This window comes from Lentibacillus salinarum, assembly GCF_042679865.1.
GTDB classification, from domain to species: Bacteria; Bacillota; Bacilli; order Bacillales; family Amphibacillaceae; genus Lentibacillus; species Lentibacillus salinarum.
This window is the reverse complement of record NZ_JBHTNH010000058.1, coordinates 1-57,671: the sequence shown is the minus strand read 5'-3', so window position 1 is coordinate 57,671 and position 57,671 is coordinate 1. Positions and strand designations below refer to the sequence as shown.

The following is a 57,671-nucleotide window of genomic DNA, read 5'->3' as shown; positions in this document are numbered from 1 at the left end:
GTTGAGCGGATGGACAGAACCGCCGCGCCATCTTCCGCGTACATATCATGCAATTTGACCTTCCATTCCGGAAAATGGCCAATCACCTCATCCGGTGCGTTTTCATACTTCAATAACGTTAATTCATCATCTGACCAGTTGATATGTACGTCTTTTGCGCCCATTTCGTACGCTTTACGGGCAACGATCCGGGTGAAATCCGCTCCTTCAATCGGCGCATTAATCATAAGTGCCTGGTTGTCTTGCAAATTGACACCTGTACGCAATGCCAAATCGGCGTACTTTTCCATCGTTTTTTTATCTGCCATACGGTTACCTCCAAATAGTTGAGTGTGCATTGTCATTATTTCATAAATGAAAAAAATCACCAAATAATAGAGCATGAACACGGCATTTAAGTTCGATTTACCTATGATCCTGAATATGATAAGATAGTCTTAGGTTACTTTTCGTAATCACATGATGATGAATCAGAGAGAGGTGATGGTGATGACTGATTTATGTCCGCGTTTTGAAGGTGCTATGGGAATTATCAGCAAGCGGTGGGTTGGTTTGATACTGTTTGAACTGCTGGACGGGACGAAACGTTTTTCCGAAATGGAATCGGATTTGCCTATCAGTGGCCGATTGCTCTCTGATCGACTGAAGATGCTGGAAAAAGAAGGTATTGTTGAACGCCATATATATTCCGAATTTCCGGTGCGTATTGAATACTCCTTATCGGAAAAAGGCACAGCCCTAGAACCGGTGATTCAGGAAATTCAAAATTGGGCAAATGACTGGGTGACGCCGGAAAATGCCCAGAAAGACTGAAACGTAAGAGCCTCGCTGTAAGGCTCTTTTTTCTACGCCATTTTCCCCAGCCATCATGGGAGCGTTACAGATCGGATGTGCCCAAGTCCTTGTCGTTCCACGGATATTCGGTACCAAAGGCAGCCGCAACCTCTTTGGAATGTTCTCGCCGTTTTTTTCGCTGCTCGGCACGTTCCGGCGCAGAATCGCTCAACTGCTTCTCCTGACTTGAGACCGGGTAGACTTGCGGGACCGGTGTCGGCTTACCAGCGTCATCAACCGCCACAAATGTCAGAAAGGCCGTCGTACACACTTTGCGGTTGCCGGTTAACAAGTTCTCCGTGACTGCTTTAACAAACACTTCCATCGATGTATGGTGTGTCCAGGTGACAAACGCCTCGACACATACGGAATCACCCTCTTTGACCGGGGCCAAAAAGTCAACTGAATCCGTTGATGCTGTCACGACCGGTTTCCGTGCGTGCCTGACAGCCGCAATTGCTGCGACGTCATCAATATGAGCCATCAATTTGCCTCCAAAAAGCGTGCCGTGATTGTTCGTATCCGGCGGCAGCACATGCGAGGTTTTGACCGCCAGGGAATATCTGCAAGGTTTCTTGTCCATATCGTTACCTCCGTTCTACCATCTTGTTATCATTTTCCCCATTTTCAGTTCCTTTACTCCTGTCAAGAGCTTTACAGGACCGGTGAGAGCAATCGAGAAATCGACTCCTTGAACCGGATGCCGAGTGAGCGTTTCCGGTATAATTTGTCAGTCATTTGGGTCGAATGTTCAATATCCTGATTAAAGGCATCCAGCAACCTTTCCGATAACCCCTGATCATACAGGAAGGCGTTCACCTCGAAATTCAGACGGAAACTGCGCACATCAATGTTGGCCGTCCCCACTGAGGCAATTTTGCCGTCAACGATAATGGTTTTCGCATGCAGGAAACCATTTTGGTAAACATAAACTTCCGCCCCTGCATTCAGCAAGTCGCCGATGTAGGACAAGGTGGCCCAATAAACAAAAGGATGATCGGGTTTGTTCGGAATCATAATTTTGACGTTAATGCCTGATAATGCGGCAATCCGCAACGTATCCTGAAGACTGTCGTCCGGGATGAAATACGGTGTCTGGATGTAGACATACTCTTTGGCTGACATGATCATTTTAATATAGCCGTTTTTGATTTGCTCCCAATCGGAGTCAGGTCCGCTGGATACGATCTGGACGCCGACATCGCCGCATCGATCGGCGGCATAATACCGTTCATCGTACAGGATATCGTCCCGTGAAGCCTGATTCCAGTCGAGAATGAACCGGGTCTGCATGTTCGCGACCGCATCCCCGGCGATTCGCAAATGGGTATCCCGCCAGTAGCCGAACTTTTGATTGTGGCCGAGATATTCATCGCCTATGTTAAAACCGCCGATATAGCCGATTTTGCCGTCAATGATGGCCAATTTGCGGTGGTTGCGGTAGTTGATTTTGAAATTGATTTTCGGGATCTTTGCGGGAAAAAATGACTCAATTTTGACCCCCGCTTTGCGCAAGCGATGCAGAAACTTCCGGCTAATTTTCCGTGAGCCCATGTCATCGTACAGCACTCGCACCTCCAGACCCTGCCTTGCCTTCCTGATAAGTACTTCCGCCGTGCGTTTGCCAAGCTGGTCATGGCGGAGGATATAATACAGCAGATGAATGTGATCTGTTGCATTTTCCATATCCTGAATGAGCGCGTCAAACTTTTCCCTGCCATCCGTGAAGATATGGACACTGTTATCCTGCGTCAAGATCGCATCATCATTGCGCATATGCAAATAGTATAGGTCCTTGTAAGCTGCCAGCTCATTATTTTTATAGTTGAAGGTATCATCTTCCAGTGCGCGTAATTGTTCCTGGACGGCAAATTTAACCCCCAATTTCGACTTCGTATCCCAAGTAAAAATGCGCTCACCGCTGATCCGTCTGCCAAAAATCAGATACAGGACGAACCCGAGAATTGGTATGAACAATAGCACCATCAGCCAGGCCCACGTTGCGGAGGCATCTTTCCGTTCCAGAAAAATAATGGTGAAGGCGAGCGCAATATTCAAAACAAGAATAACACCTAATAAATCCGATATAATGTTCACCGTCAAAACCTCTCTTTATTGTAAGCGGCACTAGCCTTAATATAGCATAAATTTCCTTTTTACGTTAGTTTATGCCGGAAAGCTGGTGTTTAGCCATGCTGAACGGACGGATAGTTTATGTTTCATAGGGTTGAGCATACATCAAAAGCGACGCAATGTATAATATTCCCTTTCTATTATAAAAACGGGTCTCATCATAAAGTTGTCAAGGTTGTGGATTTACAAAAATCGCGATGGGTTTTCTGTGTTACCTAAGAAACAATCCCGCTACATTAATATACTATATTAGGGGAATACTGTTTTTAGCATACATTTAACTAACTGGAAGGAGAATAGGAACATGGAAATTAAAGCAGCGGTTACACATGGTAAAGGGGAAGAATTCAAACTGGAAGAAGTCCGGTTGGATGACCCTAAAGATAATGAGGTTTTAGTCAAAATAGTTGCTTCTGGCGTATGTCACACAGATGCTGTTGCAAGAGATCAGGATGTACCTGTTCCACTACCCGCCGTTCTGGGACATGAAGGTTCCGGCGTTGTCGAAAAAATTGGTTCCAATGTACAAACTGTGGAGCCCGGAGACCATGCTGTTTTATCATTTTCTTCGTGCGGGCACTGTGAAAATTGCCTAACAGGCTATCCGAGCTACTGTTTGTATTTTAATGATCTGAATTTTGGCGGAATCATGAATGATAAAACAAAACGAATCCATCAGGGAGATCAGGAACTGTCCACCTTTTTCGGACAATCCTCGTTCGGTACGTATGCTGTTGCCAACGCAAGGAATGTCGTAAAGGTTGATAAGGATGTGAATTTATCTTTGCTCGGTCCATTGGGGTGCGGGATTCAGACAGGAGCCGGAACTGTATTAAATAAACTTCAGCCTAAATTCGGGGAAACTATTGCTGTTTATGGTTGTGGTGCAGTTGGTCTCAGCGCGGTCATGGCAGCAAACATTGTCGGTTGTGCAAAAATCATTGCCGTTGATGTGCATGACAGTCGTCTGGAATTGGCTAAAGAGCTGGGCGCAACAGATGTTTTAAATAGTAAAGAGATGGATATCGTCGATGAAATTAAAAAAATCACAAACGGTGGAACTAACTACACCGTTGAATCAACCAGTGTTCCAACTCTTGCGCGCTATTCTGTCCAGGCATTAAAACCCTTGGGAGTATCAGCTGTCGTAGGTGTTACGCAAGAGACGGAGTTCAATGTGTTTGAGGATATTATGGCAGAAGGAAAATCAATTGTTGGAGCCATTGAGGGAAATGCTATTCCGCAGTTGTTCGTACCGAAGTTAATAGCTTATTATAAGGCAGGCAAGTTTCCGTTTGACAAGCTGGTGAAGGTTTATGATTTCGATGAAATTAATCAAGCGTTCAAGGACTCTAAAAAAGGCACAACAGTCAAACCGATTGTGAGAATAGCATAACAAACACGTAGTCTTTCCTCTATATGCTTTCTTTATATAAAAACATAACTGTATAGAGGATGTCATTGTTCCGTAAACAAGGCGCTTCAATAGAATAACACAAGCAGAAAGTGATCAAACTTTTTCACAAAAATTCTCCGGAATGAAATTTCTGTGAGCCTGTTTTGATCAATCTTCCTTCAAAAACAGGCTCTAACATTTTTGCTGAAACAGGCTTTTATAAGCCCATTTTTAGTCAAACTTTATTTTAATGTCGTGATTTAAGAGGCAGGTTCACAGCCGGTTAAGCGCCTGCTCTATATCGGCCCAAATCTCGTCCCATGCCTCGAGGCCTACCGACAGGCGGATGAGCTGGTCGGTAATCCCCATGTTCAGCCGGGATGCTTCGGGAACAACGGAATGGGTCATGGTCGCCGGATGCTGAATCAACGTCTCGGCATCACCGAGGCTGACAGCGATTTTAATAAAATTCAGGTTGTTCAAGAGCTGCTGGGCATCCTGTTTCGTCCCCTTAATTTCAAAGGAAATGAGCCCGCCGCCGCGCTTCATTTGTTTTTGCCGAATGTGGTAATCGGGATGGCTGGCATCATTCGGGTAAAGGACACGCGATACGTTCGGATGCTGTCGCAGTTTTTCGTACACCTTTTCAGCATTATCGCAATGGCGGTCAAGCCGGATTGGTAAGGTTTTGAGCCCTCTGATCAAGAGCCAGGCGTCAAACGGTGACATGATGCCACCCATATCTTTTTGTGTCGTCATTTGCACCTCATCCAAAAAATCCTTTTTACCGGCGGCAAGCCCGGCAATCACATCGCCATGTCCACCGATATATTTAGTGGCACTATGAATGACAACATCGCAGCCGAGTTCCAGCGGCCGCTGCAAATACGGCGAGGCAAACGTATTGTCGACAACGACCGGAATATCATGCTCGTGTGCGACCTCCGCCACCATCTCCAAGTCAATCAGTTTCATCGTCGGATTGATCGGCGTTTCGACGTAAATGCAAGCCGTTTCCGGTCTGATTAATGTGCGCAGCTCCTCCTTTGTTGCCATCATGGAAAAATCATGCGTTATCTGGTATTTATCCTGCATCATGCTCAATAAGCCAAATGTGCAGCCATACAGACCCGTGGAACAGACGATATGGTCATTGGCTTTCGTTAGGGCCACTAGAATGGCCGAAACCGCTGCCATGCCCGAGGCAAAGGCCAGTCCGCGCTCGGCATTTTCCAAAGCTGCCATCTTTTCTTCCAGAACCCTGACAGTGGGATTGCCGAGCCTTGAATACATGTAACCGTCTTCCTCACCGGCAAACCGCCGCTCCCCCTGCTCCGCTGTTTCAAACGTGAATGTTGATGTCTGGAAAAGCGGTGTGGTAAGACTTCCCAGCATGTCATCCGGATTATAGCCATCATGGATAACCGATGTGTCAACCTGCTTATGCTTCTCCGTCATGAATAAACCCCCTTGGAATAAATGTCTATAAAGCTATCTTATGGGATTTCCCTTCATTTTGAAAGCATTTTTAATAAACTATAAGTCTGACAGATTGCTATTTTGCAACATAAATTTTAAAATTAGGATATTTACATAATGCCGTATGACTTGAGGCTGGATGTCGCTTATGTTTGGGGTGGTACCGCACGCGTTAAGGTGGCTTCTTCACAAACTGTAGCCATGCTCGCACGATTTGCTAGCCACTCCTCGCCGTATGTCCAGCGACTCACATGTCCAATCGCAACCATGACAAAAGGGGGTATCCAGCATGAACCAGGAAAGTAAAACAGGCATTTTGTATGCAGTAGGTGCCTATTTATTGTGGGGCTTTTTGCCAATCTATTGGAAGCTGCTTGATGATATTGCGCCTGGTGAAATCCTCGCACACCGTATTCTTTGGTCGTTCATCTTTATGGTTGTCATCGTGCTGTCGGTGCGCAAGTGGCGCCCGTTCATGCAGGAATGCCGGCTTATTTTCAAGGATAAAAAGAAGTTGAGCGGTATAACGCTGGCATCGATCGTGATCAGCTTAAACTGGCTGACCTTTATTTGGGCCGTGAATAACGACCATGTTATCCAGTCCAGTCTTGGCTATTACATCAATCCGCTTGTCAGTATTCTATTAGGAATGATCGTGTTAAACGAAACATTGACAAAGCGGCAACTGCTTTCATTTATTCTGGCAGGCATCGGGGTGATCAATCTCACCATCAGTTATGGTGTTTTTCCATGGGTATCACTGTTGCTGGCTTTCTCGTTCGGCCTTTATGGCTTATTGAAAAAAACGGTCGATATCAGTCCCATGTTCGGCCTGACCATCGAAACAATGATTGTCACACCAGCCGCGCTGATTTACCTGCTAATTGTGCCGGACAGTTCCATTGCAGCAGATGTTATGCTATCCGGTATGGGACTATTATTAATCGGCGCCGGGATTGCCACCGCTGTTCCGCTTCTCTTGTTTGCCAGCGGTGCCAAAAAGATTCCATTATCGATGGTCGGCTTTTTGCAGTATATTGCGCCGACCATCATGCTACTTCTCGGTGTGTTTGCCTATGGTGAAACCTTTTCCGCCGCGCACCTGATATCATTTGGTTTTATCTGGATTGCTTTAGTGATTTATATGGCATCTGCCCACCCGGTACCGGCCCGCCGCAAGCAAAAAAATTAAGAAAACAACTTGACGGACGGTGTGCATTCATTATATAATGTTCATTAAATTAATAAAATTAGCATCTCTTATTAAGAGCGGTGGAGGGATTAGGCCCTGTGAAGCCCGGCAACCATCAAGGCTGATTAACGTGTCTTGAAAGGTGCTACATCCTACAGGTCACGCTAGATCTGGAAAATAAGAGGAGGACCGGTGACAGCAATAGCCCTCTTCTCTTACTGAAGGGGGTTTTTCGTTTCGCCTCTTCGTCAGACGATTAAGACAGCACTTTTTTATAGCGCGTCACATGATTATCATAAACCTTAAGGAGGCAATCATTATGGCAAACTTTAACCTGCAAAGCCAGGAAACACAACTGCTACACGGTGGACAGGAACCCGACCCGGCGACAGGATCGCGTGCGGTTCCCATCTATCAAACAACGTCTTATGTTTTCGAGGATACGGAACATGCGCAAAACTTGTTTGGACTGACAGAGGAAGGCAATATCTACAGCCGTATTATGAACCCGACGCTTGACGCATTTGAGAAGCGGATGGCCCTACTAGAGGATGGTGTAGCGGCTGTTGCCACATCATCCGGTATGGCTGCGATTTCGCTCACGATTTTAAATCTGGCCGGCAGCGGTGACGAAATTATTGCTGACAGCAACTTGTATGGCGGCACGTACAATCTATTTGCCAACACATTGCCGCGGTATGGGATCGATGTCAAGCTTGTCGATGGGACAGACCTTGAAGCAATCGAAAACGCCATTACCGATAAAACGAAAGCGATATTTGGTGAAGTTATTACCAATCCAAGCCTGAACGTACTGGATTTGGAAGCCCTTGCTGGGATTGCACACCATCATGACATCCCACTCATCATCGACAATACATTTGCCACGCCATATGGGACGAAGCCGCTCGCTTGGGGTGCGGATATTGTTGTTCATTCGGCAACCAAATGGATCGGCGGCCATGGTACAGCGATTGCAGGTGTCGTCGTTGACGGTGGACGCTTCAATTGGGGCAATGGCAAATTCCCGGAATTCACCGAACCGGATAACAGCTATAACGGCCTGCGCTATGTCGACGTTGGCCCGGCAGCCTTCGCGACGAAACTGCGTGTCCAGCTGCTGCGCGACATTGGTGCCTGCCTGAGCCCGCAAAATGCGTTTCTCCTGCTGCAGGGTCTGGAGACATTGCATCTGAGAGTCGAGCGCCACAACCAAAATGCCGCTGTCGTTGCTGATTATTTGACCAATCATCCGGCCGTGGAGTGGGTGAATTATCCGGGGTTGCCGGCGCATCCATCGCACCAGCTGGCGAACAAATACTTACAAAAAGGCTATGGCTCAATCATCACATTTGGCATCAAAGGCGGACGGGAAGCCGGCCGGCAATTGATCGACAATATTACCCTCTGGTCACATGTTGCCAATGTGGGCGATGCGAAGTCGCTGATCATCCATCCGGCATCCACAACCCACCAGCAATTGGGAGCGGAGGATTTGGAAAAAAGCGGTGTGACGGAAGAATTGGTCCGCCTCTCAGTCGGTCTCGAAGCAACGAACGATACGCTGGCTGATCTGGATCAGGCGATTGCCACAGCAACCGGTGCAGCGCCGATCATCCAGCTGAGCGAAGAAGACGCGATCCAATGGCTGCTGGCATCGCCGTTTGACCGGAGCAACGGTGGAATCCGGCAAAAAGCACTCGCAGTCCTAGGACATAATGCAGGGGATACGGCATTTGATAAGCACATCAGACAACTGGCGCAGCTCGGTTTCCAAATTGCCCCAATCGGCGGAGAGGACAAAACGGCATTTGACCAGTTAAGCGATGTGCCGTTCCAGATAGATGCTGTTCTGACCAATCAGCCGACACTTCCACCGGAAACGGTTGAGCAAGCGATCAACCAGGAGGCAGCCATTCTTTGGGTCGAACAGCCGACCAGTAACGATCAGACACTGGAAAAAGCCCAGACAGCCGGTCTCACGGTCATTTCCGGCAAAAAGGCCTATGAAGAAGCCGTCCGCATCCGGCAAAACGGCACCCGGAAAGAGGCGATCCACAGCTAAACTGCCGGTCCGGATAGAAAAATATCGTTGCCGGTCGTGGCCCTTTTATAAAATTCGTCTTCACCCGAGGACGAATTTTTTATGTTTGCACGGTTTTTTTATGGGGGATGAGTCAAGCATGAACATGATATAATAAAACTATACGACAATAACTGATTACATATTGACGATAAACATGTTACATCAGATGAAAATTGACTACAGGTGTGAAGACCATGAAGAAAAACGACGTACTCACTATATTAGGTGTCCTGTTCATCGGCATCGCTCCTTTTCTCATTTTTTCTCAGCCGGAAAGCCCGGCTAAAGAAACGGTCAATCAGGCTGCCCAGCAAAACGAGGACAAAGACACAGAAGACGCGGCTGATGAACCGGAAGATGAGGAAGAAACGAATGAGGATACGACATCCGGTATTGAATCAGAGGAGCCTGTCACGCAACTGCAGGTGTTTCTGAATCAAGCTGTCCACCGTACCATTGATTTTTTCACAAACAAGGAAGCATCGATTACAGCCATTGGCGACTCGCTGACCCAGGGCGTCGGGGATGACGTTGTGGAGGATGGTTATGTAGGGATCCTGGATAATCAAATCAACAAAAACACACAAGTCGTCTCATTTGAAAATTACGGCAAACGCGGCAACCGCTCCGACCAGCTGCTGGAACGCCTTGATCAGCCTGAAATTGCCCAGTCGATTGATCATGCCGATATGGTATTGATTACGATTGGCGCTAATGATATTATGCAGGTTGTCAAAGAAAACGTCACCAACTTACGGCTGGAAAATTTCACACCGGCCAAACGTGCGTACAAAGATCGGCTGCAGCAGATTTTTGATAAACTGACCAATATGAACCCAGATACCGAGATTTATTTAGTTGGTGTTTACAACCCTTTTTTGAACTACTTCGCGGATATTGAAGAACTTGACATGATTGTGGATGACTGGAATCAAACGAGCCGGGATGTCGCTGATCAGTACGAAAACGTAACGTTCATCCCAATCGCTGACCTGTTCGAATCCGGCGACTATGAATTATTCGCGGACGATCATTTTCACCCCAGCCATCGGGGCTATCAGCTGTTGGCCAAACGGGTATTGGATTATTTGACAGATTCTTAAAGGAGGAGCCGTGCTGTGGCACATCATCAAAAGCAACCCAATAAGTGGCAGCGGCTGTTCTTCTGGCTGCTCGGAGCCAATGTGTTTGTGGTAATCGCCATCATAGCACTGATTTTCTGGCCTGTTTCGGAAACAACGCCACCTGACCCGGCCGAGAACCACACCCAGCCGAGCTCGGAATTTACGGTCCGCACCACCAAACAGAATTTAAACGAGCTTATCAACGCCTATCTTGATAAACTGTTGGAGGGGAGTGGCCATCAGTACAGTGTATCCTTGGATGATGATGTGGAGCTTGTCGGTGAGCTGCCCGTCTTTTCCTCAACGGTTCCGTTATCTGTTCATCTTGAGCCGATTGTACAAGAAAATGGTGACATCATCCTTAAGCAACAGTCGATTTCCATCGGGCAGCTGGCTTTGCCGAACAAAAAAATCATGGACTATTTGCAGCAATATTTGCCGATGCCGGCATGGGTGACAATCAATCCGGCCGATGCGGAAATCTATGTGGCGGTGACCGATATGGACATTAAAAGTAACTTCCAAGTCAGCGTGAAACAAATTGACCTGGAAGCAAACAACCTCACCTTCAATATTGACGTGCCATACCGGACGTTAGGGATCGAGACGGAAGACTGAACAAGGACCCGGGCAGAGCGCTCGGTCCCTTGTTTCACCGACCGTCCGTTGTTAATCCTCATACACGTCCAGCATTTGCCGGATCTGCCGTTTGATCCGCTCCGCCAGATGGTTGGGTGACAGCACTTTCGCCCGGTTACCCCACGTCAGGATCCAATTGACCAGCCCTTCCGACAGCTTGGCTTTCGTCGACAGAACAAAATGATCTTCATCCAGCCCCCGTATATCCGCATCCTGTCCGAACCGGTCCAGCACGACATTGACTAAACTGTTGTGGAAGCGGATTTTAATACGCATCTCTTCACCGGCAAACATGTGAAAACTCTGGTTCACATATTCCTGCAAATTGAAGTCCCGCTTTTTGAACGACTCGTCGCTGACACTGATGTTACGGATGCGATCAAGTCGGTAATGGCGCAGTTCATTCGTATCCTGGAAAATCCCGATCAAATAGTAATAATCGTTTTGCCAGATCAAGGCGTACGGCTCAACATGATAAAAGGTTCCCTCCCGGTGATAGACAAATTGCTTCTGGACATTGAATTTGCCGTATTGATAGGTCAGTACTTTGCCATCCGAAATCGCTCGGTGGACACGGTCGATATTCAGCTTAACCAACTCGTAATCGATGTTGGCGGATTGGCTGAACAAAATCGGCTCCGGCAATGTTTTGCCAATATGGCTGCTTGTCAGCTGCTTGATCTTCTGAATCAATTTTTCCTTTTCGTTTGTCGTAATGAAACGCGCCGACAAAATAGCGTCAATGATCAGCCGTAGCTGATACGTTTCAAACAGCCGCGTCTGATGGCTGTATTTGATTTTACCGTATTTCCCTTGGTTGCGCACAATTTCAAAATCCCTGTCATCAAGGGTTTCCAGATCGCGCTTGACCGTCCGCTTGTCAAATGTGGCATCACCGGTTACGGCGCGGAGTTTTTCAATCAGCTCATCGATCCCCAAATCATGATGCTCGTCCGTATCGTTGAATAAAATGTCTCTTAAATGCAACAAGCGGTGATGGCTTCCCCGTTCCATTGATGGTTTCCCCCTCTTATATCAAAAGTCTTCTAGAGGTTGTTCAAAAAGTCCGGTAAAAATGACACGTCGAATTTCTTCGTTGGCTTGTTTCTCCGCTGCTCATGTATCTGAAGGCATACATTCCGCTGCTCGAAACGGCGCCGCCTCGAACTTCTTGGTCCTTTTTATCCTCCTATTTGAACACACACTTCTACTGTTAATGTAAGATTCTTTTTGGCGGCTGGCAACCTTTTTGACACTTTGGTGTTTCGCGGCAGCCTGATATGTCAATTGTCCGATGGCGCGGTGCCGGAAACCGTTTACGTTGACGAATCGCCTTAAATCACTTAAGCTAACGATGATGATAAATATTGGAGGACGTTAAGGCATGATAACGGTTAATAATGTAAGTTTGCGATATGGGGATAAAAAACTGTTTGAGGATGTGAATCTGAAATTCACGCCCGGCAACTGCTATGGCGTCATTGGCGCAAATGGGGCCGGCAAGTCCACGTTCCTGCGGGTTCTTTCCGGTGAAGCGGAACCGCAATCAGGAAGCATAACGACAGGACCTGATGAGCGAATCGCTGTCTTGAAACAGGATCACTTCGCTTATGAAGACTACGATGTCATCGAAACAGTCCTGATGGGACATGAACGCCTATATGCGGTCAAGCAGGAGAAAGATGCCATTTACATGAAGCCTGACTTTTCCGAGGAGGATGGCATTCGCGCGGCTGAACTGGAAGGGGAATTTGCTGAAATGAACGGCTGGGAAGCGGAATCCGACGCAGCCGTTCTATTGAAAGGACTGGGCGTTGATGAGTCCCTTCATTCAGCAAACATGGCGGGATTGCCCGAAAACCAGAAAGTCAAGGTATTACTCGCACAAGCACTCTTTGGAAATCCGGATATCTTACTTCTGGACGAACCGACAAACGGTTTGGACATTCACGCCATTCAGTGGCTGGAAGAATTCCTGATCAACTTTGAAAATACCGTGATTGTTGTATCGCATGACCGCCACTTCCTTAATAAGGTATGCACACACATTGCCGATGTTGACTACGGCAAAATTGAAATCTACGTCGGCAATTATGATTTCTGGTACGAATCCAGCCAGCTGGCCAAAAAAATGGCACAAGAAGAAAATAAAAAGAAAGAAGAAAAAATCAAAGATCTGAAGGCATTTATCGAGCGGTTCAGCGCGAATGCGTCGAAATCACGGCAAGCCACATCACGGAAAAAACTGCTCGACAGTATCACACTGGATGACATCAAGCCGTCATCACGGAAATATCCGTATATTAACTTTACACCTGACCGGGAAATTGGCAATGACTTGCTCTTAGTTGAAGGCTTGACGAAAACGATTAATGGCAAAAAAGTGCTTGATAATGTCAGTTTCACCGTCAACAAGGATGATAAAGTGGCGTTTGTCGGCAAAGATGATCTGGCTAAAACGACATTGTTTGAGATACTGATGGGTAATATAGAACCGGATGCTGGCACGTATAAATGGGGCGTGACAACGTCGCAATCGTATTTCCCTCGGGATAATGCCGCGTATTTTGACGACAATGATTTGCCGCTTGTCGACTGGCTCCGGCAATATTCGCCTGAAGATGAAACGGAGACATTCCTGCGCGGATTCCTGGGCCGTATGCTGTTCTCGGGGGATCAGGCGCTGAAGAAGGCAAGTGTCCTGTCCGGTGGTGAGCGTGTCCGCTGCATGCTGTCGAAAATGATGCTGTCGGGTGCCAATGTGCTTGTTCTCGATGAGCCGACCAACCATCTTGATTTGGAGTCGATCACCTCGCTGAACAATGGGCTGAAGCGATTTAAAGGCTCGATCTTATTTACATCACACGACCATGAATTTATCCAGACGATCGCCAACCGGCTGATTGAAATCACGCCACAAGGTATTGTTGATAAAGAAATGAGCTATGATGACTATATTGCGGATAAAGAACTGCAGAAACAAGTTGAGGCGATGTATGCTGGCTAAGGAAACGCGGCCTGCCGCGTTTTCAGCGGCTCATATTAATTTACGCTAAACGGGAAGAAATCGGCTAGAATGCTGATTTCTTTTTTTCGGCCCGGTGACTGGCGTTAACCCACGTAGCTTGCATAGAAGGTGCGGTTGGTGTAGCAGGCTAGCAGGCGCGCGGTCTAGCTGGATAGTCGTGCGACTCGATTGCTGTAGCGCGCAGTTTGCCTGATTTAGGTTGTGGCTGCGCGTATGGTCGTTTGCGCGATTCTATGCAATTGTTACGCGAGCTGCGTTTTGTACTGCACACAAACTTCAGCACGTGCACCGCAACTTCTGCCCGAGTACCGCACTTCTGCCATTTACTGGTACACTTTCTGGCTATGGAATAAAGAGAGGAGAATATGGCCAGCTCGCATCAAAAAACATTTTATCGTCTGGTATGTCATTAGGACTGAAAAATTTCCAACTTACTTGCTTCACGTATTCTGAATAAATTTTTTGAAACACTTGTGGGTGTTCGGCATCTAACGCTTTTATCTCGGATAATAATTCATCCGGTTTTTTCAATAAATCCATCACTCCACACAGGTGGATCCGCTTGCCGCACGCCTGCCGACATACAAGAACGCTCCCTGACCACAATCAGGGAACGTTTTTTATCCTATTCCTGAAGTTTTCCCAGCATATCGGCAGTCACCCGGTCAATATCATATGCAGCTTTAAAACCCCATTCTTCTGCTGCAGCGGTGGAATCCAGATGATCCGGCCAGCTTTCGGCGATTTGCTGACGGACCGAGTCCACCTCATACGCCAGCTTAAATGCCGGGATGTGCTTGCGGATCGCCTCGGCAAAATCTTCTGGTGCAGCTGAGATGGCCGATATGTTGTACGCATTCCGGTGCACCAGCTTGTCGGGATCTGCCTCCATCAACTGAATGATCGCGTTCAGCGCGTCCGGCATATACATCATATCCATATACGTCCCTGCAGCAATGTACGAGGTGTATTGCTTGTTTTTCACCGCTTCATAATAAATTTCCACCGCGTAATCGGTCGTTCCCCCGCCCGGCGGTGTGACGTAGGAAATCAAGCCGGGATAGCGCACACCACGCGTGTCCACCCCGTATCGATAATAGTAATAATCACACAGCAATTCACCGGCCACTTTATTGACCCCATACATCGTCGTCGGGCGCATGATGGTTTCCTGTGGTGTTTTCTGTTTTGGCGTTGTCGGTCCAAATGCCCCGATCGAACTCGGTGTGAAAAATTGCAAATCCAGTTCCCTAGCCACTTCCAGCGCATTCATGAGGCCACCCATGTTCAGGTCCCATGCCAGGCGTGGTGCTGCTTCTGCCTTCGCTGACAATAATGCCGCTAAATGCATGATCGTGTCGACGTTATGTTTTTTGGCCGCCTCATAAATGGCTTTTTCGTCAGTCACATCCACCATTTCAAACGGGCCGTCTTCCGCATCTTTTTGCCACAAATCAGATCCTACCACATTGGATGCGCCGTATTGTTTCCGTAATGTACTGACAAGCTCTGAGCCAATTTGGCCCATCGCCCCTGTCACCAAAATTTTTTTCATGTTCGTTTCCTCCAGCTGATTCGTCTAATAATGATGTCGGTTCTTGACGTTGTCAAATAGGCTGGCTCACCCATTCAACATATGGATAGCTGGTATTCACCGCAACTCAACAGCAGGCGCCCGGCATGGCCATGAGTCCATCCCCGGGCGCCAGTCTGCTTGAATGCCAGTGGCCGCAGCTTAGATAAGCCCCAATTCCTTCCCGATTTTTTCATAGGCGGCAAGTGCTTCATTCAGCATGTCTTTCGTATGGGCTGCTGTCGGCATGTTGCGCACACGCCCTGTTCCCTGCGGTACGGTCGGGAAGACAATCGATTTCGCGTAAACGCCTTCTTCGTTCAGGCGCTTACTGAATGCTTGCGTGTCTTTTTCATCACCGATGATACATGGTGTAATCGGTGTTTCACTGTTCCCGATATCAAACCCGAGCTTTTTCAGCCCGTCTTTCAAGTAATCACTGTTTTCCCACAGTTTCTCGTTTAGTTCTGTCGATTCCATGAGCAGCTCCACTGCTTTTGTACTAGCCGCAGCATCTGCCGGCGAAACGGCTGTTGAGAATAAAAACGGACGAGAGCGGACTTTCAGCCAGTCGATCAGATCTGGTTTACCGGCAACATAGCCGCCGATGACACCGATAGCTTTAGACAATGTGCCCATCTGAAAATCTATCTTTTTTTCCAGGCCAAAGTGTTTGACGGTGCCGGCGCCTTTGCCAAGTACGCCCGAGCCATGCGCATCATCAACATATGTGATCAAATCAAATTCTTCGGCAATCGCGACAATTTCCGGCAGTTTGGCAATATCGCCATCCATGGAAAAGACGCCGTCGGTAATGACCATGACTTTATTATATTGCCCGGATTCAACAGCTTCTTTTGCTTTCGCTCGCAAGTCGTCCATATCCGAGTGAGTGTAGCGGATAATTTTTGCCCGGGACAGCCGGCAGCCGTCAATGATCGAGGCATGGTTCAGCTCATCGGAAAGAATCGCATCGTTCTTGTCCATCACCGCGGAAATGGCAGCCATATTACAATTAAAGCCGGACTGGTAGGATATAACCGCTTCCGTTCCTTTGAATGCCGCCAGTTTTTTCTCCAGCTCAAGATGCAAATCCAATGTGCCGTTAATCGTCCGGACAGCCCCTGCCCCAGCCCCGTGTGAATCAACTGCTTCTTTGGCGACTTTTTTCAGCCGCCCGTCAGTGGCCAAACCTAGGTAATTATTCGATGACAGGTTAATCAGCTTTTTCCCGTCGATATGAATCACCGGTCCGTTCGCCCCCTGTACCGGATCAATGTCATTATACAGTCCACGTTCCTTTAAATCGGTAATGTTCGCCTGCAAAAATGATTGTAATGCTTGACTCGTCATATGTGCTTCCTCCTTATATGTAGGCGCTTTTATGTCATCCTGTTCAAAACCATAACATGTTCCACTAAAAAGTTTAACACATAAGGCTATATTTTGGTATTTCCATTCAATGGGTATCCGCTTTCGTCATTTGTAAGATTTACCTGTCACATTATGACAAAACCTATAGTATATCAATCAATTTTAGATTATAATAAAAATAGACGACATAGAGAGGAAAGCATAACATGAAGCAGCTTCTAGTGACATTATTCTTTGGTTTGATTGTCAGTTTCGGGATTGTCGGTTATACGCAAACGATTAGTGATGCAAACGATGTCGTTGAGCAGCAGGAGGATGACAGCCTCAGCGATGATGTTATTATTCTGAAATAAGGCAGACAAAAGGGGAGCATTCGATTAACGAATGCCCCCCCCTTGTTATTCTGGGTTATATTACTCAACGATGGTGACATCAACTGTGCGGACGCCCCAGCTGCTTGCTTCATCTCTTGATGAGACGTGAACATCAATTTTGTCGCCGTTAATGGCACCACCGACATCAGCCGCTGTGGCATAGCCATACCCTTCAACATAAACCTCTGATCCCAGTGGAATCACATTCGGATCGACAGCGATGACTTTGGCATCCGGATTGGCATTCAAGTCAACGCCGGTGGATGTAACACCTGAACAGCCATCACAGTCAGCTGTGTATGCTGTCGCTGTTACGGACACGGTTTCGCCGTCCGGGTTATCTTGGGAAGATGCCTCCCCGTTTGCTTCACCATTGCCGGCAGCCGTCTGCTCTGCTTCGGTTGCCTGTTCCGAATCACTTGTTTGTTCCGACTCGCTTGCTTGATCGGCTGAGCTTTCCGGTGCGGATGCTTCTGTTGTTTCATCCTGATCAACATTCACACCTTTCAGTTCAAGTTCCTGTCCAATCGCAATGATGTCTGATTTGAGATTGTTCCAGTCTTTCAGATCATCAACCGACACCTCAAATTCATCACTGATTCCAGTTAATGTATCACCTTTCTGAACCGTATATATATCATTGATGAAAAGGGTCTGTTTTGGCTGAATAGTAGTTGTTTTAAGTTCATTTATGTCAACGAGCTCATCTACGGTTGTATTATATTCCTTGGCGATTCCCCAAAGGTTATCTCCTTTTTCGACTTCGTATTCTGCAGCAGAGGCAGTTGTTAACGTAGCGCCGGCAAGCACGACACCAGTAGCAATAGAAGCTACTATTTTCTTCATCGATAGTCCCTCCTTCGATTTCTGCATTGCCCATACTAACACAGGTACACAGGGTGTGCAGTTACAGGTCAATTAAGAGTCTGTTACAAGGATTACCAGACTACCGAGAAATTATTACAATTTTAATAGATTTATTTCGAAAGTCCTAGATTGTTTCATTTCGATATCAAAAATACGCTTCATAGCCGTCACATAAAACAAAAAAAGATGAGATCGCTTGTCTTAAGAGACCTCATCTATGATTCTACCACGCTCGACCATACCAGACGCGGCATATCTATTTGGTTGTTTTTGGATCAAGGGCGTCTTTCAATCCTTCACCGACGAAGTTAATCGATAGAATCGTCAATGTGATGCAAACGGCAGGCGGGACCCATATCCACGGTTTATCCTGCAAGACGTCCGTTTGTCTGGCTTCCATCAGCATATTCCCCCAGCTCGGCGTATCCGGTGGCACCCCGACGCCGATAAAACTGAGCCCGGCCTCGGCTACAATATAAGCTGCCAGCAATAGGGTCGCCTGGACAATGACGGTGGTCATCACGTTCGGAAATAAATGCTTCGTAATCACTTTCGAGGGCCGGCACCCGATTGATGATGCAGCCAAAACATATTCATTTTCTTTTTCGGCCAAGATTTTGCTCCGGACAATTCTGGCGACACCACCCCAGCCGAGTAAACTAAAAACAATGATCAAACTCCACATCCCAGCCACCCGGTCAAACCCGATCAGGATAGCGTTCAGAACGATAACGAATACGTAAAACGGTAGGGTCAACACAAAGTCCGTAAACCGCATTAAGAGATTATCGATCCACCCACCGAAGTAGCCTGCAACCGAACCGATAATCGATCCGATCAACGTGACCGCGAACATGGATATCAGCCCGATCGTCAAAGAAACCCTTCCGCCATAAAGGGTTCTGACCAGCACGTCGCGTCCATTCCGATCAGTTCCAAGCCAATACTCGCCGGATGGCTCTTTATCGACTTCTGTCATATTTATCCGGGTGACGTCCGTATCCGTTATATATGGGGCTAGAAATGATATCAAAATAATAAAAATAAGGAAAGCAAGGCTGACCATGGCCAATTTCCGTTTAACAAATTTTTTACGTGCAATCGTCCATGTCGAGTCAAATTGTTTTTTCGCTGCGTTTGCAGATGATGTGTTCGCTGCCGGTTCCATTTACAGCTCCCCCCCTTAATAACGTATTCTCGGATCGACTACACCATATAACAGATCGGCCAGTAAATTACCCATTAATGTCAAAAATGAAAATACCAATGTCAGCGTCATGACGACCGGGTAATCCCGTGTTGTAACGGAATCGATAAACAGCATACCAATGCCAGGATAGGTAAAAATCGTTTCCGTAATAATCGCCCCGCCGATCAATGTGGCCAGGTCGAATCCAAAAAACGTTACAAGTGGGATGATCGAATTCCGCAAAATGTGCTTGTTGTAAATGACCGATTCTTTTGTTCCTCTTGCTCTGGCACTACGCACGTAGTCCTCTTGACTGTTCTGGACAATATCATTCCGTAAAAATTGCGTGTAAGAAGCCGTTGAAAATAATCCGAGTGTTATCGCCGGTAAAACCACATGGTAAATACGATCCGTCCAAAATGCCACACTGTCCTGTTCCAGTCCTGGCGTCACCGATCCACCTGACGGGAACCAGCCGAGCTGAAAAGCAAAGAAGTAAATTGCCACAATGGCAACAATATACTGTGGAATAGCGATTCCTGTATAGTTAAACGACGCAATTAAATTATCGCCGATCGTGTACGGTCTTTTTCCGGAATACATTCCCATCGAAAAGGCTAAAATATATGTAATGATTAAAGCCGAGATGGCTAAAAAAATCGTATTTGGCAGGCGTTCGGCAATGACCTCTGTTACCGGTTTTTTATAGGTGGTTGATTTCCCAAAATCCCCCTGCAGCACATTCGTGACCCAGCGCTGGTATTGGACAGGGATCGGATCGTTATACCCGAGTTCCTCCCTCATCTCCTCAATATATTCCACGTTCGTGTTATTCGGATCGATCTCCCCCGTGAAGGGGTCCCCTGGCATTAACTTTGCCAGGGAAAATACGACAACGGAGATAAGGATAAGTAACGGTATCATGGATAGAAGTCTGCGCAATGTATAGGCTAACATCGTCATTTCCCCTTATTGTCGGTCAGATTATGCTTGTTTCGGTCGTTGATTATTCGGTCACATACCACTCATGGTAGTCACGCACACCAACCGCATCAATCGTTACCCCTTCCAGGCTGTTGTTGATACCGTACAAGTCAAGGTTTTCCCAAAGTGGGAGTCCAGGAAGTTCTTCGTTGAACAGTTTTTGCCACTCAACATAAACATCCGCCCGGTGATCCTCATCAAAGGATGCCTCACTCAATCCTTCGTCCAGTAATTCATCTGACTCTTCGTTTAACCAGCGGCCATAGTTCCATTCCGCCGTGCTGTGCCACAAGCCTGATGGGTCAGGGTCCGTGCCGACAATCCAAGCACCAAAGAACACTTCAATGTTTTCGTCATCATTGTCTTTCATTTCGTTGTACGTATTGAATTCAATTAACTGACCTGTTGCCAGTTCCGTTTTCAGCCCGACATCTTCCCAGGCTTGCATCAGTGCCTGTGAACGGCCTTCAAAAGCGGCTGAACCCGCATAGTGACTGAAGTTCACAACAAATTCATCGCCGTTCGGATCTTCACGGTACCCATCGTCATTAACATCGACATAGCCTGCTTCTTCCAATAGTTCTTCGGCTTTGTCGGGGTCATAGTCATATTGCGTCAATTCGGACTCATCGGCTGCAATCCAATGGACAGACGGAACAGGTGTGTTGACAATGGTCGCTTTACCTGCCAAATACGTATCGACAAGGGCTTCACGGTCAATCGCATAGAACATGGCTTGACGTAGTTCTTTACTATCGTACTTATCATAGTCATCCACTGCCGTTCGGTTGTCATGGTCGTAGCTGCCAAAGCGGAAGCCGACATAGGAATAGCCCAAGCCTTCTTGCTCTTCTACCCGAACGTTGTCCAATTGCTCCAAGTCTTCCACATCGTCTGGATTAATTTCCATAATATCGATTTCTTCATTTTGCAACGCACCTTGGACTAAGGAAGGATCAATGACACGGATCGTAAGCTCAGCTAATTTTGGCTTACCCTGCCAATACTCATCGAACCGTTCAAGTGTGACATACTCCCCTTGAACAACTTCCGTCACCTTAAATGGACCAAGGCCAACCGGGTTTTCCCGTACTTCCGGTGCTTCCATCATATCGCCGACCGGAATATCCTCGAGTTCCGCCTTTGGCATCGGTGTCGTCCACAGATTTTCTAGGTTATTGACTTTTGCGTCATTAAAGGTAATGACGGCAGTATAATCATCCTCGATTTCAAATCCCGAGACTGAATCCGCCTCGCCTGCCTTATATTCTTCAGCGCCTTCAATCTCCTGTACATAGTTGTAACGCGGACCTTCATAGTCAGGGTGGGCCAGAACTTCGATCGCAAACTGCCAGTCTTCCATCGTCAATTCTTCCCCATTGTGCCATTTAACCCCTTCTTCAAGGGTGAATGTATAGACCTGGTTATCCTCTGTTTCCCATTCCGTGAGATTCGGGATGTATTCCAGGCTTTCGTTGGTCGTTACCATGTCTTCATGGATAATATCATTGATTTCCCCGTCGATGGCGCTGCCAGCAAACCCATCAATAAACAAGCCTTCAGGCGCCTGGTCAACCGCATATGTGATTGAGCCATCCTCATTGACTTCCGCTTCGTCATCATTGCCTGAATCATCTGTTTCACCAGCTTCATCCTCTTCACCCTCAGCATCGGATGCCCCATCAGAGCAGGCAGCCAACACTAAGAATAATGCCATTACAAGTAAGCATAAAAACCAAAATTTCTTTCTCACCCTTGCTTCCCCCTTTAAACTAATGACATGAATCAGTCCTCATCGTATAAAAGACATGCGACCTGGCGATGCGGCCTCACCTCCTTCAATTGTGGTTCGATTTCCTGACACTTAGGCATGGCCATCGGACATCTTGTGTGAAATACACATCCTGAAGGCGGGTTTTGCGGGCTTGGCACATCTCCCTGCAGAATAATCCGTTCTTTCTTTTTTAACGGATCCGGCTCCGGTATTGCCGAGGTCAGCGCCTGGGTATATGGATGCAGCGGTTCCCGGTAAATCGCCTCATTATCACCGATTTCCACCATCCGTCCGAGATACATGACACCAATCCGGTCACTCATATGTTTCACAACACTTAAATCGTGGGCAATGAACAAATATGTCAAATCAAATTCGTCCTGCAATTCCTGCAACAGATTCAAGACCTGCGACTGTATGGATACGTCTAAAGCACTGACAGGCTCATCCGCTACAATTAATTTTGGATTCAAGGCCAGTGCCCGGGCAATGCCGATCCGCTGCCGCTGCCCACCGGAGAACTCATGCGGATATTTATAATAATCTTCTTCCCGCAGGCCAACCCGATTCAGCAGTTCATTGACCTCTTGTTCCAGTTGCTTATGCGACTGTCGCGTATAATTCCGGATCGGTTCATCAATAATATGGCCAACCATCATCTTGGAATTAAGCGAGGCATATGGGTCCTGAAATACCATTTGAAAGTTCCGGCGCATCTCACGCAGTTTGGCACCTGTTAAATTCGTGATATCCTCGCCATCGAACATAATCTGTCCCTCGGTGGGGTTCGTCAGACGCAAAATCGTTCGTCCGGCTGTTGACTTTCCGCATCCCGACTCACCGACCAACCCAAATGTCTCCCCTTTTTTCAGGGTCAGTGACAGATCATCCACCGCTTTAATATCACCGATTTTTCGTTTAAAAAACCCGGCCGTCACAGGATAATATTTTTTGAGATGTTTAATTTCCAATAAGGTGTCTTTCTTTTGGCTTTTCTTTCCTGAATGGGAGGTAACCGTATGCTGGATCAATGGTTGACTTCCTCCTTTCCAGCTGTGTTTGTATCTGGGTAACAGGGTTCATAAAGGAGACACTTAGCCTGATGGCTGTCCGAAACGTCTGCCAGTTTTGGTGTAATCTTCGTACAATCGGCAAATGCCTTCGGACAGCGATCAGCAAAACGACAGCCAACCTGTGGCATATTTTGCAGTGATGGGACAATTCCGTCGATCGTGCTCAACTTTTTTGTCGATTCCTCCATCCGAGGAATGCTGCCAATTAATGATTTGGTATAAGGGTGTTTCGGTTGGGTAAACAAATCGACGACAGTGGCCGTTTCCACGATTTGACCCGCATACATGACGATCACTTTATCCGCCATTTCCGCCACAACGCCCAAGTCGTGCGTTATCAGCATGATCGCCATATCTTCTTTTTCCTGAATCGATTTTAAAAGCTCCAATATCTGGGCCTGCACGGTAACATCCAAGGCCGTTGTCGGCTCATCAGCGATCAGCAATTTAGGATGCAGCGCGATGGAAATGGCAATCATAATCCGCTGCCGCATCCCACCTGACAATTGGTGCGGATATTCATCAATCACTTGTTCTGGTCTGGGGATACCGACTTGTTCTAACAGATCAATCGCTCGTTCGCGTGCTTCTTTTTTTGACATCGTTGTATGATTGAACAGAACTTCCTGAAGCTGTGACCCGACTGTAAAAACAGGGTTAAGCGCTGTCATTGGTTCCTGGAAAATCATCGAAATATCTTTGCCGCGGACTTGATTCATCGCGTCATCCGTTTTTTGCGTTAAATCGTCACCGTTAAAGATGATGTCGCCTTTCGAGATTCTGGCGTTCACTTTGGGCAGTAAATTCATGATGGACAAAGACATGACACTCTTGCCGCAGCCTGACTCACCGACGACACAGACAACTTCTTTTGATTTGACCGTAAAGCTGACGTCGTCCACTGCATGGTGCAACTCGCCATCGATCATAAATCCAGTATGTAAATGGTTAATCTGTAATATGTTTTCATCATGCTGTTGATGCGGCAAAGTTAATCCCCCTTTATTACGATCTCTTTTGATTTTTAAAAATTATCTGTCTATAATAATATATGACTTTCGTCCAATTAAAATGTAATAAACCTGTAATTTTTCTGTTTATTTTGTTAGAGTATATATGATTTAAAAGGATTTAACAAGGCCCTCTATTATTTTTCTTAGCAATCTTTTTACAATTGGTGGGAAAAAGGACCCGAATTGGCTTACGCCAAATCGGGTCCTAATCAATTTTGCATCATACTAATGCTCATAATCACTCTTCTATATAAGCATCCTTAATTTGATAGATACCTTGTGCATCGATTCCAAAGTCTTGAACAGAATCATTCACACCAAGTAGGAACTCCTTGTGGTGAGTGTATAGCATCGGTGCCAAGTCAACAAGCATTTCCTGCGCTTCTGAGTATAGTTCTCGGCGTTCTTCAGAATCTGTTGCGCGACGTGCCTCATCCAAGACCTCGTCAACCTCTTCATTATCCAGGAATGAACGATTACCCGGAGTACCATGTTGTGACGAGTGGAATAATGGATACATACCATAGTCGGCATCCGCTGTTACGGTCGACCAGCCTAATATAAACATATCATGCTCACCGTTAGATGTTCTTTCCAAGTAAGCACCCCATTCAAGCTCTTCAACTTCAACATCAATGCCAATATCTTCTAACTGGGACTGAACAGTTACAGCGATGTCAACACGCTGTTCATTATCATTTGTCCAGATCGTTGTTTCAAACCCATCCTCGTATCCGGCTTCAGCCAGCAATTCTTGTGCCTGTTCCGGATCATATTCTATACCTTCGACTGAGTCATCATAACCGAATACTGGTGGTGCTAATGGCCCATTGGCAGGAATCCCAACACCATTTAAGACCCCTTGGATGATCTCCTCTTTATTAATAGCCATTGAGATTGCCTGACGGACACGCTCATCATCAAAAGGCTCTTTTTGCGTGTTGAAACTAACATAAGACAGGGAAACACTTGGTTCCTGCAATACATCGGCATCCGGCATACCTTCCACGCGTGATATATTATCCGGCCCAATGTCATCAGCTACGTGTGATGTGCCGCTTTCAAGCTCAGCAAGACGTGTGCTTTGCTCGGATACAACTTTGAACGTAACCGAGTCAAGCTTTGCCGGTTCTCCCCAATAATCGTCATTACGCGTTAATACAACACTTTCGCCCGGTGTCCAATCGTCATACACGAACGGACCTGTCCCAACCGGGTTTTCATTGATGTAAGCATCTACATCCCCGCCTTCTTCCATTTGGGCGTAGTCCTCTTCAATGATGTCCGGGCTCATAATGGCTGTACCACTATGTGCCAAATTTCTCAACAGCGGCGCATATGGATATGCCAGATTGATTCGGACTGTATAGTCGTCCTGTACTTCCACACTTTCGACGGCTTCCAATAAAAACGCATATGGAGAAGCAATGTCTTCATCCATGATACGTTCAAAATTCGTTTTGACTACCTCTGCCGTCAGTTCTGCACCATCGTGGAACGTCACGCCTTCACGCAAATGGAAATCCCAGGTCGTTTCATCCACTTCTTCCCAATCCTCAGCAAGGCCGGGCTGAACCTCCTGATTTTCATTCATTGTTGTTAATGTTTCGTAAATATTTTCCCGAACATTACTGGATGGGACATCATTATTCCCATGTGCTGACAGCGATACAACGTCAGCACCGATCGTAATTGTCAAATCACCGCCAGATCCTGAAGCAGACTCATCTCCGCCTTCTTCAGCTGTGCCTTCTCCTTCTTCACCTGCATCCTCTTCCGGCTCACCATCGCCGGCACAGGCTGCCAGCACGAATGTAAGTACTAGTAGAAGAGAAAACAGCCATATGAACTTATTTGGCTTCATAGTCGTTGATACCCCCCTGTTTTTTGATTATAGCAAGTTTATAATCAAGTTAAATATAAATCAAATTTTACAAAATATCAAGAATGTTTTTGACGCTAAATTTAGTAAATTTTTAAAGCCTATTGCAATCTAAACCGGCATGGATTTATTTGAGAGGTTTTAAAGCCATTTTTTCCTTTTAATAACCAACTAGTAAAAAACTGGAAAAAGTGATTGACTCAAAAACGGACCCGATTGGGTGATACCAATTCGGATCCGTCTAATTTTCACCGCACATCCGGCAAAATTACGCTTCAATATACGCTTCTTTAATTTGGTAAATACCTTGAGGATCGATCCCGAAGTTTTTAACGGAATCGTCTACACCAAGCAGGAACTCCTTATGGTGAAGATATATCATAGGCGCCTGTTCCACGAGCAGTTCCTGAGCTTCTGAGTAAAGCTCCTCCCGTGCATCAGGGTCTGTCTCCCGGCGTGCCTCCTCCAAAAGTTCATCTACCCCTTCGTTATCCAGGAATGTCTGGTTGCCCGGATCACCATGTTGTGATGAGTGATACAGCGGGTACATGCCATAGTCGGCATCGGCAGTAGCGTTAGACCAGCCCAAGACAAACATATCATGCTCACCGTTGGCCGTTCTTTCAAGGTATGCACCCCATTCAAGCTCTTCAATCTCAACGTCGATACCGATGTCCTCTAATTGTGACTGTACCGTTACAGCTATGTCCACACGCTGTTCATTGTCATTTGTCCAGATCGTGGTTTCAAAGCCATCTTCGTATCCAGCTTCAGCCAGTAATTCCTGCGCCTGCTCAGGATCATGTTCCAAACCCTCGACTGACTCATCGTTGCCAAACATGGATGGTGCCAATGGTTTGGTCGCAGGAATTCCGACACCATTGTAGATGCCTTCAATGATTTCTTCTTTATCAACAGCCATGGAAATTGCCTGACGGACACGTTTATCATCAAACGGCTCTTTTTTAACATTGAATCCGATATAAGATAGCGATATGCTTGGTTCCTGTAATAGACTTGCATCCGGCATGCCTTCCACGCGGGATAAGTTATTCGGACCGACGGCATCAGCTACGTCGGATGTGCCGGTTTCCAGCTCAGCAAGTCGGGTGCTTTGCTCTTCAACCACTTTAAACGTCACCGAATCCAGCTTGGCATTCTCGCCCCAATAATCATCATAACGTGTTAAGACCACACTTTCACCCGGTGTCCATTCTTCAAATTCAAACGGACCAGTTCCTGCTGCATTTTGATTGATATAGCTATCGACATCACCGCCCTCTTCCATTTGGGCATAGTCTTCTTCAATAACTTCCGGACTCATGATGGCCGTACCATTATGTGCCAAGTGGGCCAAAAGCGGTGCATAAGCATATTCCAGATTGAAGCGGACTGTATAGTCGTCCTGCACTTCCACACTTTCGACAGCTTCCACCAAAAATGCACGTGGTGACCCAATATCTTCATCCATTAGACGGTCAAAGTTCATTTTAACAACGTCTGCCGTCAGTTCGGCGCCGTCATGGAATGTGATACCTTCACGCAAATAGAAGTCCCGTGTTGTGTCATCCACTTCTTCCCAGTCTTCCGCAAGTCCGGGCTGTATCTCCTGATTCTCATCCATTTCCGTCAATGTTTCGTAAATATTTTCCTGAACATTACTGGATGGAATATCGTTTGCCCCGTGTGATGATAACGTCACAACATCAGAACCAATCGCAATCGTCAGGTCACCGCCGGATTCTGAAACGGCATCACCTTCTCCTGCTGCATCAGATCCGCTCTCGGCCCCCTCATCCGGCTCACCATCGCCGGCACAGGCTGCCAGTATTAATGCTATTGCCACTATCAGTGAAAAAAGCCATACGAACTTTCTTAGTCTCATCGTTTTTGATACCTCCTGATGTTTTTGATGTGAAAAAAAGTATGGTTAAGAAAGTTTATACTTCAATAAAATATCGCAAATTTTATGAAATAGCAAGAATGTTTTTACATAAGACTAATAAGATTTACTAAAAAGGCTGTTAGATTACGGTTTATACCAATCTATTATATTTTTGTAATTTATCTGAGATGCCCCACATTGTGTTCCAAATATTTTTTTACCTAGGCTTTTTTCGTAAATTTTGTTGCCCTTAGATTTTCGCATCTGATAAAAACTGCGACATAACTGCTGCTTGGTTGTTTTCTATAAGTACGTATCTATTCCCACCGTCCGGGATCGCTTCGGGCGGATGCTTTCCGCGGGCACGGCCTCAGCCTCCTCAGAAGCAAAGAACGCTTCTTCCGGGGTCTTCGGACACGTGCTATTCTTGCAGGAGTCACCGCCCTCCACTCACCCGGACTAGTTAAGTTAGTCAAGTACACAGCGATGGACCAGCACTTACTCAAATTCAGAAGTTTGGGAGGAATTCCTGATAAAGTTACGTCGCAGTTTATGGCTTTTGTGTTAAAAACAACACCCTTTTAGAAAACAATCTTTACCTAAAAATAGTAAAGACCTTATCTAGAGATGTTCTTCCTATCCTGGTATTCCATATGGTATAATTTTTCCGACAAGGACATTTTGTCGATACTTTTGGAAGGTGCTTCGGGGTTATTAGTATCCCAGACGTTTACCACAGTAATGCGCTCTTCATTAAGCAGCTCGATGATTCATAATTCGACACAATCCAACATTTTATCGGGTAATGGGGTCGTTTTTTGTCAGAAAACAAAAAAATTTGAAGGTCGCTATATGCGTATTGTAATATATAAGAACATTACTGTTTTTTAAATAACCTATTTTTACTTTTAAAATTCAGATTCTTATCAAATTTAGTTTACTTTAGAATAAGGGGGTAACAACATGAGTGCTGAACCAGCGAGAAATGATGAAAGCCAACCTAAAAAAGCAGACAGTCCAATAAAACGATCTATTAAAGACTTTTACAGTAAACTGGCTAAAAATAAAAGTGCCTTAATTGGCGGTTATCTAATAATTATTCTTATTATTATTGCAATTGTTGGTCCATTTCTAACAGGTATAGATCCATATGAACCTGATTACGGTGTCAAGCTTGAATCACCATCTGCCGAGCATTGGTTCGGAGCTGATCATCATGGAAGAGACGTTTTCACTAGGATTATTCACGGCATTGGGTTAACAATGGCCATCGGTTTTTTCGCCACACTAATCGGTGGTCTGGCGGGTGTTCTGATCGGTATCATCTCCGGCTACTACGGGGGAAAAATCGATGCCGTTATGATGCGCTTGATGGATATCTTATTAGCCTTCCCCGGAATTCTGCTGGCACTGGCTCTGGTTAGTATACTGGGCGCCAATATGCAAAACGTGATTCTTGCGGTGGCTATTTCGGCTATACCAACCTTCGCACGTATCGTACGGGGCTCCACCCTGGCAACGAAAAGTCTGGAATACGTTGATGCCATGAAAGCGTTAGGGGCATCAGACATCAGAATTATCTTTAAACATATTTTACCTAATATTCTATCACCCATTATTGTTCAGGCCAGTCTCTATATAGCAACTGCCGTCCTATCAGCAAGTGGTCTTTCGTTCCTGGGAATGGGTGCTCAACCGCCATCTCCCGAGCTGGGCGCATTATTAAGTGATGGACGTGATTACATGTGGGATGCCGGTCATATAGCACTCTTCCCTGGTTTGGTCATTATGCTGATTGTGCTCGCATTTAATGTGTTCGGTGATGGGCTGCGTGATGCGCTGGATCCAAAAATGAAAAGGTAGAAAGTAGGTGCAAACATGTTTCAGTTTATAGTACGTCGTTTATTACAGCTCATTCCTGTTTTGATAGGTGTTACGATTCTTGTGTTTTCTTTGATGCACCTAACGCCCGGTAATCCGGCACACATTATTGCCGGTGAAAACGCACCGGTTGAAACGGTCGAACAAATAGAAGAACGATTAGGGTTAAATGACCCAATCCCGGTACAATATTTTGATTTTGTGAAAGATGCCGCTATGTTGGATTTTGGAAACTCCTGGAGAACGAGCCTCCCGGTAACGGATGAATTATGGCCGAAGTTTTGGGTGACATTCGAATTAGCCGTATACAGTACGATTTTTAGTATATTCCTTGGTTTAATTGCAGGCATCATTTCCGCGGTCAGACAATATACGCTTTCAGATATTGGCATTATGCTGGTTGCTTTATTCGGGTTATCGATGCCGAACTTCTGGCTTGGTCTTATGTTAATCCAGTGGTTTTCGATCAATTTGGGCTGGCTGCCACCAACCGGCTGGGGCACACCTGAACAGGTTATCATGCCGGTCATCACGCTAGGAACGATGGGAGCAGCCGTTGTAGCGAGAATGACACGCTCCAGTATGATGGATGTCATATCCCAGGACTATATCCGGACGGCCAGAGCTAAAGGACTAAAAGAAAGGGTGGTTATCTACCGCCACGCCTTAAAAAATGCACTCATCCCGGTTGTCACTGTTGTAGGGCTGCAATTCGGGAGCCTGCTTGCCGGATCTGTGCTAACCGAGTCTGTATTTGCGATTAATGGAATGGGTAAGTTAATCATTGACCGCATTCTTGCACGGGATTTCCCGGTTGTGCAGGCCGCTGTACTCATTATAGCCGTTGTATTTGTCCTGGTTAACTTAATCGTCGATATTTCCTATAAATTCCTTAATAAACGGGTTGATTTAGATTAATAGATTTGCGAAAGAGGTGAGCATGATGCGTGAAGAAGTCATCTTAGATATAAACGATTTAAGGACCTCATTTCTAACTGATGATTTTGAAGTTAAAGCCGTTGATGGTGTCTCCTTGAAATTGCCTAAAGGGAAAACAATCGGAATTGTTGGCGAATCCGGTTCAGGCAAAAGTATTACGGCACTGTCTATCTTACAATTGCTTGATAAACCAGGCAAAATTGTGGGCGGGGAAATTAACTTTAAAGGAGAAGATCTAACCAAAGCAAGTAATAAAGAGATCCGCGACATACGCGGAAATGAAATCTCCATGATATTTCAGGAGCCCATGACATCACTGAATCCTGTTTATACAATCGGCCAGCAAATACGCGAAACACTTAAGGTCCACGAAGGTTTAGGAAAGCAAAATGGCACTAAAAGAGGAATAGAGCTTTTACAACTTGTGGGTATCCCGGCACCTGAAGAACGTATCAAACAATATCCGCATGAATTATCCGGTGGTATGCGGCAACGGGTCATGATTGCCATGGCGCTGGCCTGCAATCCTGATTTACTGATTGCCGACGAACCGACGACTGCTTTAGATGTAACGATTCAGGCGCAAATATTGGAATTAATGAATCGACTGCAAAGGGAATTTGGCATGTCGGTCATTATGATTACACATGATATGGGTGTTGTAGCAGAAACCTGTGATTATGTCGCCGTTATGTATGGCGGTAAAGTCGTTGAATTCCAGGACGTTAAATCACTATTTAAAAACCCTAAACACCCTTATACGGTCGGACTGTTAAAATCCATTCCACGGCATGATGCAGACGTGGATGAACTTGAGCCGATCAGGGGAAATGTCCCAAGTGCAAAAGATATGCCAAAAGGCTGCCGTTTTGCACCAAGATGCCCATTCGCGACAGATCTTTGCATGGAAGAATTGCCATCCCTTGATAAGCAGGATGATGATAGTGAGGTCCGCTGCTGGATTTATACTGATCGCTGGGACGGCGATCCGGAGGTGAACGTTAATGAGCGAGAAAGAACTTCTTAAAGTCAATCATTTAAAACAGTATTTCCCGATTAAGGGTGGATTCCTAGGAAGAGCCGTTAACCACGTTAAAGCAGTGGATGATGTATCATTTGACATATACGAAGGTGAAACATTAAGTGTCGTTGGTGAATCAGGATGTGGAAAATCAACTACCGGCCGTGCCATTTTGCGTTTGGATGAACCGACAGATGGTACCATTGAATTTGACGGCGAAGATCTTTTATCACTGAATAAAAGCCAATTACGTAAAAGGCGCAAAGATCTTCAGGTGATCTTCCAGGATCCCTACGCTTCGTTAAATCCTAGACAGACAGTCGGAAAAATATTAGAAGAGGCCATGGCCATTCAAAATGCCGTCCCGAAAGATAAACGGCGTGAACGGGCAATTGAGTTATTGGAGACAGTCGGGTTAAATGCCGAGCAAATTGATCGGTACCCGCACGAGTTTTCCGGCGGTCAACGTCAGCGGATAGGGATTGCCCGCGCCTTGTCCGTCGACCCGAAGCTCATCATCTGTGATGAGGCCGTTTCAGCATTGGATGTATCCGTCCAGGCACAAGTATTGAACCTGTTAAAGAAACTCCAACGCGAATTTAACTTAACGTTCCTGTTCATTGCCCATGATCTGGGTGTCGTACGGCATATTTCTGATCGGATTATTGTCATGTATTTAGGTAAGGTCGTCGAAATTGCAGACAAGAAAACGTTGTTTGAAAACCCGCAGCACCCATATACAAAAGCCTTATTATCTGCAATCCCGACGCCTGACCCTGAAGCGAAAAAAGAGCGAATTGTCCTGCAAGGGGATGTGCCTTCCCCAATCTCGCCGCCAACTGGATGCCGTTTCCATACAAGATGTCCATTTGCAACAGAACTATGCAAGACAGAGGTGCCTGAATTACGCAATGTGGATCATATGAAAGAGGGGCATCGTGCTGCCTGTCACCACATTGAAAAAATTGTATCAGGTGACATGCAACCGAATTATTAATCAGGCTGCAGGGGGCATTGCATCTCGTCTGAGATACGCGGCTATCGCCAAATCCAGCCGAGGCGTAAGTCAAACCAAAAAAGTTACCGCATCTAATGTGATGCGGTAACTTTTTTAATGGAAACGCTAGAGTTGCGGGGGATCCGATTACCCAAACAACCCCTCCAAAAAACCGCGGATCTGTTTTAACAGGTTGCTGAAAAATGATTCGACTTTATTCCAGAATCCTTCGTCATTAACGAGATCCTTCACTTTTGAAGCAATCTCATCAAGCTGATTTTTGACGTTATCGAAATTGATATCCAAATCACGCATCCGGTTAAATAGATCGACAAGCTTTTGCCGGTCTTCTTCACTCAATGAGATTTCCAGATTATCAAGCTGCTCCTGGACAATTTGTTCAATGTCTTCTTTGGTGGCGGGGTTCTGTTCGGAAATGGCCTGTTTAATGTCCGCCAGCAATTCAGTGACCTTATCCTGGTTCATGCCGTCTTTGTCCGCCAAATCGGTGGCGACATCCAGTTCGTCGTTAGCCAGTTCCATGCGTTCCTTATCGAGCTGTTCGCCTTCAACATCGTACGCTTTATAGATGCCTGTCAGTGCCGAGTGACCACTTACTTTCACAGGGGATGCCACGTCAACCGTTGCGTTTTCCACACCGGCTGTCAGAAGGGCGTTGGCATACATGTCGTTCGTGACTTCGGTGATATTATCGGGTGTGACAATGTTGATGGTTAAGCCCTCACCCTCCTCTTCACGGGTGATTTTGGCCGATGAATACATATTCGAGTTCGGATTGCCATCAATATAATTGGCAATATCCTCTCCAGTCACTTCGTATTCTTCCACGGCCTCAGGATCCTGGACTTCCAGCAGTTCTGCTGTATCCTGTTTTTGCGTGTCAGACAGGGTGTCCCCATACACCACAATCGGCATGCCCAGTTTTTCATTAATCCCGTCCTTGGCTGCCTGGACCGGTGCTGCAAGACCGATGATAAGACCTGCCAGTATTAGAAAAGTGAGCGTTGATCTCAGAAAACGTTTCATGGTTTGCTGCTCCTTTACCGAAAGATTTCAGTTTGTCCTAGTTGTTATTACTTATACTTAAGATTCATTATAACGTTTTATGTTCAATTTTGATAGCTTTTTTCGTGTTAATGCTCTGTTAGTCGGAAAAATAAGTCATAAGCATTAAGCTTTAAATGTCGCTCGTTCTTCTATATATTTAGGGTAGCGAAATAATTGAGAAGGAAGGGACTTATATCTCCAGGGAAAGTCAGAATGTGAAACGAAATGTAGCCATTATGTGGGTTGCGAATTTTTTTGTTGGCGGAAGTCTAACGATGGTCCTGCCATTTATTTCATTGTATATCGAGGAATTCGGCAACTTTTCAGATGCCTACGTGCAAAACTGGTCCGGGTGGATTTTTGGCATCACGTTTGGTACGGCATTTCTTTTCTCGCCCATCTGGGGACGGATCGGTGATAAGTACGGCCGAAAGAATATATTGACCCTATCCGCTCTGGGGATGGGCTTATCGGTTTTATTAATGGGCTTTGCCGATTCTGTGTGGGAACTCTTTTTCCTGCGGCTGTTCATGGGTATCTTTACCGGCTTTATCCCGATGTCACAGGCGCTCATTTCCACGCAAACACCTAAAGAAGTCGCTGGCCGGGTATTGGGAACGCTGCAGACCGGCAGTGTCACCGGCAATCTGATGGGGCCTTTGCTTGGCGGTGTGCTGGCCGACACGTTCGGCTACTCCGCAACATTCAAATGGGTTTCCATCACCATTTTTCTGTCCGGATTGCTTGTGATGTTTGGGATCCGGGAAGTGTTGCATCAAAATGAAGCGAGCACAGCAGACCAAACCACCTATACAAGTAAAGACGTCCTGCTGCACATCATCGGCCACCCCGTGCTGCTTGCAGTCATGCTGATATCCGCACTCGTGCAGGTGGCACACTTCAGCATCCAGCCCATTTTGTCGTTGTATGTGGCTGAGATCCATGGGCCAACCAGCATCGCGTTCTTTTCCGGTATGGCATTCTCAGCGGCAGGTCTCGGCAATTTGTTAATGGCCAGACGCTGGGGTCGATTAGGCGATCGGATCGGCTACATTAAAATATTAATATTCCTGTTATTCATGGCCGGGATTGTGTATTTCCCGGGTGCATTTGTCACGAACATTTGGCAGCTGGTCATATTACGGTTCCTGCTGGGCATTTCCATCGGCGGCATTATCCCGGTCCGGATCGCCTACATCAGGCAGGAAGCGCCCCTTTCGATGCAGGGTGAGGTGCTCGGTTACAATACGAGCCTGCGGTTTTTGGGCAATATTATCGGCCCTGCCCTGGGCGGCGCACTGGCCGGGTTCTTTGGTTTTTCGGCTGTCTTTTTCGTTACCAGTACTTTACTGATTGCAAGTGGGGCTATGATGCTGGGCACCTGGTATAAGCATGAGTATACCGGAAAACGACGGAAGCATAGCCGTCCGGTGTCGTCCCACTGATCATTGAAAACAGCAGCTTTTGTAAAGCTGCTGTTTTTTTGGTTTTATCTGGAATAACGGTCACTCCGGTTTGCGTGCTTGAGCTGAAGTTGCCGCACTCATGCCGATATCCCACCACGCTAGCCTGCCGTATACGCCGTGCATTTGATATGTTATACTGGATATGTTAAAAATAACTGCATATGATTTTAAATTAGAAAGAAAGTGATAGCTATGGGCGCAATTGTCGTTGAGATCTGTGACGGAAACGCGATCACTTCTTTGGATATAGAGGGCATTATCGAAAGTGAATTTCCAGAGGTAGCCGTACTGATGAATGAGTGTTTAGCTTTTTGCGGCTTGTGCCGTGTCAGGCCCTACGCACTAGTCAATAATCGCCGCGTTCACGGCAACACCCCTGAGGAATGTTTAGATAAAATACGCGAAGCCATAAAAGAAGAACTGACCGTTTATCAATAAAGCGAAACTTAGAATCATCGGAACGTTTTTCTCCGATGATTGTTAGTTGAGCAGAATCGGACATTTAGGGTCAGTTAGCCGTCGTTTTTTGACGGGTTACTGACCCTTACATGCGGGATAAAGCGAAACTTCAATTATCGGAACGTTTTTCTCCGATGATATTAGGGAACAAAGGCTAAGCTCGCAACGTCCTGTTGCAACGCCTTTGTAACCTGCATCGTGCAGGCCCGAGCAGAATCGGACATTTATGGACAGTTATCCCCCGTATTCTGGGGGATTAGTGTCCATTACATGCGGGATAAAGCGAAACTTCAATCATCGGAACGCTTTTCTCCGATGATATTAGGGAACAAAGGCTAAGTTCGCAACGTCCTGTTGCAACGCCTTTGTAACCTGCATCGTGCAGGCCCGAGCAGAATCAGACATTTACGGACACTCATCCCTCTTTTTTGAGGGGGTGAGTGTCCGTTATATGTGGGATAGTGACCAGTTATTATTTATTACAAAACATGTTTCGACAGCTTCTGCTCCCGATTATTGCCCGGGGAATATTTTGTCGGGAAATGGCACTTAAGGCATGTCGATTAACCGGGCACTATCCCATCCGTTTCGGTGGATGATCACCTAGTCATTGGGCCGATATGTAACATTTTGCCACTATGACTAAGGCAAACCCCTAGGATGTGGGATAGACGATGGCATCCATTTCAACAAGCACATTTTTCGGTAGCCGGCTCACTTCAACTGTCGCCCGCGCCGGATATGGTTTGGTCAAATAACTGCCGTAAATCTCGTTGACGGTCGCAAAATCATCCATGGACGCTAGGTAAATCGTGAATTTGACCACATGCGAAAAGTCTGCGCCCGCCTCGGTCAAAATCGCCTGCAAATTGTGCATCACCTGTTTTGTCTGGTCTTCGATTCCTTCAGCAATATCACCGGTTTCCGGGTTAATCCCGATCTGACCGGAGACATAAATGACATCACCTGCCTGGATTGCCTGTGAATATGGGCCGATAGCAGCTGGTGCGTTTTCCGTTTGAATGGCGTTTCGCATCATGATTCCTCCCTTTTTTGAATTTGCCTTAAGCATATCATGTCAGCAGCCTATGAGACTACTTTTCCGCCACAGCTTTGGTATAGGCCATGACATCGCGCACATAATATATATCGCCGTAGCAGGCGTCGATCGCTTTCGCCTCATCACGCGGGCAGCGAAACACTGATTGGTCCTCGGCTTGCGCATACATTTCCCGGGAAAAATTAATCGCTGCTTCCTGTGTATATGTTTCCGAATTCATGTCGACATAATCAATAAACCCTTTGCCGAAGTTATACGACTGAACCGCCAGTCTGAGCTCCCCGTCCGCTTTCTCCAATGTTTCGGAAAAATAATGAACGCCCTGTTTAATGGAAAGCTCTGGATCATCAATGCAGCCGCGCGATCCGCAATAACTTTCCGAAGCCTGCATCGGATCATTGCCACGTCCGCTGGATTCCTGCATCATCATCGCCATCAGCACGTCCACGTGTTCCGCGATTTCATATTTGTCTGCATATTTTTCTATCAGTGGCTGATAATCGCGCACCTGCTGGCTGACTGCCGGTGTACCCAAGTTGGAGCGGCCGTGCTGTGAGTCTGTTGACATAACAGAAAGGATAAGTAATAGACCACATATAGCGATGGAAACGATTGCCGTCCGCTTAATGGCTTGTTTCGTTTTTCGTTTCATAAAATCCCTCTATCTTTTGTTGCAGAAATGTGATGGAGACAGTGTTGTTTGTTGCGAGCCTTCGGGGGCATGTTTCGCCGCCTGCGCCAATGTTCGCTGCGATCGCGCCCATCCCCCGCCGCTCGCGCCAATATTGGCTGCGATCACGCCCATGTATGCCGTGCTCATGCCCATGTTTCGCCGCTCGCGTCCATCGCGAATGCTATGCAACGCCCGTTAACCCAGCTATTCACCCCTGGCAAAAAGCTGCTTCTCCCGCCATTTTCCGAACCGGTAATACATAAACGCGACGAAACTGCTGAGCAGAAAGCTGGCTCCCATACCAAGTGCGATTCCTGTATCGCCGAACCAGCCGGAAAAAAGATAAGCAAGTGGAAAACGCAGCACCCAGAACGAGATGATGTTCAGCACCAGCACCTGATACATCGCGCCGGCAGCCCGGACAATGCCGTTTAGGATAAAATTAATGCCCAGAAACGGGTAGCACAAGGCGACAATTTGCAAATATTTGGTTCCGAACGCGACGGCTTCCGCATCCTCAATAAACAACCGGATACCGTATTCCGCAAACAAGACAACGGTGAGCCCCACAAGCAACATAATGAAAAAATTATACAACACACCATATTTAGCAATGCGCCTCACCCGCGCCCAATCACGGACACCGATATTTTGCCCGGCCATGCTGTTGACAGCTGTGCCCAAGGCATGAGCAGGCAGCATGAGAACACTGTCGAGACGCTGTGCTGCACCGTAACCGGCAACAACGCCGCTCCCAAAGAACGTCACAACACTCATGATGGCTGCCGAGCCCGCGGAAATGACCGCCATCTGTAAGCCGGATGGAATACCCAGATTCAAAATCAGGCTGACCTCCCGTTTGGACGGGCGTGTCGGGACAGTGAATGGTGCCAGCTTTTTTACCAGCACATAGATAATGCCATACAGAAACGCACTCCCTTGCGCCAAAATAGTGGCAAACGCGGCACCCTTAATCCCGAAGTCCAGCCCAGCAATGAACAACGGATTCAGGCTAATATTCAAGAGAACCGCAACCATAACAAACCGAAGCGGTGTCTTGCTGTCCCCAAGCGCTCTTAGTACGGTACTGATAAAGTTGTAGCCAAACAAGAACAAAATCCCAAGAAAATTGATCTGTAAATACGTTTCAGCTTCCGCCAGCATATTGTCCGGGGTGCCGAGCAGCTTTAGCAATTGCTCGGACAGCGTATAACCGAACAGGCTCAGCACAACGGCCATGATGGTCAAAATCACGACGAACGCATTCAAATAGCGTTTCAGCCCAGATTCGTTATCCTTACCCTTTTGCTGGGATAAAATGGTCAGAGCGGCGTTATTCAAACCAAGCACAAACGACAGAATTGTAAAAATGATCGTGCTGGCAATCGCCACTGATCCGAGTGCATCCGAGCCGAGCAAGTTACCAACCCATAGACTGTCGGCAAACTGGTACGATGTCTGCAGCAAGTTCGTCAGCATTAAGGGCCCGGAAAAGATGATCAAATGCTTCAGTATATTCCCTTGTGTGAAATCATGCTGGTTAGCCATGGGTTTTTACCTTTCTGTGAATGAATCTGTCGCGACTAATTCATCTACCCATTATAGCATGGATTGATCTGTCTTCCCGCTGAAATAATCACTAACTTATTTTCCCAATAGTCTATCAATCTATACGTCGCAAGGCCACAATGACTTTATAATCATGTATTAAATCTACCCACTCGTACTTTATTATAAAAAAGGCTCGAAAAACGTTATAACATTAGAAAAACGTGGCATTCGCCTTGCCTTATAGTGGGCACCGTAATTTTTCTTATAAGGTCACCCTTAATTTATATTTCCTGACGTTGTCATAAATGAAAAAGACGTACAGTGACTGAAATATGACAAAAATTATCTAGATTGTGATAAAGTGCTTCAACGTTGATTGTTTAAGTTGAAGGTAAATACACTATCACGCTAAGAAAAAAGCACCTTATTCAAGATATGTGCCCCTTTAGTTGGGGGAACCATAGTCTACCTCGTCGAAAAAATGATAAAATGAAGAGGAAATTCAAAGGGGGATCTTATGACGTTAAGATATAAATGTTTAATCCTTGACCACGATGACACAGCGGTAAAAAGCACACCTGATATACATTATCCGTCCTTTGTTCAAGCCTTAAAGGAGTTAAGGCCCAATGTTGAACCCATGACATTTGAAGAATTCGTTGGGTACTGTTTTAATCCAGGGTTTTCTTCTTTATGTAAGGACATTATTCAATTGACAGAAGCAGAACAACAGCATCAGCAAAAAATATGGAAGGAATACACTGGGTCAACCATTCCTGACTTTTATGATACTTTTCCTAAAACCGTTCAAGAATTTAAAAACCAAGGGGGTATCGTGACTGTTGTTTCTCATTCAGAAAGAACGCGAATTGAAAGAGACTACTTAGCACATTGTGGGTTTTCACCAGATGACATTTTTGGCTGGGAACTTGAGGAACACCAGAGAAAACCACATCCTTATCCGATCAAGCAAATTTTAGCTCATTTTAATCTTAAAGAATCAGACGCCCTTGTGCTAGATGATCTTAAGCCAGGAATGGTGATGGCCAAAAACGGTAACTTGGATTTTGCAGCTGCTGGATGGTCCCACAGCATCCCTGAAATAAAGCGATGGATGAAGACAGAGTCTGATTATTACTTTGAAACAGTCAAAGAATTTAAGGATTTTATTTTCTGTCATTAGTTTTGTCACAGGAAGTTTTGCCCAACTATCCTACCCTATAAACCACAACGATGGGCTGCTGAACAACAGCCTATCGTTGTTCAACTCTTGCGTCTTTAGGCTAAAAAAGATTATTCGCCGTTAACTTATATTATAATTAGAATTTTGTTTTTGCTAATGATTGGGGTTTATTGTATTTGTTAATCCGTAACGATTATGACAAGAAGAACCTTAACATGCATTGTCCCGCAAAATGGCCGGAATCAGAAGGACGCATACTGATTCGATTAGGTCCAAAATGGAATAGTGCTGCTTCTGTTTTCAGCTAGCTCAAAAAAACACTCAAAACGCTTTTCGCTGGTAAATGATCGTGGTAATCCCCCAGGAGACAGCATAGAATGCCAGGGTAACAGCTGCCGCTCCCGTATATAAAACCGGGGTGGATAAACTGTAAATAAAATCGATAATGGCTGGTAAGTGCTCCCCTAAAAACATAACAATAGGATGCCCAATGCCTGCTAAAAGGATAAAACTTATGAGAACAACGTGCATAATATAGCCTGACTTAAATATATAAAACAGCGGAAACGTGAACGCAGCAAACAGCAGAAATAAGCCACTGCCAATCGCCATATCAGTCATCGTAAAAGGTTTATTCGAAATAAATAATGCCAGACTTGTCACCCCAACGGCTAAAACCATATAAAGAAAAGCACCAAGATAGCGTGATACGATAATTTCTTTACGTGTGTAAGGTAACGAATTTAACAAAATATTCGTCTCTGCTTTTTGATCATAAGCAAAAGCATTAAAGGGAATAAAAATACTGGCAACCAAAAAAATGAAAGCTGGATGTTTGTCTGTAATGATAAATAATGCAACAAAAGGAATAAAGGTTAAAAGTAGTCTTTTCTGCAATATGACATCACGTCTGATTAAATTAAACACGGTGTCTATCCCCTTTCAAGTAATACATGATATCTTCCAGCGACGCTTGTTCAATGACAACTGAATCGCCGAAAATATTGTTCACTTCTTCGATATTATCCGTTAATGCTTCAAAACCTGTTGCTGCACGATGAACATGAACAAACGCCTTTTCTGTGTCGCTATCCAGAAGGTCCAATCCGCCTTTAACGAGCGCATAGTTTTCAGCGACGTCGTGAATGGATTGATTAAATACTAATTCCCCGCTTTGTATAAAAGCTATGTAATCGGCGATACGATCTAAATCTGTCGTAATATGCGTGGAGAAGAAAATGGTACGATGACCATCAATCATTATTTCCTGCAGGAGATCCATCAGTTCCCGCCTAAAAATAGGATCTAAACCTGATGTTGGCTCATCCATAATGATCAGCTCTGCATGATGGGACAGGGCTATCGCCAATGATGCTTTCATTTGCATCCCTTTAGAGAACGTTTTTATCGCTTTATTAAGCGGTAATTCGAATTGCTCAACATATTGATAAAACAATGCATCATCCCAGCGTTTGTAGGCTGGTCCAACAATGCGCTTTATATCGTTTAAGTTCAGCCCTTCAAAAAATACATTGCCATCGTATACAAACCCAATGCGCTCCTTGATCGCCTTCTCATGCGTCGTATAGTCCAATCCGAACAGTTTAACCTCCCCAGAGTCCGGCTTTAATAGATTCATCATCATTTTTATTGTTGTCGACTTACCAGCACCATTTGCGCCAATGAATCCCGTTACAAAGCCTTTCTTCACGTGTAAATCAATATTTTTAACAGAAAAACCTTTGAAGTTTTTCGTTACATTTTTTAATTCAACCACATTTTCCATCCATGTCACTCCTCATATAAAATCGTCAATAGTTGCTGCAGCTCATCACGTGATAACCCAATTTCTCTGCTATTCGTTATGACCGCACTCAACTGCTCCTCAATGACCTTCAGCTTCTTCTCTCTCATGAGCTCTAAATTTTGCTCTGCGACAAAAGACCCTTTTCCGACAATGGAATAGATAAAGCCTGCCTTCTCCAATTCCTCATAGGCACGTTTCGTCGTAATCACACTAATTTGTAAATCCTTTGCGAGTATACGCATGGAAGGTAAAGACGCGCCCTCCTGTAGTTCACCTGCTAATATAGACGATTTAATTTGATCCGTAATTTGTTCATAAATCGGCTCCTTTGAACTGTTGGAAATAATGATTTGCATGCCAATCCCTCATCTTTATTTTTTTGCACTTTAGGAAAGTATAGATTTTAGCCTAGAAGTAGACTCGGCGTAGCTAAAATTTTAACGTCCAACGTATAAGAAAAACGAACACATTCGCTAAAGGCCTAACGAGTGCGATTTTTACCAAAAAACATACTTGACATCATGTCCTGCACCGCTTGAATCAATATAGCAATCGCATGAATTGTCATGGCCATATTAAAAAATGGATAGGAATAAGGGGTAATCCATTCAGTAAAGAGCTTTGCGTCCAAAATCGATCTTCCTATCCTGGCGAATAAGTGGTCACTATCGTTGATGTTTGGTTCCAGGAAAGTACCATCAACGGCGATAAAGAGCAATTGAACAATTAAAAATATACCAATCGTGATCATCCAGTGCTTTGCTAAATTAATATGATGTGTTTTTTCTGTACCTGACAAGTGAGCCTTCTCCTTTCACCTTCCATGCATGTTATCAAATACGCTTAGTCAAGCCATTTGCTGCGATTGGGACCATTCTATATGTCATTCCCCACACTTTTATATAATGTATATATACTATATGCACATTATATACACATGTAAATGCACGTTCAACCATTTTATTTAACACGAAGGAAATTTTACATACACCATCCTTAAAACAATCGAACAGAGGCGCGATACAATCTATAAATACATATATAGCAACTTAAATTTGAGTCAGATGACAATTTAAATTAGGCCACTTACTTTGGAAAATTAGCACCCTCTGCATTTTTAAATAAACAAATAGAAAGCATGTTTTGACAAAAGATTTATCAAAACATGCTCTTACTAGATTAAAAAATCAATTTCATAATTGCTCTTTTTAAAAATATAAAGACCTGTAGAAATGCTTAGTCGAATAATCATTCAGTATATTTTTAACCCTAGTAACCAATAGCATTTGGCCTAAGACGGCATAAAATAAAGGATCTTGAACGGAAGCATTTTTTCAATATGGGTTTTAAATTTTTCTTTTGCATTGTAAAGCGCTTTTAAGAAAATGCAACGTTAGGTACGCCGATGGGAGCAATCTGCGAGCTGTGCTGTAAGAAAGGTAACAAAAACAATCACATATTTTTTTGTTTGCAAACCGCTTTTCGTGTTATAATAAACATAGAGACAAGAAAAAAGCATAAACTAATAAAAGACCGAAGATACGGTAATATCTCCGGTCAGCAATGAATCGCTCCCCTTCAAGAGGGGTCAGCGCGAGTAAGGAATAGACCTCACTAGACTGGTAAATTAAGGGAGTTCTATTTTTTCTGGTCTGTAATCGTTACAACGAGTGTTGCGAAAGCGATCATTAGAACCAGTGTCTTTAGAAAAACTTGGCTTTCACAAAGGTTTGTAGTGAAAGTCTTAGTTTTTCTTATAAGGTCAACCATAACTTTTAATTATTGACGTTGCAAAAACAGACATGGGCAACACCCCCCTTCCGTTATAGTGTATCGTATGACACTACAACCGACAGGAATGCGCCGACCTCCCTTGAGGAAAACGCGATTATTGCATATTTCCATTATATCACTGCCTAAGAAGTTTAAATAATTTTTTTAACCTTCCTTTATTCATCTGTGCTGATTCTTGGCCATTATATGCAGCGTATTCTTTATTAAAGAAACGCGCTCGATTCCTGAACAGTCATTTCTAATATTAGCTGGTATGCTGTATAGTCAGATCAAGGCGCATAAGTTAACGTGTCCATTTACTGAGCAATGATTTAAACGATTTTTTGTTAAATTAATGACCAGTTCGAAAAGGTTCGAAAAGTTCCTCAATTAATTACAGTATAAATTATAGCAATATGTTATAATAAAACACAATAGACTGGCTTCGCATGAGGGGTTTGGTAGCACTGTCGATCTGCCGTTAGTCTTCGTTGGAGACTTCCCAGGGAGGGAGGTGCTTGCCAATGGACATTGTTAGTGCGTTAACGCTGATGATATCCTCCTGAGATGTTGGTGGCGTTTATTATGTCTGACAAAAACCATAAAAAATAACCCCTCATATGCGTTGGTGTAGCGCCGAGGGATTATTTTTACCTTGTGCTGCCTAGCCCCTCTTGATGGGGTTCGGTCTATTGGCCGCTCCATGTAACAGCATGGGCGGTCTTTATTATTTTATGAACTTTCTACATATATTATACCACGATTGATATGAATGTACACAATTAATTTCCATTTTGTAATTAAGGTAATTTCTTTATTCTATAAATGCGCTTTGATTGTGGAAGCGTTGCCCGCGGAAAGCGACTGCCCGGAGCGGAAATCAACTTACCGCAGTGCGTCGTAGTTTAAAGTCAAAAACGAAGCAACAAAAATATGACGTTTCATCTTTAACTCCCCTTGTATTCTGCTTACAACTAACCGCTAGGCTACTGTCACTTTATAATTACTGAAATATGTAAATGTAACAATTAAAAATGCAGAGAAAGACGCGATCTTATTTATTCGTGAATCGGCACCCGTTTCAGGAAGATAGCTATTTATGAATGATTGCTTCCTTCTTACTATAAATTTCATAAGCAAAATAACCAAATAATAAACCTATTCCAGCACCCAAACCAATTGTAGATAGTAAGGAGATTGGGAAAAACATGCTAAGAAGTACAGCAACAGCACAACCAATCATCATTCCGAGTGGTATTAAACTATCTAATAAATTTTGAGCGCCTTTTGATTTTTTCTTACCCAGGGTGCCTTTCTTATATTTATGTTTCATTCTAAAAACTACAAATACTGTAATCCCACCCACTATTACAACAGGTAGTGAAATACGCGCAATTTCCAAAGCTAAGCTCATATTAGAATCTCCTCCTTTCATTTTTTAATTGATTCAACTTCAACATTTTATGCCGCAATATAACCCGTTTATTGCCTAAAAAACCTAAACATATATGAATGCCTTATTTGTTATGAAGATACTGCCAAACTGATACATCTTTTTTAAACAGAATCGACTCTGTCACAGCACTTAGATAAGCGCCCCCACTATCTCGGCCACGCTCTCTTCCTTGTGAATGGCACCAACGCCTTGCCCGGCCCACAGTGACTGTAAATCCGGTATGTCATATTTTTTCGCGGCGGAGCGAATGGGTTTGGTCATTTGATTTTGCACTGGAAATGGCTTAGGGGCGATTTCACTCGCTTCCACTTCTACCACAAACCGGTTACGGACAGCACGGGCAGGCCGGCCGGAGAAAACGTTCGTCACAACCGTGTCCATCGTATGTGCTTTCATTAGCGCCTGGCGATAGGCCATATTGGTACCGGCTTCTTGTGCAACTAAAAAGCGGGTGCCCAGCTGAACAGCCGCTGCTCCCATACCCAGCAAAGCATCCACCTGGCTTTTACCATAAATACCGCCGGCCGCGATGACCGGCAGGCTAACGCGATCCAATAATTCCTGCACCAACACATGCAAGCCAATCTGACAACCATTGGGGTACTTTTCCACATCAAACGTTCCGCGGTGACCACCCGCTTCCATACCCTGTGCAACAACCGCATCATACCCGGCCACCTCCAGTTGTTTGGCTTCCTCCAGATTCGTAGCCATCCCGATAAGCGTGACATCATGCTGCTTCAACCGTTCGATTAAGACAGCCGGTAACACCCCAAATGCTGTACTCACAACCGGGATATTTTCGTCGATGATCACCTCAATTTTTTCCTGTAAATAATCGTGGACGTTGATCGAAGCTTCTCCTGCGTCTATTTCCAATTCATCCCGGTAATGATTCAGGAATTGCTGCATCGGTGCGATGTCATCGGAAAATGTTTGCAAATCAACGGCAAACACATTCACGGCAAATGGTTTATCAGTAATCTGCCTGATTGCCTGAATATCCGCCTTTAAGGCAGCATCACGCATGTACCCTGCCCCAATCGTGCCAAGCGCTCCCGCTTCGGATACGGCTGCCACCATATCAGGGGTTGTAATCCCGCCCGCCATGCCGGCTTGAATGATCGGCACATCGATTCCGAGCTTTCTCATAAGTTCATTCATCATTACATTCCTCCCATTTTGACGCCAAGCGTACCACACATTCGGACGCCGCCCCATTATGTCTATCAGGCTGCCATATGGCAAAAAGAGCTATCCTGCAGAACACCTGCAAAATAGCTCTTATCACACTAGGCACTTCCATCGGCCGCTTCCATCTGCGCGTCGTCGTGCCGGTTCTTCTTCCACCATTGGAAAACCACAATCACCGCAAATAATCCGACACCGACCAGATCCGTCCATAATGAATGATTAAGCAGCACAACAGCAGCCGCCACCGCCAGGATACGTTCAATCCAGCCAAATTTAGTGAACAAATAGCTTTGGATGAACGTTGACCAGGCAATGATGCCGATAAAGGCTGTCGCGATGCTTAACGTGATTTGCAGCCATGTGGCGGTGTCATCCTGCAAAATCAGCATCGGATTGAGCACAAAGGCAAACGGCAGGAGCAGTGCCCCCATATCAAATTTGAACCCTTGAACGCCGGTTTTCACCGGATCAGCCTTGGCAATCCCTGATGTCGCATAGGCCGGCAGATTAATCGGCGGTGTATCATCAGCCAAAATGCCATAATAGAATACGAACAGATGGGCCGCCAGCACCGGGATATCCAGCTGTACCAGTGCTGGCGCCATCACAGCAGCCAACACAATATAAGTCGCTGTTGTCGGCAGCCCCAGCCCCATGACAATACATGCGGCCATGGTGAACAGCAGAACGAGGAAGATTTGCTCGTTCGCCAAATCAAGGATCAAACCGGAAAAGATCGGGCCCAATCCGGTCATCGTCACCACACCGGTGAGAATGCCAGCAGCCGCACAGGCCGCCACCACACTCAACGCGTTTTTGGCCCCGAGTTCCAGTGCGGAGAAAAATTCCCGCCAACCGAATTTGATCTGCTTTTCGCCACCGCCAGCCTTTTTGCCCATTGCATACCAGATGAGCGCAAACAGCAGGCTGCCGATTGCCACATAGGTGACATATTCGTTCAAGCCGAACAATAAATGTGCGGCATAAGCGGCACCGGTGAACAGCAATGACACGAGAAAGCCGGCACCGAAGCTTTTTTGCATGCGGTAGGAAAACAATGCGATCGTAATCGTCCCGACAATGGCCATGAATGAGGCCAGAATCGGTGTCAGCCTGAGAACAAGCAGAACGATAATCGCCACAATCGGCAGCAGCAAATAACCGCGGCCGGCAAAAATCCTCAGGGGTGACACCAGATCTTTTCGCGGGATCCCTACCAGGTTGTGCTTACTCGCTTCCAAATGAACCATGAACAAAATGGCTGTATAACTCAGCAATGCCGGAATCGCGGCTGATTTGACGATATCCAAATACGGGATACCGGTAAAGTCAGCCATGATAAAAGCAGCAGCCCCCATAACAGGCGGAAGCAGCTGCCCGCTGGATGATGCGGCCACTTCAATACCGCCAGCGACTTTTGGCCTGAAGCCGGTTTGTTTCATCAGCGGAATGGTGAACGTACCAGTCGTCACCGCATTCGCCACCGAACTCCCTGAGATTGACCCCATCATCCCGGACGAGATGACAGATGCCTTGGCAGGCCCGCCTTTAAAGGAACCGACGAGCGACATAGCCAGATCGATAAACATTTTCCCCGCTCCGGTCACTTCCAAAAAAGCCCCAAACAATATAAAAATAAAGACATATTGCGCCGAAACGGTAAGTGGTGTACCAAAAATCCCTTCATTGGACAAATACATAAACTCGGCAATTTCGCGCCACGTAAAGCCAAAGTGATTCAGCACATCGGGTAGTACCGACCGGGCGCCAAGAAAGTCAGGCAGATACATATCACCAAGCCACGCGTACAGCATGAAGATCGTCGCTAATATAACGAGTGGTTTACCGACAACGCGCCGTGTTGCTTCCAGAACAAGCAGCAAGGCAATGAAGGACATCGTGGTGTCCAGCATATTCGGATTACCGACTTTGCCGACCAGCACATCGGAAATCATCATAATATAAATACCTGTTGATGCCCCGAGACCAGCTAGTACCATATCATACCAGGGGATTTTCGTTTGCCCGAGGTTCTTTTTATACGGAAAGATTAAAAATATGAGGGTTAAAGCAAACGCCAAATGAATCGCATTCTGCTGCATGCGCGGAAGCATATCAATACCAGCTGTATATAAATGAAACAGTGAAAACGCAACAGCCACGACTAGAACAGCCGCTGCCATCCAGCCAAACAGCGTCCGGTCACTGCCTTCCAGCTCGTCTAGCTGTTCATTCATTTCCTCTTGACTGACCGTTGCATCTAAATTCGTATTGGCCATAAAGACCCTCCTTTCCTATCCAGTCAAGGATAATTGATGCCATAAATACATTAGAACAGTTTCTTTTTCAATGAACAGCCTAAAGGTTCTGCCTTCAAATGGCTCACGTGATATTTCCCACGTTTCATCATCAATCGTGAGCTGCTGTTCGGCTATGCTGACCGGATGAAACAGCACATCATCGAACGCTTTATCGATGTCATCGATCACATAATAACCGTCCTCCAGCCGATCTGTCGCACCTGGAGGCGGCTGTGTTTCAATACCGGCTCCGAAATTGCAGTTCCAGCTTTCCATCAGAACCATCACATAATCAGCACTCACCACATATTTTTCAATGATCGGACATTTTTCCACGGAATGGATGTACCGGGATGAAAAATGCGTATCGGCATTTATCCGCTTGGCTATCAGGACGTCCCCGTTGTCTGCCTTGGCAAACATGACGTGTACAGGTGACAGCAGCAAATAAATGCCGATAAGCAGCATGATCACAAGCAATAACCAAGCAAGCCTGCGCTTAGGCAGGCTGTGCCGTTTGTGTGGCCTTGTTTCCATCACTCAGCGGAAACGCCTTCCTCATCATAATACTTTTCCGCACCTGGATGAAGGTCAATGGACATGCCATCCCTCGCCCCTTCCAGCGTGATATCCGATCCGCGGTCATGGGCAGCTTCCATTTCCTCGCGGTTTTCGAACATGGCTTTGGTCATGTTATAAACCGTGTCTTCCGGCAGTTCGCTGTCCACGACGAGAATAGCCATCACGGCCACTGTATTGATATCTTCTTCCTGGCCGTAATCCGCGTACGTATCAGCAGAAATCGTGCGCTCAGTATAATACGAGTATTCAGATGTCAGGTCATTAATCACGTCATCGGAAAGTGACAGCACGTTAACATCTTTGTTCGCACCCAATTCCTGGATAGCACTCGTTGGTGCGCCGGCGGTAATGAATGCCGCGTCAATTGTGCCATTCTGCAATCCCTGGGAGGCATCACCGAATCCCATATATTCCGGCGTGATATCATCATAAGTAATCCCGGCCGCTTCCAGAATCTGTTTAGCATTCGCTTCCGCACCACTGCCCTGGTCACCGACGGCCACATTTTTGCCGTTCAGATCATCCAGTGATTCAATGTCGCTATCTGCAGTTGTGACCACCTGAATATCTTCAGGGTAAAGTGATGTCATACCAGCCATATTATCCACTGTATTACCTTCAAAGTCTTCAAGCGTTTCACCGTTGACAGCATAGTAAGCAATATCATTCTGGATTAAGACGGCGTCATATTTCCCTTCAGCCAATTCCTGGGCATTGGTGACCGATGCCCCCGTTGAGACGGCCCTGGACTGGGAAACACCTTCCGCATCAGCAAAAATCTGTTCCGTCATGGCTACCCCCAACGGATAGTACGTCCCACTTGTTCCCCCGGTGCCAAGCGTTACACGCACTTCTTCACTTGATGCGTCATCACCGCCGCCATTGTCACTGCCGCTGTCATCGTCGGACCCTTCATCTTGCGCACTGCCGCAGCCCGCAAGTGCCAGCAGCATGACAATCAGTAGAATACCCACAAGTTTCAGATTCTTCATGAAAATTCCCCCTTTATATATTTATAAAGCTATTCTTAATTTAAACCGTTTTCATAGGGTGTGTCAAGTTTTAAAAGACTACGAGAATCTTAGTTTTCCCGCTGTACCATCCCAAACTGTAAGTATGACAGGACGTCTAAATTTATTTTTCAACCTTTCTTGACAATATTATGAAAATTCCGTACTATAAAGTTGCCAGCAAATCATGATGTCGTTAAATCGTTGTGCGCTGGCGCCCTATATCGAAACAAGGAGGAATCCGCGTGAAAGTTAAAGTTGCTGTATTCGGTCAGGAAAATAGCGTCAACCGGATTGCCCGCTATACGGAAAGTCTGGAAGATGTTGACATATTCCCATTTATCTATAAGCAAGCGGAAGAAACACCAGCATTGATCCAAAAGGCCATTATGTGTGATATTTATTTATTTATCGGGGCACTACCCTATTTGTATGCCAAACCAGTTATTGATAAAAAGCGGCTTCCTGCCGTTCAGGTGGATTATGATCCGTACATGATTCTGACGGCTCTATATCATGTAAAAAATCGTTACGGCAACGCGTTGGAGCGCCTCTCCATCGATATACCGGATACAGCACATGTGGCCGATGTGCTTTATGATACCGGTTTGGACGATCATGCCATTCATACACACGGCTATGGAGACGATCCCCACACTGCCATCGGCCAAATCGCCCGCTGGCACGAAGCCATGTGGCGTGGTGGCTGGATTGATCATGCCCTAACCTCAATTCCGGAAGTGGCAGCGTTTCTCAATGAAAAGCGCATACCGGCCAGCTGTATGGCGATTCCGAAACTGAACCTGATGCGGGCAGTGGACAAGGCCAAATCGATCGCCGCTGTCAACCGGTCACAAAGCGCGCAAATCGTCGCCGGACACGTCCGGATCAAACATTTCGAAACGATGCAGGCAGAAAAAGGCGGCCAGCATACACAGGCCCTGCACCAGACATTGCACCACGTGCTGTTGAATTACGCCCGGAAAACCCATGCCTCTGTTGTAGCCACCAGTGACGACCAATTTGTTTTATTTGGAACACGCGGGATGCTGGATCATATTACCAGCCATTATCGCGACTTTCCTTTGCTGAAAAACATCGAAAGTGAGCTGGCGACACCGGTTGATATCGGCTTCGGTCTTGGCCTGACAGCAAAACAGGCTGAAGACAACGCCAAACTGGCCCTCGGAACCTGTGCTAATAATGAGGATGGAACGTGCTATATCGCCAATGAGCGCCGTGACCTGATTGGACCGCTCGGCGTCAAAAAGGAATTCAATCCGTCCACACTCTACCGTTCCTTAATACATAAGGCCAAGTTAAACAATGAATTATCCTATAATTTCATTGATTTTATCGAAGTGCGGAACAATGAACCTTTTTCCTCCAATGATATCGCCAACTATTACGGTGTCACCAAGCGCAGTGCCGAGCGCACCATCAAAAAGCTGATGGCCGGCGATGTGATAAAAGCAATTGGCGAAGAAAAACCGTATGTGAAAGGACGCCCGCGGAAACTGTTCAAGCTGAACCAGTGAACGACCCGGCGAGTGAATGTCGCAGATCAAGTATGGGGAGAAGCGTATAACTATCTTACAGATTTCAGCAGCAACTGAATCGCTGTCAATAACGCTCAGTCATGAATCTGAGCGTTTTAAAGCGTTATCATTTAATCGGCGGTTGCTTCTTTGCAATAAACATTTTATCTCTTATGTTTAAATACCATCAATTCACACAACTTCAACTTCTTCTGTTATTAGACACGATTGTATAAAATGAAAAGCTTGATTCCTCGTTCAAAAAGGAGGGGAATTAGGCTTTATTACGTATTGTACAGTGCAAAATAGTGTCCAAAAAAGGTGCTGAATGACATTGAAAATGACAGCCCAGTTTGAAGAAGACAAAAAATTGCTCATTAATTACAGTATAAATGATTGTAATATGTTATAATGAACATAATAGACTGGCTTAGCATGAGGGGTTTGGTAGCATTGTCGATCTGCCGTTAGTCTTCGTTGGGAGGCTTCTCGGGGAGGGAGGTGCTTGCCAATGGACATTGTTAGTGCACTGACGCTGATGATATCCCCCTGAGATGTTGGTGGCGTTTATTATTCTGACAAAAACCATAAAAAATAACCCCTCGTATGCGTTTGAGTGGCGCTAGGGGATTACTTTTGCTTAGCTGCCTAGCCCCTCTTGATGGGGTTCGGTCTATTATGGCCGCTTCATGTTATAGCATGGGCAGTCTTTATTAGTGTATGCACTTATAATCTTTCTATGTTCATTATACCACGGAATCAATATTTGTACACATTTTTATTTCCTTATTCCTCAACATTATTTTTAAACCGGCATACAACGCAATTTGTTTTTGTAGATCTTAACCATCACGTATAAAAAAGCCTTCTTATTCGATCAACGCGCCCGTTTGAAGAAGATGCGGGCCGATAATTTTGGATTGTTACGTCGCCTTGTTTTTAAATACAACAACGATTATATCACACACACTATTACGGGTACGTCGTACAATTTTATAAAATTTGTTAGTTTTTACTTTTCCTTATCAGGATCCATATACAAGCTACTATTCCGCCTATCCAAAAAATATATCCGCCACCCAAAGAAAAATATTGAAAAGGACCAACAATTACGCCCTGGTATGTAAAAATTAACAAAAACATACCTACGAACAAATAAAGATGACTTAGAATAAGCATTAGAATTTTATTCAATTGATACTTCCTTTCCTTTAAAACATTGGCGTGTTGTTCAATATAAATAAACCATTTATGCGATATTGGCGCTATTTTTATTAGGGAAAAGCGACCGATTGCGGTATAAAGCGTGTATACGTTGTCTACCCTAATTTCTGATGTTACCTTAAATTCGCCCTCTGTTAAATCTTTTGATTCAATCACTACTGAATACGCAAGATCCTTTAATTTTGAAGTATAAAAATCTGCTTGTGCACCAAGAACTGCCGCAGTTCTTATTCTTATTCCGGATTTGCGCCCGATTGATGAAGCCACTATTAATGCCGAGTAAGAGCAAATCTCATATAATCACTAGCCTCTTCTGTCCGCTTGTACGCCATCCCTATCTTTTCAGCAACTCTAATTGATCCTTTATTCATTTTATGAATATCAGCAATTACTTCTTTTAATTTAAGGCTTTCAACAGCATATTGTAAGATCACTCTTGCTGTTTCTGTAGCATAGCCCTTACCCCAATATTTTGGTCGTAACCTCCATCCAATTTCTATGTCTGGCCCAACCGCATCAAGAGGAATTAGCAACACCCATCCTACAAATTTTTTATGGTCCTCTTTCGTCTCTATTGTCCAGTACCCCATCCCTTCCGGATATTCAGCCTCAAATCTTTGTTTAACAAATGACCGATGCTTTTTTTCATTAGCTGACGTTCCACTTACAATCTTTTGTAGCTCTGGAATATAATCCACAACCTCTGGTTCACGATCCATTTCAATACATTTCTCAAAATCTTCAAGCGTTCGTTCACGTAGAATTAATCTATCTGTTTCAAAAGTACTCAGCATTGGAAACCACCCTCATTTACATGATTACGTATAAGAAACTCTATTAGTTTTCTATTTATCTCTTCAGATCCCTTACCAATCCATATCAGATGTCCCCATGTATCAAGTACGCATAACTCAGCGTCTGAGACGAAACCTATATACATTTTATGAGTCAGTCTAAAGATATTTCACTATCTAATTAAATATTTCCTATTGGACTCCTGCAAATCCCTAATGGAACACCCTTATGATTAATGGTTTTTTTCAGATTCACAGTAGCATTTCCCTGGTAAACTTGTTCCATCATATTTTCTATTGTTGCTCTTTCTTGTTTACTTAAAAATAATTTCCATATTACTAATGAGTTCTTCATCCTGTTCTAAACCGTTTATTATTTCCATTTTCTCTCGGAGGTTAAAACTATGCTGTTCTCCAGTAGTACCAGAAACAAGAACAGATTTTATCCCTTGTTTATACAGATCTCTTATATGGCTTATTGTCCCTTGAATATTTAAGGATTCATCTTCAAAAAAAGCTGTAGATACGGCAATATGGACTTTTTCTGTTAGCATTTTGTCCCCCCCTTTCCCTGTTTATCCACTTAAACTAAACTGCCCTTTAATTGGGGTACATTTCATCACAATGCCAATCAGATTTCAGCATAAATATCCCACCGTCTTCTTCAACAATCTGACCCTTATATGCGATATTGGCGCGATTTTTATTAGATAATCGCGCCATTTTCTTGAATAAACAATCTCCCACTAGTTAATAGTGTTGAAGGCTTTCACGATTCGTTGTCAAGGCTTAAATGTCTCTTTACATAACGAATGGGCATACACCCTTCGTGATGATCAGTACACCTTTTCCCGAATGGCTTCCACTTCCTCAATAATCGATTGAACATTGAGGTTTGGTGTCTTTTCATCCGAAAGCTGGTACTTTTCTTTCAAGTGTGTGATGCGTTCAACGCTTTCATTAATCCTTGCTTCGCTTATTTCCCCATTGTCAACAGCAGCTTTTAATTTATCAAATACAATTGGAATCAAATCTGGATTATGTCCAACAAGCAATAAATCTCCGCCTGCTTTCACTGCCCGGACGGCTGCCTCAGCGACATTATATTGATTTGTAATGGCGCCCATCGTCAAGTCGTCGGTAATTACGACACCATTAAAATCAAAATCCTCCCGCAAAATGCCCGTGATTACCTTTTTTGACATGGAGGCAGGATAATTTTCATCGATTTTTGGTAGCAGAATATGTGCAACCATGCTGACATCAGCACCCTTCGAAATGGCTTTCCTGAAAGGCGTAAATTCCAATTTAGACAGTCCCCCGTAGCTTTTATCGACCTTAGGCAGTTTTAAATGGGAATCCTTGCTGGTATCCCCATGCCCGGGAAAATGCTTCATGACTGAAATAACCCCTTCACTTTGGATTCCTTTCATCGTCTGGATACCCAACTGTGATACGATTTTCGGATTGTTGCCAAACGAACGATCGCCGATAACAGGATTATCCGGATTACTGTTAACATCAAGGACAGGCGCAAAATCCAAATTGAAACCGAGTGTTTTCATCTGCTCACCGAGGATGGAACCAGCTTGAAAGGCCACATCTGGATCATTCATCTTCCCAATCGAACGACTTGACGGCAAACTTTTTATCTCATCGGGCATTCGTGTCACACTGCCACCTTCTTCATCGACCCCCAGTAATAATGGGTAAGGATTGTCAGCATTCGCGGTTTTCATCTCATTTAAAAAGTTGACGGTTTGCGTCTTGCTTGTAATGTTATCGCCATATAAAATGACACCTCCCACATGATACTTTTGAATGATACTTCTTGTCTCAGCCGTCATTTTTGTTCCATTGACCCCGCTAAAAATCATTTGCCCGATTTTTTCATTAAGGCTCATATTGTCTGTATCACTTGAATACATGCCTTTATTGCCTCTGCTTATTTCCTTCGATAATGAAATATGATCCACGTCAGGGTTATCAGCATCACCGGAACGCTTCGGGAACACCCATTTCAAGACATAATCATTGGAAAGTTCATAAACAAGAATGATTTGATTGTGACCATCATCCTGGTAGTAATGCGTATCATCAGGTTTTTCATATGATTTAATTGTATCCAGATCGAATGATGTGAATTGATCCTGCGACGAACGCATATCGGACACAATATTGTCTGTAGTGCCGACATCGATGTCATGTGATGTATAGTTTAAAAAAAGGCCAACATCCGTATCAGCCTTCTCATCCGGTTCTCCCCAAGCTTCTTGCACATCATCGGCAGTCGTTTCACCAACAACGATATTATTGTCCATGACTTTTCCTTGTTTGGCCAAGTCGAATATGCTGTCCAAAGATGGTTCAAGCTTCAGGGTCTCTTTATTTTCATTATCAGGTAGTGTTTTCTTTGGTTGTTGGTCTGATTGTTTAACATTTGTATCATCACCCGATGAACTGATGAAAATGAAAACCGCCCCAAGAGCGATGATAACAATGATGATTATAATAGCGATGCGCCTGATCATAGTAATTCCTCCGCGAATAGTCATTCCATAGTTCAGTAACAGTGTTATTTCCCATTTACATCTCCAACTCTCCAAAAAGGATAATGATATTTTAACATGTAAGATCCACCTAAAAACTCTTCCAATAATTCAAGAAAGGGAGCAATGCTTATTCCATTCTTGCGCGCGTTTGTGGCATAACCTAATAATTAATGGAGTTTAAACCATCTGTAATAATCATATACAAATAAAAGGAACCCCTTTAGGATTCCCCTCAACTCTTTCTATTCATTTAAAGCTGTAATAAGTCTATAGTAAATCCAGCTTGCATTAACAAATCTAACCCAAGCAATCCGTTAATATCCTCATATCCAAAATCATTAAAATCGACTTCGATGTTTTCAATCGTACAATCACTGATTTGGATACTGTCTACATTTTTTCTAAATGCATACTCTTTTCCACCAATTCCATAATAAGTGACAATTTTATCATGTAAATCAACCTGCATACCAATATCATCTACTGCATTTTGAGAAATAAGTGTCCGAGCAGCCCCTGTATCCACCACCAAATTTTCGATCACTTTATTTTTCCCATTATATCTCAGCGTCATATCCACTAGTAGCAATCCATGTTTGTATTTTATTTTCATGTTAGTAGAATCTCCTCAACCCTACATCTTGCCGGACTTCAAGTACAATATTTTCATGGGAAGTGTGATAAACTAAATCTTCATCTTTTGATTTTAAAAGTTCTTTTGTTGCTGATTCGTCGGGTACAGGTCTTATAACAGCCATATCTTCAATGATTTCTCGATAGTTTTTAATATGAGACGATAGTACTTTCAGTTTAACAAATTGATCCGGGTACATAATTCTAACTTCTGACCATTTCAATTTTACCGCCCCTTTCATTCAACATTATTATATCGCTAGTTTGAAGAAGCCTCCCATTCACTTTTATATGATTTTTCATCAAAAACCATCCTTGAAATTTTAGCAATTGCCATTGTCAAATTTTACCAGAATAAGATCTTATTCCAAAAATGCGTCCGATGATTGAATAGTGTTATGTTACGGAAGAATGATTCGTACTAGAGATATTTATTTATCATGTCCAATTTGAAGAAGAACAAATATCTCCTCAGAAATGACAGTCTCATCTTTGACACTAAAAACCGCCATAAGCGCTGCAAAATCAACGTTATTGGCGGTTTTAAATTGCTCAAAAACAGCGTACTATTTTCCTTTTTTGGTTTGTTTTAAAATTTTTTTCATGTTTTT

The 57,671-nt window shown here is 44.9% G+C and carries 51 protein-coding genes and 1 riboswitch (1 of these 52 running past the window's edge); of the genes, 16 read left to right on the top strand and 35 right to left on the bottom strand.

The genetic code is table 11. From position 1 onward, the window contains the following. A protein-coding gene (locus ACFQ4A_RS17810; protein WP_382402737.1) for an aminopeptidase crosses the window boundary here: on the bottom strand, window positions 1–308 show its 5' end (the start). 937 nt of this gene lie to the left of the window's left edge; the window shows 308 of its 1,245 coding nt (coding positions 1–308); the start codon lies at window positions 306–308; its stop codon lies beyond the left edge, outside the window. A gap of 181 nt (window positions 309–489) precedes the next feature. Here ACFQ4A_RS17810 and ACFQ4A_RS17805 point away from each other — a divergent pair, with 181 nt between their 5' ends. Further along, the gene (locus ACFQ4A_RS17805) at window positions 490–813 is read left to right on the top strand and encodes a winged helix-turn-helix transcriptional regulator (protein WP_382402736.1); all 324 of its coding nucleotides are present in this window, start codon (window positions 490–492) and stop codon (window positions 811–813) included. A gap of 64 nt (window positions 814–877) precedes the next feature. On the opposite strand, the gene ACFQ4A_RS17800 is transcribed toward ACFQ4A_RS17805, so the two are convergent. Next, on the bottom strand, window positions 878–1,417 hold the full coding sequence (locus tag ACFQ4A_RS17800) for an acyl-CoA thioesterase (protein ID WP_382402735.1): 540 nt from the start codon (window positions 1,415–1,417) through the stop codon (window positions 878–880). A gap of 71 nt (window positions 1,418–1,488) precedes the next feature. Continuing rightward, the gene (gene cls / locus ACFQ4A_RS17795; protein WP_382402734.1) at window positions 1,489–2,931 is read right to left on the bottom strand and encodes a cardiolipin synthase; all 1,443 of its coding nucleotides are present in this window, start codon (window positions 2,929–2,931) and stop codon (window positions 1,489–1,491) included. 340 nt (window positions 2,932–3,271) lie between these two features. On the opposite strand from cls, the gene ACFQ4A_RS17790 reads away from it, so the two are divergent. Then, a complete protein-coding gene (locus tag ACFQ4A_RS17790; RefSeq protein WP_382402733.1) occupies window positions 3,272–4,363 on the top strand; it encodes an NAD(P)-dependent alcohol dehydrogenase in 1,092 nt (363 codons plus the stop codon). Window positions 4,364–4,636: 273 nt separating this feature from the next. Here ACFQ4A_RS17790 and megL read toward each other — a convergent pair whose 3' ends face one another. Then, window positions 4,637–5,821, bottom strand: a complete 1,185-nt coding sequence (megL, locus tag ACFQ4A_RS17785) for a methionine gamma-lyase (RefSeq protein ID WP_382402732.1) — start codon at window positions 5,819–5,821, stop codon at window positions 4,637–4,639. A 310-nt stretch (window positions 5,822–6,131) separates the two neighbouring features. Here megL and rarD point away from each other — a divergent pair, with 310 nt between their 5' ends. The 4 genes from rarD (at window position 6,132) to ACFQ4A_RS17765 (ending at window position 10,862) form a co-directional block, all read left to right on the top strand. Continuing rightward, window positions 6,132–7,034: an EamA family transporter RarD gene (rarD, locus tag ACFQ4A_RS17780; protein ID WP_382402731.1), complete on the top strand. Its 903-nt coding sequence runs from the start codon at window positions 6,132–6,134 to the stop codon at window positions 7,032–7,034. A gap of 65 nt (window positions 7,035–7,099) precedes the next feature. Next, a riboswitch (SAM riboswitch) is annotated at window positions 7,100–7,218 on the top strand. Between the two features lie 135 nt (window positions 7,219–7,353). Then, entirely contained in the window at window positions 7,354–9,099 is a 1,746-nt protein-coding gene (locus ACFQ4A_RS17775; protein WP_382402730.1) for a PLP-dependent aspartate aminotransferase family protein, read from the top strand. A 215-nt stretch (window positions 9,100–9,314) separates the two neighbouring features. Beyond that, entirely contained in the window at window positions 9,315–10,223 is a 909-nt protein-coding gene (locus ACFQ4A_RS17770) for an SGNH/GDSL hydrolase family protein (RefSeq protein ID WP_382402729.1), read from the top strand. 15 nt (window positions 10,224–10,238) lie between these two features. After that, window positions 10,239–10,862, top strand: a complete 624-nt coding sequence (locus ACFQ4A_RS17765; RefSeq protein ID WP_382402728.1) for a YpmS family protein — start codon at window positions 10,239–10,241, stop codon at window positions 10,860–10,862. 51 nt (window positions 10,863–10,913) lie between these two features. Here ACFQ4A_RS17765 and ACFQ4A_RS17760 read toward each other — a convergent pair whose 3' ends face one another. After that, window positions 10,914–11,897, bottom strand: coding sequence for a helix-turn-helix transcriptional regulator (locus ACFQ4A_RS17760; protein ID WP_382402727.1), 984 nt, complete (start codon window positions 11,895–11,897; stop codon window positions 10,914–10,916). 370 nt (window positions 11,898–12,267) lie between these two features. On the opposite strand from ACFQ4A_RS17760, the gene ACFQ4A_RS17755 reads away from it, so the two are divergent. Further along, window positions 12,268–13,890: an ABC-F family ATP-binding cassette domain-containing protein gene (locus ACFQ4A_RS17755; protein ID WP_382402726.1), complete on the top strand. Its 1,623-nt coding sequence runs from the start codon at window positions 12,268–12,270 to the stop codon at window positions 13,888–13,890. A 363-nt stretch (window positions 13,891–14,253) separates the two neighbouring features. Here ACFQ4A_RS17755 and ACFQ4A_RS17750 read toward each other — a convergent pair whose 3' ends face one another. The 3 genes from ACFQ4A_RS17750 to ACFQ4A_RS17740 form a co-directional block, all read right to left on the bottom strand. Next, complete coding sequence (locus ACFQ4A_RS17750; protein WP_382402725.1) at window positions 14,254–14,442, bottom strand: hypothetical protein; 189 nt, start codon at window positions 14,440–14,442, stop codon at window positions 14,254–14,256. Between the two features lie 94 nt (window positions 14,443–14,536). Beyond that, on the bottom strand, window positions 14,537–15,466 hold the full coding sequence (locus ACFQ4A_RS17745; RefSeq protein WP_382402724.1) for an L-threonine 3-dehydrogenase: 930 nt from the start codon (window positions 15,464–15,466) through the stop codon (window positions 14,537–14,539). Between the two features lie 180 nt (window positions 15,467–15,646). After that, complete coding sequence (locus tag ACFQ4A_RS17740) at window positions 15,647–16,837, bottom strand: glycine C-acetyltransferase (protein WP_382402723.1); 1,191 nt, start codon at window positions 16,835–16,837, stop codon at window positions 15,647–15,649. Window positions 16,838–17,064: 227 nt separating this feature from the next. Between ACFQ4A_RS17740 and ACFQ4A_RS17735 the strand changes: the two genes are divergently transcribed. Next, on the top strand, window positions 17,065–17,211 hold the full coding sequence (locus ACFQ4A_RS17735; protein ID WP_382402722.1) for a hypothetical protein: 147 nt from the start codon (window positions 17,065–17,067) through the stop codon (window positions 17,209–17,211). Between the two features lie 60 nt (window positions 17,212–17,271). On the opposite strand, the gene ACFQ4A_RS17730 is transcribed toward ACFQ4A_RS17735, so the two are convergent. The 8 genes from ACFQ4A_RS17730 to ACFQ4A_RS17695 all read right to left on the bottom strand — a co-directional run bounded on the left by ACFQ4A_RS17730 (window position 17,272) and on the right by ACFQ4A_RS17695 (window position 27,899). Continuing rightward, the gene (locus ACFQ4A_RS17730; RefSeq protein WP_382402721.1) at window positions 17,272–18,078 is read right to left on the bottom strand and encodes a LysM peptidoglycan-binding and 3D domain-containing protein; all 807 of its coding nucleotides are present in this window, start codon (window positions 18,076–18,078) and stop codon (window positions 17,272–17,274) included. Window positions 18,079–18,355: 277 nt separating this feature from the next. Next, a complete protein-coding gene (gene opp4C / locus ACFQ4A_RS17725; protein WP_382402720.1) occupies window positions 18,356–19,267 on the bottom strand; it encodes an oligopeptide ABC transporter permease in 912 nt (303 codons plus the stop codon). Between the two features lie 15 nt (window positions 19,268–19,282). Continuing rightward, window positions 19,283–20,245 (bottom strand): oligopeptide ABC transporter permease, encoded by a 963-nt coding sequence (gene opp4B / locus ACFQ4A_RS17720; RefSeq protein ID WP_382402719.1) that lies wholly within the window; start codon window positions 20,243–20,245, stop codon window positions 19,283–19,285. Between the two features lie 49 nt (window positions 20,246–20,294). Then, on the bottom strand, window positions 20,295–22,025 hold the full coding sequence (gene opp4A, locus ACFQ4A_RS17715) for an oligopeptide ABC transporter substrate-binding protein (protein ID WP_382402718.1): 1,731 nt from the start codon (window positions 22,023–22,025) through the stop codon (window positions 20,295–20,297). 32 nt (window positions 22,026–22,057) lie between these two features. Beyond that, window positions 22,058–23,074: an ABC transporter ATP-binding protein gene (locus ACFQ4A_RS17710; protein ID WP_382402743.1), complete on the bottom strand. Its 1,017-nt coding sequence runs from the start codon at window positions 23,072–23,074 to the stop codon at window positions 22,058–22,060. Beyond that, the gene (locus tag ACFQ4A_RS17705; RefSeq protein WP_382402742.1) at window positions 23,074–24,048 is read right to left on the bottom strand and encodes an ABC transporter ATP-binding protein; all 975 of its coding nucleotides are present in this window, start codon (window positions 24,046–24,048) and stop codon (window positions 23,074–23,076) included. Before ACFQ4A_RS17705 ends, ACFQ4A_RS17710 begins: the two co-directional genes overlap by 1 nt. Window positions 24,049–24,370: 322 nt before the next feature. After that, window positions 24,371–25,996: a glutathione ABC transporter substrate-binding protein gene (locus tag ACFQ4A_RS17700; RefSeq protein ID WP_382402717.1), complete on the bottom strand. Its 1,626-nt coding sequence runs from the start codon at window positions 25,994–25,996 to the stop codon at window positions 24,371–24,373. Between the two features lie 286 nt (window positions 25,997–26,282). Further along, on the bottom strand, window positions 26,283–27,899 hold the full coding sequence (locus ACFQ4A_RS17695) for a glutathione ABC transporter substrate-binding protein (protein ID WP_382402716.1): 1,617 nt from the start codon (window positions 27,897–27,899) through the stop codon (window positions 26,283–26,285). 963 nt (window positions 27,900–28,862) lie between these two features. On the opposite strand from ACFQ4A_RS17695, the gene ACFQ4A_RS17690 reads away from it, so the two are divergent. From ACFQ4A_RS17690 to ACFQ4A_RS17675, 4 genes are read left to right on the top strand one after another with little or no spacing between them, the layout of a single operon-like run. Then, window positions 28,863–29,762 (top strand): ABC transporter permease, encoded by a 900-nt coding sequence (locus ACFQ4A_RS17690; protein ID WP_382402715.1) that lies wholly within the window; start codon window positions 28,863–28,865, stop codon window positions 29,760–29,762. Window positions 29,763–29,777: 15 nt separating this feature from the next. Next, on the top strand, window positions 29,778–30,698 hold the full coding sequence (locus tag ACFQ4A_RS17685) for an ABC transporter permease (protein ID WP_382402714.1): 921 nt from the start codon (window positions 29,778–29,780) through the stop codon (window positions 30,696–30,698). Window positions 30,699–30,723: 25 nt separating this feature from the next. Beyond that, window positions 30,724–31,746 carry an ABC transporter ATP-binding protein gene (locus ACFQ4A_RS17680; RefSeq protein ID WP_382402713.1) on the top strand — a complete coding sequence of 341 codons (1,023 nt, stop codon included), beginning with the start codon at window positions 30,724–30,726 and terminating at the stop codon, window positions 31,744–31,746. Further along, the gene (locus ACFQ4A_RS17675) at window positions 31,724–32,737 is read left to right on the top strand and encodes an ABC transporter ATP-binding protein (RefSeq protein WP_382402712.1); all 1,014 of its coding nucleotides are present in this window, start codon (window positions 31,724–31,726) and stop codon (window positions 32,735–32,737) included. The genes ACFQ4A_RS17680 and ACFQ4A_RS17675 overlap by 23 nt, the downstream gene beginning before the upstream one ends. 147 nt (window positions 32,738–32,884) lie before the next feature. Here ACFQ4A_RS17675 and ACFQ4A_RS17670 read toward each other — a convergent pair whose 3' ends face one another. Next, window positions 32,885–33,784, bottom strand: coding sequence for a DUF1002 domain-containing protein (locus ACFQ4A_RS17670; RefSeq protein ID WP_382402711.1), 900 nt, complete (start codon window positions 33,782–33,784; stop codon window positions 32,885–32,887). Window positions 33,785–34,041: 257 nt separating this feature from the next. Here ACFQ4A_RS17670 and ACFQ4A_RS17665 point away from each other — a divergent pair, with 257 nt between their 5' ends. Both ACFQ4A_RS17665 and ACFQ4A_RS17660 read left to right on the top strand, forming a co-directional pair. After that, window positions 34,042–35,250 (top strand): MFS transporter, encoded by a 1,209-nt coding sequence (locus tag ACFQ4A_RS17665; protein ID WP_382402741.1) that lies wholly within the window; start codon window positions 34,042–34,044, stop codon window positions 35,248–35,250. A 213-nt stretch (window positions 35,251–35,463) separates the two neighbouring features. Continuing rightward, window positions 35,464–35,709 (top strand): DUF1450 domain-containing protein, encoded by a 246-nt coding sequence (locus tag ACFQ4A_RS17660; protein ID WP_382402710.1) that lies wholly within the window; start codon window positions 35,464–35,466, stop codon window positions 35,707–35,709. 676 nt (window positions 35,710–36,385) lie between these two features. On the opposite strand, the gene ACFQ4A_RS17655 is transcribed toward ACFQ4A_RS17660, so the two are convergent. The 3 genes from ACFQ4A_RS17655 to ACFQ4A_RS17645 all read right to left on the bottom strand — a co-directional run bounded on the left by ACFQ4A_RS17655 (window position 36,386) and on the right by ACFQ4A_RS17645 (window position 39,011). Further along, a complete protein-coding gene (locus ACFQ4A_RS17655; protein ID WP_382402709.1) occupies window positions 36,386–36,766 on the bottom strand; it encodes a RidA family protein in 381 nt (126 codons plus the stop codon). 58 nt (window positions 36,767–36,824) lie between these two features. Then, the gene (locus tag ACFQ4A_RS17650; protein WP_382402708.1) at window positions 36,825–37,442 is read right to left on the bottom strand and encodes a lysozyme family protein; all 618 of its coding nucleotides are present in this window, start codon (window positions 37,440–37,442) and stop codon (window positions 36,825–36,827) included. A gap of 225 nt (window positions 37,443–37,667) precedes the next feature. Then, a complete protein-coding gene (locus ACFQ4A_RS17645; RefSeq protein ID WP_382402707.1) occupies window positions 37,668–39,011 on the bottom strand; it encodes an MATE family efflux transporter in 1,344 nt (447 codons plus the stop codon). Window positions 39,012–39,531: 520 nt separating this feature from the next. On the opposite strand from ACFQ4A_RS17645, the gene ACFQ4A_RS17640 reads away from it, so the two are divergent. Next, window positions 39,532–40,197, top strand: a complete 666-nt coding sequence (locus ACFQ4A_RS17640; protein WP_382402706.1) for an HAD family hydrolase — start codon at window positions 39,532–39,534, stop codon at window positions 40,195–40,197. A 321-nt stretch (window positions 40,198–40,518) separates the two neighbouring features. Here the strand turns inward: ACFQ4A_RS17640 and ACFQ4A_RS17635 are convergent, their stop codons facing one another. From ACFQ4A_RS17635 to ACFQ4A_RS17595, 9 genes are all read right to left on the bottom strand, one after another. After that, window positions 40,519–41,124 (bottom strand): ABC-2 transporter permease, encoded by a 606-nt coding sequence (locus ACFQ4A_RS17635; protein WP_382402705.1) that lies wholly within the window; start codon window positions 41,122–41,124, stop codon window positions 40,519–40,521. Beyond that, window positions 41,117–41,983 carry an ABC transporter ATP-binding protein gene (locus ACFQ4A_RS17630; protein WP_382402704.1) on the bottom strand — a complete coding sequence of 289 codons (867 nt, stop codon included), beginning with the start codon at window positions 41,981–41,983 and terminating at the stop codon, window positions 41,117–41,119. The genes ACFQ4A_RS17635 and ACFQ4A_RS17630 overlap by 8 nt, the downstream gene beginning before the upstream one ends. Window positions 41,984–41,988: 5 nt before the next feature. Beyond that, the gene (locus ACFQ4A_RS17625; protein ID WP_382402703.1) at window positions 41,989–42,360 is read right to left on the bottom strand and encodes a GntR family transcriptional regulator; all 372 of its coding nucleotides are present in this window, start codon (window positions 42,358–42,360) and stop codon (window positions 41,989–41,991) included. Between the two features lie 125 nt (window positions 42,361–42,485). Next, window positions 42,486–42,803: a YfzA family protein gene (locus ACFQ4A_RS17620; RefSeq protein WP_382402702.1), complete on the bottom strand. Its 318-nt coding sequence runs from the start codon at window positions 42,801–42,803 to the stop codon at window positions 42,486–42,488. A gap of 2,067 nt (window positions 42,804–44,870) precedes the next feature. Next, complete coding sequence (locus ACFQ4A_RS17615; protein WP_382402701.1) at window positions 44,871–45,191, bottom strand: hypothetical protein; 321 nt, start codon at window positions 45,189–45,191, stop codon at window positions 44,871–44,873. Between the two features lie 171 nt (window positions 45,192–45,362). Continuing rightward, on the bottom strand, window positions 45,363–46,397 hold the full coding sequence (locus tag ACFQ4A_RS17610; RefSeq protein ID WP_382402700.1) for an NAD(P)H-dependent flavin oxidoreductase: 1,035 nt from the start codon (window positions 46,395–46,397) through the stop codon (window positions 45,363–45,365). 128 nt (window positions 46,398–46,525) lie between these two features. Next, on the bottom strand, window positions 46,526–48,706 hold the full coding sequence (locus ACFQ4A_RS17605) for a TRAP transporter permease (protein ID WP_382402699.1): 2,181 nt from the start codon (window positions 48,704–48,706) through the stop codon (window positions 46,526–46,528). 15 nt (window positions 48,707–48,721) lie between these two features. Further along, window positions 48,722–49,264, bottom strand: a complete 543-nt coding sequence (locus tag ACFQ4A_RS17600; RefSeq protein WP_382402740.1) for a DUF1850 domain-containing protein — start codon at window positions 49,262–49,264, stop codon at window positions 48,722–48,724. Continuing rightward, window positions 49,264–50,301, bottom strand: coding sequence for a TAXI family TRAP transporter solute-binding subunit (locus ACFQ4A_RS17595; RefSeq protein WP_382402698.1), 1,038 nt, complete (start codon window positions 50,299–50,301; stop codon window positions 49,264–49,266). The genes ACFQ4A_RS17600 and ACFQ4A_RS17595 overlap by 1 nt, the downstream gene beginning before the upstream one ends. 263 nt (window positions 50,302–50,564) lie before the next feature. Between ACFQ4A_RS17595 and ACFQ4A_RS17590 the strand changes: the two genes are divergently transcribed. Beyond that, on the top strand, window positions 50,565–51,857 hold the full coding sequence (locus ACFQ4A_RS17590; protein WP_382402697.1) for a hypothetical protein: 1,293 nt from the start codon (window positions 50,565–50,567) through the stop codon (window positions 51,855–51,857). Between the two features lie 1,005 nt (window positions 51,858–52,862). Here ACFQ4A_RS17590 and ACFQ4A_RS17585 read toward each other — a convergent pair. The 6 genes from ACFQ4A_RS17585 to ACFQ4A_RS17560 all read right to left on the bottom strand — a co-directional run bounded on the left by ACFQ4A_RS17585 (window position 52,863) and on the right by ACFQ4A_RS17560 (window position 57,284). Beyond that, window positions 52,863–53,348 (bottom strand): hypothetical protein, encoded by a 486-nt coding sequence (locus ACFQ4A_RS17585; protein WP_382402696.1) that lies wholly within the window; start codon window positions 53,346–53,348, stop codon window positions 52,863–52,865. 2 nt (window positions 53,349–53,350) lie between these two features. Continuing rightward, entirely contained in the window at window positions 53,351–53,875 is a 525-nt protein-coding gene (locus ACFQ4A_RS17580) for a GNAT family N-acetyltransferase (RefSeq protein WP_382402695.1), read from the bottom strand. A 314-nt stretch (window positions 53,876–54,189) separates the two neighbouring features. Next, on the bottom strand, window positions 54,190–54,429 hold the full coding sequence (locus ACFQ4A_RS17575; protein WP_382402694.1) for a dihydrodipicolinate synthase family protein: 240 nt from the start codon (window positions 54,427–54,429) through the stop codon (window positions 54,190–54,192). Between the two features lie 282 nt (window positions 54,430–54,711). After that, window positions 54,712–56,406, bottom strand: coding sequence for a beta-N-acetylhexosaminidase (nagZ, locus tag ACFQ4A_RS17570; protein ID WP_382402693.1), 1,695 nt, complete (start codon window positions 56,404–56,406; stop codon window positions 54,712–54,714). Window positions 56,407–56,677: 271 nt separating this feature from the next. Next, window positions 56,678–57,040, bottom strand: coding sequence for a retropepsin-like aspartic protease (locus ACFQ4A_RS17565; RefSeq protein WP_382402692.1), 363 nt, complete (start codon window positions 57,038–57,040; stop codon window positions 56,678–56,680). Window position 57,041: 1 nt separating this feature from the next. Beyond that, window positions 57,042–57,284, bottom strand: a complete 243-nt coding sequence (locus ACFQ4A_RS17560; RefSeq protein WP_382402691.1) for a hypothetical protein — start codon at window positions 57,282–57,284, stop codon at window positions 57,042–57,044. Between the last annotated feature and the right edge of the window lie 387 nt (window positions 57,285–57,671).

Bases quoted from the DNA above. Each gene is read 5' to 3' on its own strand.
- ACFQ4A_RS17625 (WP_382402703.1), bottom strand. From the start codon at position 42,360: ATGCAAATCATTATTTCCAACAGTTCAAAGGAGCCGATTTATGAACAA.
- ACFQ4A_RS17675 (WP_382402712.1), top strand. From the start codon at position 31,724: ATGAGCGAGAAAGAACTTCTTAAAGTCAATCATTTAAAACAGTATTTC.
- megL (WP_382402732.1), bottom strand. From the start codon at position 5,821: ATGACGGAGAAGCATAAGCAGGTTGACACATCGGTTATCCATGATGGC.
- nagZ (WP_382402693.1), bottom strand. From the start codon at position 56,406: ATGATCAGGCGCATCGCTATTATAATCATCATTGTTATCATCGCTCTT.
- ACFQ4A_RS17575 (WP_382402694.1), bottom strand. From the start codon at position 54,429: ATGCTAACAGAAAAAGTCCATATTGCCGTATCTACAGCTTTTTTTGAA.
- ACFQ4A_RS17665 (WP_382402741.1), top strand. From the start codon at position 34,042: ATGTGGGTTGCGAATTTTTTTGTTGGCGGAAGTCTAACGATGGTCCTG.
- ACFQ4A_RS17565 (WP_382402692.1), bottom strand. From the start codon at position 57,040: ATGAAAATAAAATACAAACATGGATTGCTACTAGTGGATATGACGCTG.
- ACFQ4A_RS17685 (WP_382402714.1), top strand. From the start codon at position 29,778: ATGTTTCAGTTTATAGTACGTCGTTTATTACAGCTCATTCCTGTTTTG.
- ACFQ4A_RS17655 (WP_382402709.1), bottom strand. From the start codon at position 36,766: ATGCGAAACGCCATTCAAACGGAAAACGCACCAGCTGCTATCGGCCCA.
- ACFQ4A_RS17610 (WP_382402700.1), bottom strand. From the start codon at position 46,397: ATGAATGAACTTATGAGAAAGCTCGGAATCGATGTGCCGATCATTCAA.
- ACFQ4A_RS17800 (WP_382402735.1), bottom strand. From the start codon at position 1,417: ATGGACAAGAAACCTTGCAGATATTCCCTGGCGGTCAAAACCTCGCAT.
- ACFQ4A_RS17805 (WP_382402736.1), top strand. From the start codon at position 490: ATGACTGATTTATGTCCGCGTTTTGAAGGTGCTATGGGAATTATCAGC.
- ACFQ4A_RS17600 (WP_382402740.1), bottom strand. From the start codon at position 49,264: ATGGAAACAAGGCCACACAAACGGCACAGCCTGCCTAAGCGCAGGCTT.
- ACFQ4A_RS17755 (WP_382402726.1), top strand. From the start codon at position 12,268: ATGATAACGGTTAATAATGTAAGTTTGCGATATGGGGATAAAAAACTG.
- ACFQ4A_RS17670 (WP_382402711.1), bottom strand. From the start codon at position 33,784: ATGAAACGTTTTCTGAGATCAACGCTCACTTTTCTAATACTGGCAGGT.
- ACFQ4A_RS17630 (WP_382402704.1), bottom strand. From the start codon at position 41,983: ATGGAAAATGTGGTTGAATTAAAAAATGTAACGAAAAACTTCAAAGGT.
- opp4B (WP_382402719.1), bottom strand. From the start codon at position 20,245: ATGTTAGCCTATACATTGCGCAGACTTCTATCCATGATACCGTTACTT.
- ACFQ4A_RS17640 (WP_382402706.1), top strand. From the start codon at position 39,532: ATGACGTTAAGATATAAATGTTTAATCCTTGACCACGATGACACAGCG.
- ACFQ4A_RS17705 (WP_382402742.1), bottom strand. From the start codon at position 24,048: ATGATCGATGGCGAGTTGCACCATGCAGTGGACGACGTCAGCTTTACG.
- ACFQ4A_RS17790 (WP_382402733.1), top strand. From the start codon at position 3,272: ATGGAAATTAAAGCAGCGGTTACACATGGTAAAGGGGAAGAATTCAAA.
- ACFQ4A_RS17695 (WP_382402716.1), bottom strand. From the start codon at position 27,899: ATGAGACTAAGAAAGTTCGTATGGCTTTTTTCACTGATAGTGGCAATA.
- ACFQ4A_RS17580 (WP_382402695.1), bottom strand. From the start codon at position 53,875: ATGCTGAGTACTTTTGAAACAGATAGATTAATTCTACGTGAACGAACG.
- ACFQ4A_RS17760 (WP_382402727.1), bottom strand. From the start codon at position 11,897: ATGGAACGGGGAAGCCATCACCGCTTGTTGCATTTAAGAGACATTTTA.
- ACFQ4A_RS17770 (WP_382402729.1), top strand. From the start codon at position 9,315: ATGAAGAAAAACGACGTACTCACTATATTAGGTGTCCTGTTCATCGGC.
- ACFQ4A_RS17690 (WP_382402715.1), top strand. From the start codon at position 28,863: ATGAGTGCTGAACCAGCGAGAAATGATGAAAGCCAACCTAAAAAAGCA.
- rarD (WP_382402731.1), top strand. From the start codon at position 6,132: ATGAACCAGGAAAGTAAAACAGGCATTTTGTATGCAGTAGGTGCCTAT.
- ACFQ4A_RS17775 (WP_382402730.1), top strand. From the start codon at position 7,354: ATGGCAAACTTTAACCTGCAAAGCCAGGAAACACAACTGCTACACGGT.
- ACFQ4A_RS17645 (WP_382402707.1), bottom strand. From the start codon at position 39,011: ATGGCTAACCAGCATGATTTCACACAAGGGAATATACTGAAGCATTTG.
- opp4C (WP_382402720.1), bottom strand. From the start codon at position 19,267: ATGGAACCGGCAGCGAACACATCATCTGCAAACGCAGCGAAAAAACAA.
- ACFQ4A_RS17735 (WP_382402722.1), top strand. From the start codon at position 17,065: ATGAAGCAGCTTCTAGTGACATTATTCTTTGGTTTGATTGTCAGTTTC.
- ACFQ4A_RS17615 (WP_382402701.1), bottom strand. From the start codon at position 45,191: ATGAGCTTAGCTTTGGAAATTGCGCGTATTTCACTACCTGTTGTAATA.
- ACFQ4A_RS17650 (WP_382402708.1), bottom strand. From the start codon at position 37,442: ATGAAACGAAAAACGAAACAAGCCATTAAGCGGACGGCAATCGTTTCC.
- ACFQ4A_RS17700 (WP_382402717.1), bottom strand. From the start codon at position 25,996: ATGAAGCCAAATAAGTTCATATGGCTGTTTTCTCTTCTACTAGTACTT.
- ACFQ4A_RS17660 (WP_382402710.1), top strand. From the start codon at position 35,464: ATGGGCGCAATTGTCGTTGAGATCTGTGACGGAAACGCGATCACTTCT.
- ACFQ4A_RS17740 (WP_382402723.1), bottom strand. From the start codon at position 16,837: ATGACGAGTCAAGCATTACAATCATTTTTGCAGGCGAACATTACCGAT.
- ACFQ4A_RS17680 (WP_382402713.1), top strand. From the start codon at position 30,724: ATGCGTGAAGAAGTCATCTTAGATATAAACGATTTAAGGACCTCATTT.
- ACFQ4A_RS17595 (WP_382402698.1), bottom strand. From the start codon at position 50,301: ATGAAGAATCTGAAACTTGTGGGTATTCTACTGATTGTCATGCTGCTG.
- ACFQ4A_RS17605 (WP_382402699.1), bottom strand. From the start codon at position 48,706: ATGGCCAATACGAATTTAGATGCAACGGTCAGTCAAGAGGAAATGAAT.
- ACFQ4A_RS17730 (WP_382402721.1), bottom strand. From the start codon at position 18,078: ATGAAGAAAATAGTAGCTTCTATTGCTACTGGTGTCGTGCTTGCCGGC.
- ACFQ4A_RS17745 (WP_382402724.1), bottom strand. From the start codon at position 15,466: ATGAAAAAAATTTTGGTGACAGGGGCGATGGGCCAAATTGGCTCAGAG.